Origin of the sequence: uncultured Sulfitobacter sp. (genome assembly GCF_947502895.1) — a bacterium.
Classification (GTDB): Bacteria; Pseudomonadota; Alphaproteobacteria; order Rhodobacterales; family Rhodobacteraceae; genus Sulfitobacter.
In genome coordinates this window covers 114,557-171,964 of the sequence record NZ_CANNBM010000004.1, presented here as the reverse complement: position 1 = coordinate 171,964, position 57,408 = coordinate 114,557, and the positions used below count along the sequence as shown (strand labels likewise).

At 55.9% G+C, this 57,408-nt stretch carries 55 protein-coding genes and 1 tRNA gene (2 of these 56 only partly in view); 29 read left to right on the top strand and 27 right to left on the bottom strand.

Translation table 11 applies throughout. The features are described 5' to 3' along the window. Both Q0903_RS15905 and guaB read right to left on the bottom strand, forming a co-directional pair. Positions 1 to 881: the 5' portion of an RsmB/NOP family class I SAM-dependent RNA methyltransferase gene (locus Q0903_RS15905; protein ID WP_299030305.1), read on the bottom strand. It extends 283 nt beyond the left edge of the window; only the first 881 of its 1,164 coding nucleotides appear in the window; its start codon is at positions 879 to 881; the stop codon falls past the left edge of the window. 3 nt (positions 882 to 884) lie between these two features. Then, positions 885 to 2,333 (bottom strand): IMP dehydrogenase, encoded by a 1,449-nt coding sequence (gene guaB, locus Q0903_RS15900; RefSeq protein WP_299416994.1) that lies wholly within the window; start codon positions 2,331 to 2,333, stop codon positions 885 to 887. 136 nt (positions 2,334 to 2,469) lie between these two features. On the opposite strand from guaB, the gene speB reads away from it, so the two are divergent. Further along, a complete protein-coding gene (speB, locus tag Q0903_RS15895; protein ID WP_299030300.1) occupies positions 2,470 to 3,429 on the top strand; it encodes an agmatinase in 960 nt (319 codons plus the stop codon). Positions 3,430 to 3,603: 174 nt separating this feature from the next. Then, on the top strand, positions 3,604 to 5,643 hold the full coding sequence (locus Q0903_RS15890; RefSeq protein WP_299030297.1) for an ASKHA domain-containing protein: 2,040 nt from the start codon (positions 3,604 to 3,606) through the stop codon (positions 5,641 to 5,643). Positions 5,644 to 5,710: 67 nt separating this feature from the next. Here the strand turns inward: Q0903_RS15890 and Q0903_RS15885 are convergent, their stop codons facing one another. Continuing rightward, positions 5,711 to 6,127 carry a hypothetical protein gene (locus Q0903_RS15885; protein ID WP_299030293.1) on the bottom strand — a complete coding sequence of 139 codons (417 nt, stop codon included), beginning with the start codon at positions 6,125 to 6,127 and terminating at the stop codon, positions 5,711 to 5,713. Positions 6,128 to 6,279: 152 nt separating this feature from the next. Between Q0903_RS15885 and Q0903_RS15880 the strand changes: the two genes are divergently transcribed. The 8 genes from Q0903_RS15880 (at position 6,280) to Q0903_RS15845 (ending at position 14,338) form a co-directional block, all read left to right on the top strand. After that, on the top strand, positions 6,280 to 7,008 hold the full coding sequence (locus tag Q0903_RS15880; protein ID WP_299030290.1) for a hypothetical protein: 729 nt from the start codon (positions 6,280 to 6,282) through the stop codon (positions 7,006 to 7,008). 69 nt (positions 7,009 to 7,077) lie between these two features. Then, positions 7,078 to 7,151: transfer RNA gene (locus Q0903_RS15875), tRNA-Gly, on the top strand. A 480-nt stretch (positions 7,152 to 7,631) separates the two neighbouring features. Then, entirely contained in the window at positions 7,632 to 9,911 is a 2,280-nt protein-coding gene (locus Q0903_RS15870) for a calcium-binding protein (protein WP_299416991.1), read from the top strand. Positions 9,912 to 10,077: 166 nt separating this feature from the next. Next, the gene (locus Q0903_RS15865; RefSeq protein WP_299416989.1) at positions 10,078 to 10,551 is read left to right on the top strand and encodes a RimK/LysX family protein; all 474 of its coding nucleotides are present in this window, start codon (positions 10,078 to 10,080) and stop codon (positions 10,549 to 10,551) included. Further along, entirely contained in the window at positions 10,551 to 11,456 is a 906-nt protein-coding gene (rimK, locus tag Q0903_RS15860; RefSeq protein WP_299030281.1) for a 30S ribosomal protein S6--L-glutamate ligase, read from the top strand. The genes Q0903_RS15865 and rimK overlap by 1 nt, the downstream gene beginning before the upstream one ends. After that, positions 11,453 to 12,496, top strand: a complete 1,044-nt coding sequence (locus Q0903_RS15855) for a succinylglutamate desuccinylase/aspartoacylase family protein (RefSeq protein WP_299030279.1) — start codon at positions 11,453 to 11,455, stop codon at positions 12,494 to 12,496. Before rimK ends, Q0903_RS15855 begins: the two co-directional genes overlap by 4 nt. A 43-nt stretch (positions 12,497 to 12,539) precedes the next feature. Then, positions 12,540 to 13,016 carry a thioesterase family protein gene (locus Q0903_RS15850; protein WP_299416986.1) on the top strand — a complete coding sequence of 159 codons (477 nt, stop codon included), beginning with the start codon at positions 12,540 to 12,542 and terminating at the stop codon, positions 13,014 to 13,016. A 65-nt stretch (positions 13,017 to 13,081) separates the two neighbouring features. Continuing rightward, positions 13,082 to 14,338, top strand: a complete 1,257-nt coding sequence (locus tag Q0903_RS15845; RefSeq protein ID WP_299416984.1) for a sodium:proton antiporter — start codon at positions 13,082 to 13,084, stop codon at positions 14,336 to 14,338. Positions 14,339 to 14,359: 21 nt separating this feature from the next. On the opposite strand, the gene pgi is transcribed toward Q0903_RS15845, so the two are convergent. From pgi to zwf, 3 genes are read right to left on the bottom strand one after another with little or no spacing between them, the layout of a single operon-like run. Further along, complete coding sequence (pgi, locus tag Q0903_RS15840; RefSeq protein ID WP_299416982.1) at positions 14,360 to 15,949, bottom strand: glucose-6-phosphate isomerase; 1,590 nt, start codon at positions 15,947 to 15,949, stop codon at positions 14,360 to 14,362. Then, entirely contained in the window at positions 15,946 to 16,620 is a 675-nt protein-coding gene (gene pgl, locus Q0903_RS15835; RefSeq protein ID WP_299416980.1) for a 6-phosphogluconolactonase, read from the bottom strand. Before pgl ends, pgi begins: the two co-directional genes overlap by 4 nt. After that, positions 16,617 to 18,086, bottom strand: a complete 1,470-nt coding sequence (zwf, locus tag Q0903_RS15830; protein WP_299030649.1) for a glucose-6-phosphate dehydrogenase — start codon at positions 18,084 to 18,086, stop codon at positions 16,617 to 16,619. Before zwf ends, pgl begins: the two co-directional genes overlap by 4 nt. Positions 18,087 to 18,329: 243 nt before the next feature. On the opposite strand from zwf, the gene Q0903_RS15825 reads away from it, so the two are divergent. Further along, the gene (locus Q0903_RS15825; protein ID WP_299416978.1) at positions 18,330 to 19,277 is read left to right on the top strand and encodes a radical SAM protein; all 948 of its coding nucleotides are present in this window, start codon (positions 18,330 to 18,332) and stop codon (positions 19,275 to 19,277) included. A gap of 9 nt (positions 19,278 to 19,286) precedes the next feature. Here the strand turns inward: Q0903_RS15825 and Q0903_RS15820 are convergent, their stop codons facing one another. Next, entirely contained in the window at positions 19,287 to 20,351 is a 1,065-nt protein-coding gene (locus Q0903_RS15820) for a DUF2855 family protein (RefSeq protein ID WP_299416977.1), read from the bottom strand. Positions 20,352 to 20,560: 209 nt separating this feature from the next. On the opposite strand from Q0903_RS15820, the gene gyrA reads away from it, so the two are divergent. Then, entirely contained in the window at positions 20,561 to 23,317 is a 2,757-nt protein-coding gene (gene gyrA / locus Q0903_RS15815) for a DNA gyrase subunit A (protein WP_299416975.1), read from the top strand. Between the two features lie 509 nt (positions 23,318 to 23,826). Here gyrA and Q0903_RS15810 read toward each other — a convergent pair. Then, complete coding sequence (locus tag Q0903_RS15810; protein ID WP_299416973.1) at positions 23,827 to 25,200, bottom strand: aspartate aminotransferase family protein; 1,374 nt, start codon at positions 25,198 to 25,200, stop codon at positions 23,827 to 23,829. A gap of 537 nt (positions 25,201 to 25,737) precedes the next feature. Between Q0903_RS15810 and Q0903_RS15805 the strand changes: the two genes are divergently transcribed. The 8 genes from Q0903_RS15805 to Q0903_RS15770 all read left to right on the top strand — a co-directional run bounded on the left by Q0903_RS15805 (position 25,738) and on the right by Q0903_RS15770 (position 35,462). Further along, positions 25,738 to 26,700 carry a helix-turn-helix domain-containing protein gene (locus Q0903_RS15805; protein WP_299416971.1) on the top strand — a complete coding sequence of 321 codons (963 nt, stop codon included), beginning with the start codon at positions 25,738 to 25,740 and terminating at the stop codon, positions 26,698 to 26,700. An 88-nt stretch (positions 26,701 to 26,788) separates the two neighbouring features. After that, complete coding sequence (locus Q0903_RS15800) at positions 26,789 to 28,816, top strand: hydantoinase/oxoprolinase family protein (protein ID WP_299416969.1); 2,028 nt, start codon at positions 26,789 to 26,791, stop codon at positions 28,814 to 28,816. 4 nt (positions 28,817 to 28,820) lie between these two features. Further along, positions 28,821 to 30,776, top strand: a complete 1,956-nt coding sequence (locus Q0903_RS15795; RefSeq protein WP_299416967.1) for a hydantoinase B/oxoprolinase family protein — start codon at positions 28,821 to 28,823, stop codon at positions 30,774 to 30,776. A gap of 70 nt (positions 30,777 to 30,846) precedes the next feature. After that, the gene (locus Q0903_RS15790; protein ID WP_299416966.1) at positions 30,847 to 31,575 is read left to right on the top strand and encodes an ABC transporter ATP-binding protein; all 729 of its coding nucleotides are present in this window, start codon (positions 30,847 to 30,849) and stop codon (positions 31,573 to 31,575) included. Continuing rightward, the gene (locus tag Q0903_RS15785; protein ID WP_299416964.1) at positions 31,575 to 32,309 is read left to right on the top strand and encodes an ABC transporter ATP-binding protein; all 735 of its coding nucleotides are present in this window, start codon (positions 31,575 to 31,577) and stop codon (positions 32,307 to 32,309) included. Before Q0903_RS15790 ends, Q0903_RS15785 begins: the two co-directional genes overlap by 1 nt. Further along, positions 32,306 to 33,220: a branched-chain amino acid ABC transporter permease gene (locus tag Q0903_RS15780; RefSeq protein WP_299030242.1), complete on the top strand. Its 915-nt coding sequence runs from the start codon at positions 32,306 to 32,308 to the stop codon at positions 33,218 to 33,220. Before Q0903_RS15785 ends, Q0903_RS15780 begins: the two co-directional genes overlap by 4 nt. Positions 33,221 to 33,223: 3 nt before the next feature. Beyond that, positions 33,224 to 34,252 carry a branched-chain amino acid ABC transporter permease gene (locus Q0903_RS15775; RefSeq protein ID WP_299416962.1) on the top strand — a complete coding sequence of 343 codons (1,029 nt, stop codon included), beginning with the start codon at positions 33,224 to 33,226 and terminating at the stop codon, positions 34,250 to 34,252. A 40-nt stretch (positions 34,253 to 34,292) separates the two neighbouring features. Continuing rightward, positions 34,293 to 35,462: an ABC transporter substrate-binding protein gene (locus Q0903_RS15770; RefSeq protein WP_299416961.1), complete on the top strand. Its 1,170-nt coding sequence runs from the start codon at positions 34,293 to 34,295 to the stop codon at positions 35,460 to 35,462. A gap of 535 nt (positions 35,463 to 35,997) precedes the next feature. On the opposite strand, the gene Q0903_RS15765 is transcribed toward Q0903_RS15770, so the two are convergent. Both Q0903_RS15765 and Q0903_RS15760 read right to left on the bottom strand, forming a co-directional pair. Beyond that, positions 35,998 to 36,501: a DsbA family protein gene (locus Q0903_RS15765; protein ID WP_299416959.1), complete on the bottom strand. Its 504-nt coding sequence runs from the start codon at positions 36,499 to 36,501 to the stop codon at positions 35,998 to 36,000. Between the two features lie 219 nt (positions 36,502 to 36,720). Beyond that, on the bottom strand, positions 36,721 to 37,509 hold the full coding sequence (locus Q0903_RS15760) for a glutaredoxin family protein (protein WP_299416957.1): 789 nt from the start codon (positions 37,507 to 37,509) through the stop codon (positions 36,721 to 36,723). A 136-nt stretch (positions 37,510 to 37,645) separates the two neighbouring features. On the opposite strand from Q0903_RS15760, the gene Q0903_RS15755 reads away from it, so the two are divergent. Further along, positions 37,646 to 37,918 (top strand): metal-sensitive transcriptional regulator, encoded by a 273-nt coding sequence (locus tag Q0903_RS15755; RefSeq protein ID WP_299416955.1) that lies wholly within the window; start codon positions 37,646 to 37,648, stop codon positions 37,916 to 37,918. A gap of 67 nt (positions 37,919 to 37,985) precedes the next feature. Here Q0903_RS15755 and Q0903_RS15750 read toward each other — a convergent pair whose 3' ends face one another. The 5 genes from Q0903_RS15750 to Q0903_RS15730 form a co-directional block, all read right to left on the bottom strand. Continuing rightward, complete coding sequence (locus Q0903_RS15750) at positions 37,986 to 38,864, bottom strand: CopD family protein (protein ID WP_299416953.1); 879 nt, start codon at positions 38,862 to 38,864, stop codon at positions 37,986 to 37,988. A gap of 5 nt (positions 38,865 to 38,869) precedes the next feature. After that, a complete protein-coding gene (locus Q0903_RS15745) occupies positions 38,870 to 39,214 on the bottom strand; it encodes a copper resistance CopC family protein (RefSeq protein ID WP_299416951.1) in 345 nt (114 codons plus the stop codon). Further along, positions 39,211 to 39,675 carry a cytochrome c gene (locus tag Q0903_RS15740; RefSeq protein WP_299416949.1) on the bottom strand — a complete coding sequence of 155 codons (465 nt, stop codon included), beginning with the start codon at positions 39,673 to 39,675 and terminating at the stop codon, positions 39,211 to 39,213. Before Q0903_RS15740 ends, Q0903_RS15745 begins: the two co-directional genes overlap by 4 nt. After that, entirely contained in the window at positions 39,672 to 40,166 is a 495-nt protein-coding gene (locus Q0903_RS15735; protein ID WP_299416947.1) for a DUF411 domain-containing protein, read from the bottom strand. The genes Q0903_RS15740 and Q0903_RS15735 overlap by 4 nt, the downstream gene beginning before the upstream one ends. Before the next feature lie 489 nt (positions 40,167 to 40,655). Continuing rightward, positions 40,656 to 41,243 carry a hypothetical protein gene (locus tag Q0903_RS15730; RefSeq protein WP_299416945.1) on the bottom strand — a complete coding sequence of 196 codons (588 nt, stop codon included), beginning with the start codon at positions 41,241 to 41,243 and terminating at the stop codon, positions 40,656 to 40,658. Between the two features lie 68 nt (positions 41,244 to 41,311). On the opposite strand from Q0903_RS15730, the gene Q0903_RS15725 reads away from it, so the two are divergent. Further along, positions 41,312 to 41,836, top strand: a complete 525-nt coding sequence (locus tag Q0903_RS15725; RefSeq protein WP_299416943.1) for a Crp/Fnr family transcriptional regulator — start codon at positions 41,312 to 41,314, stop codon at positions 41,834 to 41,836. Between the two features lie 40 nt (positions 41,837 to 41,876). Here Q0903_RS15725 and Q0903_RS15720 read toward each other — a convergent pair whose 3' ends face one another. The 3 genes from Q0903_RS15720 to Q0903_RS15710 are packed head-to-tail and all read right to left on the bottom strand — an operon-like array spanning position 41,877 to position 43,576. Then, on the bottom strand, positions 41,877 to 42,437 hold the full coding sequence (locus Q0903_RS15720; protein WP_299416941.1) for a PEMT/PEM2 methyltransferase family protein: 561 nt from the start codon (positions 42,435 to 42,437) through the stop codon (positions 41,877 to 41,879). Beyond that, positions 42,427 to 43,080, bottom strand: coding sequence for a cation transporter (locus tag Q0903_RS15715; protein ID WP_299417206.1), 654 nt, complete (start codon positions 43,078 to 43,080; stop codon positions 42,427 to 42,429). Before Q0903_RS15715 ends, Q0903_RS15720 begins: the two co-directional genes overlap by 11 nt. 22 nt (positions 43,081 to 43,102) lie before the next feature. After that, positions 43,103 to 43,576, bottom strand: coding sequence for an isoprenylcysteine carboxylmethyltransferase family protein (locus Q0903_RS15710; RefSeq protein ID WP_299416939.1), 474 nt, complete (start codon positions 43,574 to 43,576; stop codon positions 43,103 to 43,105). Between the two features lie 72 nt (positions 43,577 to 43,648). Here Q0903_RS15710 and Q0903_RS15705 point away from each other — a divergent pair, with 72 nt between their 5' ends. Beyond that, positions 43,649 to 44,059, top strand: a complete 411-nt coding sequence (locus tag Q0903_RS15705; protein WP_299030646.1) for a helix-turn-helix domain-containing protein — start codon at positions 43,649 to 43,651, stop codon at positions 44,057 to 44,059. A 54-nt stretch (positions 44,060 to 44,113) separates the two neighbouring features. Here the strand turns inward: Q0903_RS15705 and Q0903_RS15700 are convergent, their stop codons facing one another. The 3 genes from Q0903_RS15700 to Q0903_RS15690 form a co-directional block, all read right to left on the bottom strand. Then, a complete protein-coding gene (locus tag Q0903_RS15700; RefSeq protein ID WP_299416937.1) occupies positions 44,114 to 44,578 on the bottom strand; it encodes a ferric reductase-like transmembrane domain-containing protein in 465 nt (154 codons plus the stop codon). A 128-nt stretch (positions 44,579 to 44,706) separates the two neighbouring features. After that, positions 44,707 to 45,150, bottom strand: a complete 444-nt coding sequence (locus tag Q0903_RS15695; RefSeq protein WP_299416935.1) for an isoprenylcysteine carboxylmethyltransferase family protein — start codon at positions 45,148 to 45,150, stop codon at positions 44,707 to 44,709. 36 nt (positions 45,151 to 45,186) lie between these two features. Beyond that, positions 45,187 to 46,311, bottom strand: coding sequence for a methyltransferase (locus Q0903_RS15690; RefSeq protein ID WP_299416933.1), 1,125 nt, complete (start codon positions 46,309 to 46,311; stop codon positions 45,187 to 45,189). A 141-nt stretch (positions 46,312 to 46,452) separates the two neighbouring features. On the opposite strand from Q0903_RS15690, the gene Q0903_RS15685 reads away from it, so the two are divergent. Continuing rightward, on the top strand, positions 46,453 to 47,148 hold the full coding sequence (locus Q0903_RS15685; protein WP_299416931.1) for a TetR/AcrR family transcriptional regulator: 696 nt from the start codon (positions 46,453 to 46,455) through the stop codon (positions 47,146 to 47,148). A gap of 126 nt (positions 47,149 to 47,274) precedes the next feature. Here the strand turns inward: Q0903_RS15685 and Q0903_RS15680 are convergent, their stop codons facing one another. From Q0903_RS15680 to Q0903_RS15670, 3 genes are read right to left on the bottom strand one after another with little or no spacing between them, the layout of a single operon-like run. After that, entirely contained in the window at positions 47,275 to 48,750 is a 1,476-nt protein-coding gene (locus Q0903_RS15680; RefSeq protein ID WP_299416929.1) for a carboxypeptidase M32, read from the bottom strand. Next, complete coding sequence (ctaA, locus tag Q0903_RS15675; RefSeq protein ID WP_299416927.1) at positions 48,747 to 49,898, bottom strand: heme A synthase; 1,152 nt, start codon at positions 49,896 to 49,898, stop codon at positions 48,747 to 48,749. The genes Q0903_RS15680 and ctaA overlap by 4 nt, the downstream gene beginning before the upstream one ends. A gap of 53 nt (positions 49,899 to 49,951) precedes the next feature. Continuing rightward, entirely contained in the window at positions 49,952 to 50,698 is a 747-nt protein-coding gene (locus Q0903_RS15670; RefSeq protein WP_299416925.1) for an RNA methyltransferase, read from the bottom strand. 120 nt (positions 50,699 to 50,818) lie between these two features. Here Q0903_RS15670 and Q0903_RS15665 point away from each other — a divergent pair, with 120 nt between their 5' ends. Further along, positions 50,819 to 51,442, top strand: coding sequence for a thiamine phosphate synthase (locus Q0903_RS15665; protein ID WP_299030184.1), 624 nt, complete (start codon positions 50,819 to 50,821; stop codon positions 51,440 to 51,442). On the opposite strand, the gene Q0903_RS15660 is transcribed toward Q0903_RS15665, so the two are convergent. Beyond that, positions 51,439 to 52,608: a HupE/UreJ family protein gene (locus Q0903_RS15660; RefSeq protein WP_299416923.1), complete on the bottom strand. Its 1,170-nt coding sequence runs from the start codon at positions 52,606 to 52,608 to the stop codon at positions 51,439 to 51,441. The two genes, Q0903_RS15665 and Q0903_RS15660, sit on opposite strands and share 4 nt — an antisense overlap. Between Q0903_RS15660 and Q0903_RS15655 the strand changes: the two genes are divergently transcribed. The 4 genes from Q0903_RS15655 (at position 52,607) to Q0903_RS15640 (ending at position 56,081) form a co-directional block, all read left to right on the top strand. After that, on the top strand, positions 52,607 to 53,428 hold the full coding sequence (locus Q0903_RS15655; protein ID WP_299416921.1) for a DUF4198 domain-containing protein: 822 nt from the start codon (positions 52,607 to 52,609) through the stop codon (positions 53,426 to 53,428). The genes Q0903_RS15660 and Q0903_RS15655 overlap by 2 nt on opposite strands. A 40-nt stretch (positions 53,429 to 53,468) precedes the next feature. Beyond that, complete coding sequence (locus tag Q0903_RS15650; RefSeq protein WP_299030177.1) at positions 53,469 to 54,347, top strand: PfkB family carbohydrate kinase; 879 nt, start codon at positions 53,469 to 53,471, stop codon at positions 54,345 to 54,347. Then, positions 54,344 to 55,255, top strand: coding sequence for a pseudouridine-5'-phosphate glycosidase (locus Q0903_RS15645; RefSeq protein ID WP_299030174.1), 912 nt, complete (start codon positions 54,344 to 54,346; stop codon positions 55,253 to 55,255). Before Q0903_RS15650 ends, Q0903_RS15645 begins: the two co-directional genes overlap by 4 nt. Positions 55,256 to 55,340: 85 nt before the next feature. Then, positions 55,341 to 56,081, top strand: a complete 741-nt coding sequence (locus tag Q0903_RS15640; protein ID WP_299030170.1) for a DUF502 domain-containing protein — start codon at positions 55,341 to 55,343, stop codon at positions 56,079 to 56,081. Here the strand turns inward: Q0903_RS15640 and Q0903_RS15635 are convergent. Continuing rightward, positions 56,078 to 57,106 (bottom strand): patatin-like phospholipase family protein, encoded by a 1,029-nt coding sequence (locus tag Q0903_RS15635; RefSeq protein WP_299417204.1) that lies wholly within the window; start codon positions 57,104 to 57,106, stop codon positions 56,078 to 56,080. The genes Q0903_RS15640 and Q0903_RS15635 overlap by 4 nt on opposite strands. A 61-nt stretch (positions 57,107 to 57,167) precedes the next feature. Then, positions 57,168 to 57,408 carry the 3' end of a 3-hydroxybutyrate dehydrogenase gene (locus tag Q0903_RS15630; protein WP_299030167.1) on the bottom strand. It continues 545 nt past the right edge of the window, so only the last 241 of its 786 coding nucleotides appear in the window; the start codon falls outside the window, past its right edge; its stop codon occupies positions 57,168 to 57,170.

Sequence of the window (57,408 nt, the reverse complement as noted above, 5' to 3'; positions counted from 1 at the left end):
CCGCTGCCCGAACAAGGCGCATCCACCAGCACCAGATCATAGGGGCCATTGCGGGCCAGATCACTGGTACCAAGCTGTGTGATCTCTGCCTCTGCCCGTGCTGCCCTAAGGGGCAGATCACGCATGCGGGCTGGATCTGCATCATGCGCAAACACTGCATCGGCACCCCGCGCAGCCAGCGCCAAGGTCTTTCCACCGCCCCCCGCGCAGTAATCCAATACGCGCGCGCCATCTGGCAACGCGTCAACAATGGCTTGGCTGCTGGCGTCCTGAAGTTCGACAAAGCCCTCTTGGTAGGCGGTCGAGTTCCGGATCTTACGCGCACCTTCCGTCACAGTTAGAGCAGTAGAGGCAAGAGGGTTTGGCGTTACTTCAACGCCCGCGCCCTCTAACATCAACATCACCTCGGAGGTATTTGTTTTTGAGGTATTTAACCGCAGTGTAACTGGCGCGCGCGACTGTAATATCAGGGCTGCTGACGCTGTCTGTTCCCCAAGGCTGGCCTGAAACCTGTCGGCAAGCCAGTCCGGCAGGTTCATCGCGACTTCTGCAGGCATCTGCCCTACAGGTGGTTCAATTTCATAGTCGGCCAGCGGCGCTGGCGCATGACCTTCGCCTGTAAAAAGATCTGCTGGATCAACGCCTTGAGCACGCAACAATCCAATCATCAGGCCGCGCCCGGTCGCGGCCCGCCCCAACCAGGCAACCGACCTTTTTTGACGCAATACGTCGAAAACGTAGTCACGGATCGCGGCGCGGTCTTTTGATCCGGCAAAACGATTGCCGCGGCCCCAACGTGTCAGCACTTGCTCGGCAGGCGCGCCATCGCCAATAATATCAAGGATTTCGATGGCCGCAGCCACCCTTGCGGCTGGGGTCATGGCTTAACCAATCCTGTAATTGGGCGACTCGCGGGTGATCTGTACATCATGCACATGGCTTTCTTTCAGGCCTGCACCTGTAATTTTCACGAACGAACAGTTCTTGCGCATTTCTTCAACAGTGGCGCAGCCCGTGTAGCCCATCGCAGCACGCAAACCACCCACCATCTGATGGACAACCGCTGCGGCACTGCCCTTATAGGCAACCTGCCCCTCGATCCCTTCTGGAACCAGTTTGTCACTGGCTGCGTCTTTCTGGAAATAACGATCAGCAGAACCGCTGGCCATCGCGCCCAGACTGCCCATCCCGCGATAGCTCTTGAAGCTGCGACCTTGGTACAAGATGACCTCGCCTGGTGACTCATCAGTACCAGCGATCATGGACCCGACCATGGCGCAGGACGCGCCCGCGGCAATCGCCTTGGCAAAATCTCCAGAAAATTTGATGCCGCCATCCGCAATCACAGGCGTTTCGCCCGCCGCTTTTGCGCAATCCATAATGGCAGTCAATTGCGGCACGCCTACGCCCGCAACCATGCGCGTAGTACAGATGGAGCCTGGCCCGATGCCAACTTTCACTGCATCAGCACCCGAACCAATCAGCGCCCGCACTGCCTCGCCCGTTGCCACGTTGCCCGCAACCACCTGAACCTCGTTGCTGAGCTTTTTGGCACGTTCAACCGCCAGTGCAACCCCTTCGGAGTGACCATGCGCCGTGTCGATAACAATCATGTCCACACCAGCGTCGACCAATGCTTGTGACCGTTCGAAACCCGCATCACCCGTGGTTGTCGCAGCAGCGACACGCAAACGGCCCAACTCGTCCTTACAGGCGGTCGGGTTCAGTACGGCCTGTTCGGTGTCCTTAAGCGTCAAAAGCCCCGTCAGAACACCCTGCCCGTCCGTGACCAACAGCTTCTCGATACGGCGCGCTTTCATCAAGCTGATGGCTTCATCACGGTCTGCCGGCTCATGGAGAATGGCCAGATTGTCCGCGCTCATCATTAAGTGGACGGGCGTATCATCATCATGGGCAAACCGCATGTCACGATTGGTCACAATCCCCACAACGCGCCCTGTCTCATCTACCACAGGAAAGCCGGTGACATTGTAGCGGGCTTGTAGTGCTTTTGCGTCTGCCAGCGTCTGGTTGGCACGCAAAGTGATCGGGTTATACACGATCCCGCTTTCAAAGCGCTTGACGCGGCGTATTTCGCGGGCTTGCTCTTCGATTGTCAGGTTGCGGTGTACCACGCCCATGCCACCAGCCTGTGCCATGGCAATCGCCATACGCCCTTCGGTCACAGTATCCATCGCCGAGCTGAGCAACGGGATGTTCAGCGCAATAGATTTTGTGACACGGGTGCGGGTATCTGCTGTGCTGGGAAGGACCGAGGATGCGGCGGGCACCAGCAACACATCATCGAACGTAAGAGCCTCACGAATCTCCATAATAACCTCCGAAGGTAATGGCATCATTTGGCGGTTTGCTATTTCACGTATATCGCAGATTGAAAAGGCCTGTTGTCCTCATCTCTTGCAATCGTCGCGTCCTTGGCCAAAGCTGCGCAAAAATCAGGAGGGTGCGATGACGCGGCATGGGTATGAGGGTGGCAGGCTGGATCTGCCATTTGTGGGGATTTCGACATTCGGCAAGCGCCCCTACGAGCCGGACTGGGCCAAACTCGACGCTGATGTCGCCATCCTTGGCGCGCCATTCGATGCAGGAACACAGTATCGCAGCGGCGCACGGTTCGGCCCGCGCGGGGTGCGAGAGGCATCTACCTTGTTCAGCTTCGGACACGCAGGGGCCTATGATCATGAGGATGATGCGACCTATTTGCCGGGGGATGTGAATATTGTTGATATGGGCGACGCCGATATCATTCACACCGATACCGAGGCCAGCCACGCAAACATCGAAGCAGGCGTGCGCGCAGCACTCGATGCAGCCGCCCTGCCCGTAGTGATCGGCGGCGATCACTCCATCAACATCCCCTGCATCCGCGCTTTCGAAGGTCAGGGAGATATCCATATCCTTCAGATCGACGCGCATCTTGATTTTGTGGACGAGCGTCATGGCGTGCGCCATGGCCACGGAAACCCCATGCGCCGCGCGGCCGAGCATGATTTTGTGACCGGTCTCACACAGGTGGGCATACGTAATGTCAGTTCAACAGCGAAAGAAGGCTATGCCGACGCACGCGCTATGGGCAGTGATATCATCAGTGTGCGCCAAGCGCGCAAAATGGGCACCAGCGGTGTATTGTCCCATATTCCCATCGATGCACGGATCTATGTCACCCTCGATATAGATGCATTTTGCCCCTCAATAGCACCGGGCACGGGCACCCCGTCCCACGGGGGATTTCTATACTACGAAGTGCTCGAATTGCTGCAAGCCGTGGCTGAGCGCCATGAGGTTGTCGGCATGGATCTGGTTGAAGTTGCCCCTGATTACGACCCGACAGGCTCCACGCAAATCCTCGCTGCGCAAATCCTTCTTAACTTTCTGGGCTTTATCTTTCATGCCCGCAGGCAGGGCTAGAACCCTATTTTTTCTGGCCATAAATCCTCCGGGGGAATTGGCGCGCAGCGCCAAGGGGGCTGGCCCCCTTATCCACGGAAATGACGCATGTGCGACGATTTTTGCCGCGCGTGGACTTCCCCTGCCCGCGCCTATGACTATGGTGCCATCAAACACTGATCGGGAACAGCTGACATGAGCGATGATCCACTTGTAATTTTTACACCATCCGGCAAACGCGGGCGTTTTCCCGTTGGCACACCGGTGCTTACCGCCGCACGCCAACTGGGTGTTGATCTCGATTCCGTTTGTGGCGGGCGCGGCATCTGTTCCAAGTGCCAGATCACCCCGGGTTACGGCGAATTCTCCAAACACGGCGTTACGGTAGAACCTGATGCCCTATCCGAGTGGAACAAAGTCGAAGCGCGCTATGACGACAAGCGCGGCCTGAAACAAGGCCGGCGGTTGGGCTGTCAGGCAACAGTGCTGAAGGACGTGGTGATCGACGTACCAGCGGAATCCCAAGTGCATAAACAGGTGGTTCGCAAACGTGCCGAGGTCCGCGACATCACGCTCAATCCCTCAACCAAGCTCTACTATGTCGAAGTGCAAGAGCCCGATATGCACGACCCGTCCGGTGATCTGGAGCGGCTACAAAAGGCCCTGCTGGAGCAATGGGAGATCGAGGATGTTACGGCCGATCTCCATATCCTGCATGTCATGCAGCCTATTTTGCGCAAGGGACAGTGGAAAGTCACTGTAGCAATTCACTTGGGCGACAATGAAAACAAGCCGCGGATCATGCACATCTGGCCCGGATTTTACGATGGCACAATCTATGGTGTCGCGGTTGATCTTGGCTCCACCACCATCGCCGCACATCTGTGCGATTTACAGACGGGTGAGGTCGTCGCCTCTTCTGGTGTGATGAATCCGCAAATTCGTTTTGGCGAAGATCTGATGAGCCGCGTAAGCTATTCCATGATGAACGCCCGTGGTGCCGAGGAAATGACGCTGGCCGTGCGCGAAGGCATGAACGCATTATTTATCCAGCTGACCTCAGAGGCGCAGATCGACAAGCAACTTATCGTGGACGCGGTATTTGTCTGTAACCCTGTCATGCACCACCTGTTGCTTGGCATTGATCCGTTCGAGTTGGGGCAAGCCCCCTTTGCGCTTGCCACGTCGAACGCGATGCGGATGCGCGGCCGCGATCTGGACCTCAACATACATGAAAGCGCGCGTGTCTATATGCTACCCTGCATCGCGGGGCACGTGGGCGCTGACGCGGCCGCAGTTGCCTTGTCCGAGCATCCCAACACGTCTGACGACCTTGTATTGATCGTCGATGTTGGCACCAATGCCGAAATCCTACTGGGCAACAAAGAAAAGGTGCTCGCATGTTCTTCGCCCACAGGGCCCGCCTTTGAAGGCGCCCAGATCAGCTCTGGTCAGCGCGCCGCCCCCGGTGCGATTGAGCGGGTCGAGATTGACCCTGTATCGAAACTGCCGCGTTTCAAAGTTATTGGCTCTGATCTGTGGTCGGACGAGGAAGGATTCGATGAAGCAATCGGCCAGACCGGTGTGACTGGCATCTGCGGCTCGGGGATTATCGAGATGGTCGCCGAGATGCGTATCCATGGCATCGTTGATGCACCGGGTTTGATCGGAACCGCGGAGCAGACAGGCTCAGCCGCCGTTTTCGCCGACGGGCGCACAAACAGCTACATGGTTTATGATGGCAGCGCCGATGGCGGACCCAAAATCACAGTAACTAACCGCGATATCCGCGAAATTCAGATGGCCAAGGCCGCGCTCTATTCAGGCGCGCGCCTGCTGATGGACAAGTTCGGTGTGGATCATGTGGACCGTGTGGTATTGGCAGGTGCTTTCGGCGCGCATATCTCGACAAAACATGCCATGGTGCTGGGGATGATCCCTGATGCACCATTGGATAAGGTCACATCGGCAGGCAACGCAGCTGGAACCGGCGCACGTATCGCCCTACTCAACCGCGAAGCGCGCAGCGAGATCGAAGAGACCGTGCGTCAAATCCACAAGATCGAGACAGCGATCGAACCACGCTTCCAAGAGCATTTCGTGAATGCTTCCGCCATTCCAAACGCGGTAGAACCTTTTCCGATCCTGAACTCCATCGTCACACTGCCCACTGCTACCTTCAACACTGGCGGCGGTGACAGCAGCGGTGGCGGGCGACGCAGACGCCGCGGATAAGGACAACAGGGCCCCAAGAAGTTCTTCGGGCCCTGTTTCGTTAGTTTCAGATGCTACCGGCGCTATCTCATCTAATATAGATCGAGGTGATCGAGCCCGAACTGGAATTGACGGTGATAGCAGTACCGTTCAGGGGGCTTTGAATGGTGGCTGTGAACCCGTTCTCGTCACTCACAATTATTCCTTCGAGAAACCCGTTCTCCAAGCCCCAACCAAACAGATCACCCAGATCACCGCTCAGAAACCCTGAGATATTGCCCCCGAGATTGCCAAGTGCATCACCGATCCCGCCAAGAATACCGCCGATTGCGTCACCCACGCCAAGACTACCATAGGCTGGGGCTCCATTTGGTAATGTGCCTGAACCCCAAGGATCATAATGCGGAGAGCTTGGATCACCCTGTGTCCAAGGATCCGGCTCAAACGGATCATTCTGAAACTGAAACTGGTCCGCGCCATATCCGCCATCATCCCAATCAAACATCGTGAACTTCCTTCTTTATCTGTTCCAATGATGGATATTCCGCGATTCCCGTTTAATAAGAAGTCCATTCCAATGGTCTGGACAGCTATTCAGCGGCGCATCACGCGCGCGCGATACTTGACCTATCCGGCTGGGTTGGTTTCAATCAATTAATGATAGAACCCAATATATTCTCACATAAATTCGCCACTGAGATCGGCCTGACCGCGCAAGACGAAGCTGAAATTGCAGAAATCTTTGAGGCCGCATCAGTACGGTGGCGCGCTCTGGGGCTGACGCATTACGTGATTTGCATCATCTACGCTGGTCAGGATGAGGATGATCTGACGCTGTGCGAATTGATGTACGTCAACGAAGAATGGTGCAAATTCTACTATGGACGCAATCTGGGAATGCTGATCCGAAACCTCGCAATGAGCACGCAGCCCTATAGCATTTCCTTCTACGCAACTCCTGCAATTTTTGTGAATTCTAAATACAAAGAGCTTATCGACATCTCGATCAAGCACGGAATGGGTTATGATTTTCTCGTACAATTTCGGGATAATCCGGTGACCGGTGGCGGCTTTTCTGCTGGTCGCCACAACGAGAAACTGGATAAACCATCTATCTATGCTTCGATCGCCATCGCAATGGAGGCCTATCACAAGATTAGCGTGATCATCGGACGTGCAGCTGAGCGCAACCTCAAAATCACCGAGACAGAGATCAAGCATCTGGAGCTTTTGTTTGGTGGCATGGATGTGGCAGAGATCGCCCAAACCACAAATGTGACCCGCAACTGGGTCGCAAAAAGCTGCATGAGCTTGCGGCGAAAGTTGAACGTACCCTCAAATACAGCGGCTGTCGCCAAGGCGCTTGGCTTACGTATTATGCGCTAGCGCACTTGTGGGGCAGCAAATCTCCTTGACGGATGTGTGGTCGCAGCTTAACCCCGTAGAAATTGGCGTGCGGGTATGGTGAAAAGGTATCACGGCAGCTTCCCAAGCTTTAGTTACGAGTTCGATTCTCGTTACCCGCTCCAACACTCATTTTGTTTATTTAGACTCGTTCTCTAAAGCTCCTTTCGCGATTTGCGCGTTTAGTATGAGGTCTTCTAAACCAAGTTGATTGAGCGCCTTCTATAGGTCTTGCAGCCCTACTACCTCCGCAATCGGGGTACATTCAGAGAGGGACTAAACCTGTGGCTTCTGGCATCGCTGATTGATTAATAGTAAGTGGGAAAAACAGCGTTCTGACACTTGGCACGGGGCAAATGATCCGGAGGGACGTGAGAATCATCGTATCTGACGTTCCCGTGTCAAAGCCGAAGCAAGGACCACTTGTCGCGCAAACGCGGATAGTTTGGCTGTAAAACCCGCATTGAGTATCAAATATTGCCACATTTCCGCTGATTTGCCACATTTCGGACCAATTCGACGAATTATCAAACCACCCCCTTTCCTTGTGTTAGCCTCTGCCATCCGCAGGTTGCTGTCTGCGGGCTGATTTGAGGACGCGCGACATGCCAGTACAACCAGATGGATCAATCACAGGGACACAGAATGCCGATTTCCTGACAGGAGATAGTGCAGGTGACACGCTGATCGGGCTTGGAGGCGACGACTCTCTTGTTGGCGAAGGCGGTGACGACTCTCTGGTAGGTGGTGCCGGCAACGACACCCTGCGCGGCGGCCATGGCAACGATACGCTGGAAGGCGGTGATGGCGACGACGAGATCGAAGGCCTCTATGGTGATGATGTCATTGATACAGGCGCGGGGAATGACCATGTTTTCGGCCGTGACGGAGACGATCTGATCTATGGGCGCGAAGGCGACGACCATCTGATCGGCAGTATCGGCACCGACACAGTTTTTGGCGGAGAAGGCAATGACACGCTTGCTGGCAGCCAAGGCAATGACGAGATACACGGCGGCGCGGGAAACGATCTCGCCTTTATTGGTGTCTACGAAGGGTCTGACAGCATCTACATGGATGCGGGCAATGATTTTGTAGACGGTGCTTCGGCGGGGTCGTCTTTCTATGCGGATGGTGGTGATGGCAACGATGTTATCAATTCGGGCGTCGGGAATGACACATTGCTGGGTGGCGCGGGGAACGATCTGCTCAAAGGTGGCGAGGGTAACGATATCATCAGTGGCGGTGGCGATGCGGATACCGTGACAGGTGGCGATGGTGACGATTTGTTCATCCTGCAAAACCTGTCGGGTAGTGTGCGCATCACTGATTTCGGTGCCAACGGTGCCGCTGACCTGATCGATTTGTCGGAAATTCCAGGGTACGAGAACGCCGCCGCTGTTTCTGACGTGATGACCATTCAAGGTGGTGTCACAACACTCGATCTGGATGTCACTGACGGCCGCCTTGTGGTGACAATCGTGTCGGATAGCCCGCTTACCGCAGCGGATCTGGGCCTGACCGGCGTTCTGGAAGGCACTGTTATCGCGGACACTGTTGATGGTGGTACAGGTGACGACACACTGGATGGCGGCACTGGTGACGACACTGGCGGCGAGACGGCCGCCAACGATCGCTATGTGCTGGACGGTCCCGATGCCGGCCATTTTGTCGTAGACCCAGACACGGGCGCAATCAGTAACATGGACTGGTTCACCCCCTCTTACACACAGGTTTGGGATGTGAACGGAGATCATGTCTACGAGGTGTCGGTAATCGAACAAGATGGTGGTGGCGCCGAAATTGGCCGCAGTGATCTGGAACTTGTCGTTACACCGACAGGCGCGCAGTGGCGGACATCTGCCGGGGACGAAACCGTCGATGGCGGCACTGGTGACGACACGCTGGACGGCGACACTGGTGACGACACGCTAGACGGCGGCAATGGTGACGACACGCTGGACGGCGACGCCGGTGACGATACGCTGGACGGCGGCACTGGTGACGATACGCTGGACGGCGGCAATGGTGACGATACGCTGGACGGCGGCAATGGTGACGATACGCTGGACGGCGGCAATGGTGACGACACGCTGGACGGCGACGCCGGTGACGACACGCTGGACGGCGGCAATGGTGACGACTCGCTGGACGGCGGCAATGGTGACGATACGCTGGACGGCGACACTGGTGACGACATAGGTGGCGATGCAGTGCAATTTACACTCGCAGGCGCAGATGCAGGGGTTTTTCAGGTTGATGCCGAAACAGGCGCAGTCAGCTACCAGCAATGGTTTACCCCTTCATACGATCAGGTCTGGGACATGGACCGCGATCACGTTTATGAAGTTTCAGTTATCGGTCAGGATGATACAGGCCAAGACGTAAGCCGCTCTGATCTCGAGCTGGTCGTGACCCAAACCGATGCCACATGGCGCGATGCGGTGCCAAATGATGACGAAGGGGACGCTGACCAAGAACCCGTAACCGAGAACAGCATCGACGGCAGCGGTGGAACCGAAGGCTTGCTCTACACTCTTGCCGGTGAGGACGCGAATATCTTTGAAGTTGAGGAAGATACGGGCGTTGTGACCTTTCAGTCATGGTTCACGCCCTCGTTTGATCAAGTATGGGATATGGATCGCGATCATATCTATGAAATAACCGTGATCGGTACCGACGATGAAGGCGCGGAAGCGATCCGAACCGATCTGGAACTTGTCGTCACGGAATCTGATGCAACATGGAACCTTCCTGCGGTAGAAGAACCGCCAGCAGAGATTTCGGGCGAAGAATTGATGGCAATGCTCTTCACGCCAATGCAGGATGAAGATGCAATTCCTGAGGACGAGACGCTTGAAGACGTAGATGATTTCATAATCTGACAAAGCACGCCATTTTAGGATGTCTGCACCAGCGATTTGCCTCACAATCGCTGGTGACTGATGCAGAAACTTCTCCAAACTCTGCGCGTGAGCCATGTGTCTGGTGGTAACGCCCGACGCGATGGGTCATGTTGGCACATAACCACGCGCAAGAGGCATCCAAGCAATGCAAAAAGCCAAATCCGGCACATCTGCCCCTCCAACCGTGATCGGTTGGCACGAAGCAATCAGCCTTCCTGATCTCAACCTGCTAGATTTCTCAATCAAGGTGGATACGGGGGCAAAGACGACCGCATTACATGCAGAAGATATCGAAGTATTCTGGCGTGACGGGGAGAAATGGGTGCGCTTTGCTACCCAAGCCACGGCACAAAACCCCATCCAGATATGCGAGCAACCCGTACTTACCAAACGCGACATCACCAACACCGGTGGCACGCCTGAACGCCGCATCGTCATTCGCACCCCTATGGTGCTGGGGGGGCGGCGCTGGCGCATTGATGTCTCGCTTACCGATCGCGCAAACATGCGCTTTCCGTTGATACTGGGGCGGCGCGCGCTGCGGGGCCGCAACATCGTTGTCCACCCCGCAAAGTCATATCTGGTCAGTGAAAAACCAATTTTGGAAAGGAGACCATGATGAAAATCGCCATGCTCGCCCGCAATGCTAACCTTTATTCACACAAACGCCTTAAAGAGGCCGCCGAGACGCGGGGCCACACGCTCGACATCATCAACACCTTGCGGTGCTACATGAACATCGCGTCGCGCCGTCCCGAAGTCTATTACAACGGTGAAAAACTGGAGGGCTATGACGCCGTTATTCCGCGCATCGGTGCCTCCATCACCTTTTATGGCACGGCGGTGCTGCGACAGTTTGAAATGCAGGGCGTCTATCCGCTCAATGAGAGTGTCGGTATCGGCCGTTCGCGCGACAAGTTGCGCTCGATGCAACTTTTGGCGCGCGATGGGATCGGGCTGCCAGTCACCACTTTTGCCCACGATCCCAAGCAAACCGACGAAGTGCTGGAGCTTGCTGGCGGCGCGCCTGTGGTGATCAAACTGCTGGAAGGTACGCAGGGCATTGGTGTGGTTTTGGCCGATACCAACCGATCCGCCAAATCTGTGGTCGAGGCATTTCGCGGTGCCGGTGTGAACATTTTGCTGCAAGAATTTATCAAGGAATCCGCTGGTACGGACATCCGCGCGATTGTGGTTGGTGGTAAAGTCGTAGCAGCCATGAAACGCTCGGGCGCGGAGGGTGATTTCCGCTCAAACCTGCACCGTGGTGGCAGTGCCCAAGTGATCAAACTATCGCCCGAAGAACGCTCTACGGCGATCCGTTCAGCCAAGGCGATGGGCCTGAATGTCTGCGGTGTGGACATGCTGCGCTCCAACCACGGACCTGTTGTGATGGAGGTCAACTCCTCACCTGGTTTGGAAGGGGTTGAAAAAGCGACCGGCCTCGATATTGCGGGCAAGATCATCGAATACATCGAGAAAAACGCAAAACCCAACGCGACCAAGACCAAGGGAAAAGGATGAGCAAACGCAGCGCATTCGAGATCGCGGGTACAACCGTACCCGCGGGCAGCCGCAAAACGGTTGAAATACCCGTGAGCAAGCTGTCGGATCACACACCTGTGACCCTTTCGGCCCATGTTATCCACGGCAAGACAGACGGACCGTGCGTATTTGTAAGCGCAGGCATTCACGGTGACGAAGTCATCGGGGTAGAGATTGTGCGCCGCCTATTGCGGTCCAAAAACCTCAAATCGCTGCGTGGTACGCTGATCGTTGTGCCTATTGTGAATACGTTCGGTTTTCTGAACCATTCGCGCTATTTGCCTGACCGTCGCGATCTGAACCGTTGTTTTCCCGGCTCTCCCAATGGCTCGCTCGGCTCACGGCTGGCGCATATTTTCCTGACCGAGATAGTGGCGCGGTGCAGTATTGGAATTGATCTGCATTCAGCAGCGATCAACAGGATCAACCTGCCTCAAGTGCGGGTTTCGGCCAATAACCGTGCAACACTAGGGCTCGCGAAGGTCTTTGGCGCGCCTGTTATTCTTACCTCCGCATTGCGTGACGGCAGCCTGCGTCAGGCCTCCAAGGAAATCGGCGTTGACGTCCTGCTGTATGAAGCCGGCGAAGGGATGCGGTTTGACGAGATGTCGGTGCGTGCGGGGGTTGCTGGCATTTTGCGGGTTCTCAAGAAAATCGAAATGCTGCCCAAAGCCGGCATTGCCGAAGCCAAGGTCGCCCCCCTGCTGTGTGCCGACAGCCATTGGGTGCGCGCACCATCGGGCGGCTTGTTGCGGATCTACAAGGCCGAGGGCGATGTCGTCGGCGAAGGCGATATCGTTGCCGCAATATCCGACCCGTTTGGAGAAGAAGAGATAGAAGTAACCACGCGGTACGCTGGAATTATCGTAGGCCGTGCGGTTATGCCGATTGTGCATGAGGGCGATGCCCTTTTTCACGTTGCGGACGTCAAGTCAGGCGATCTGGCAGAGGCTGCGGTAGACGGTCTGGCGACACAGCTGGAAGAGGCTGCGCTATTTGACGAAGACGAGATTATATAATGAAAATACCTGGTGTTAGTTCCGAACCGAATAGGCAGTGCGGATGACCCTGCCCTATCACGTACCACTATCCTCGGATCAACAGCGCGCATTTGGCATCCCGCAGCCACAGCCGCTGGCCATTGCCGATCGCGTGCGGTTCTCAGAACTCGATGTTCTTAATCACGTCAACAACGTGGCCTATCTGGAGTGGTTCGAGCGGTTGCGCATTCGCTATTCGCAGGAATGGGGCATATCGCGCTATGACGGCGATGCAGATGCGCCGCGCATTGTGATCCGCTCGGGCGAGATCAGGTATCACGCCGAAGTCCGTATGGACGAGGACTATGTGGCGACGTGCGGATGTACCGCCTTTCGCAACACTTCGTATACCTTGCAACAACAGATCTGGGCGGGCGGCACACTGCGCGCCACCTTTGATTGCATTCTTGTCACGCTGGAACGTGATGGCACCACACGGCGCCGCCTGCCCGACTGGCTGCGCACGCGGTTCACACAGATTGATGGTGCATCAGGTTAGCCCAGCCGTTGCGCCCCAGCCGCTGACGTGACACGACAGAGGCAGGCCAGTCCGGAGCGCACCATATGAATTTTCTACAAATCACCTCCCTCTTGATCGTACTTGCGGGTGGCTTTGGCGCGATCAATCATCTGTTTTTGCGTCTCCCTTCCGCCATCGGTATCCTCGTGGTGTCGCTGCTGGCGTCTTTTGTCTTGCTGGGCCTTGATCTGGTGCTGCCGACCCTCGGCATTGCAGACACAGTTCGCGGCATCGTCACTGGCATCGACTTTTCCGAGGCGTTGCTGGAAGGGATGCTGGGCCTGCTGCTTTTTGCAGGGGCGTTGCACGTCAAGCTGGGCGATCTGCGCGCGCAGTGGCGCGTTGTCTTTCTGATGGCCACGCTGGGCATTGCCCTGTCGACGCTGATCGTGGGGATCGGCTTCTCTTGGTTGACGGGGATGCCTCTGCTGATTGCGCTGGTGTTCGGTGCGCTGATTTCACCAACTGATCCGGTTGCCGTGCTGGGTGTCTTGCGCGAGGCTGATCTGCCAAAGGCGCTTGAAACAAAGATTGCAGGGGAAAGCCTGTTTAACGATGGCGTGGGGTACGTGGTGTTTCTTGTGTTGGTCGGCCTCGCCTTCCCCCATGGCGATGCCCACGGGCCAGCGGGCGATCCGCTCACAGGTGCTGCGATCTTGTTTTTTCAGGAGGCCGTGGGCGGTGCGGTGTTGGGACTTGTGCTTGGCTGGCTCACCTTTCGGGTGATGCGGCGGATTGATGACTATCCGCTCGAAGTCTTGCTTACCCTTGGCCTTGCATTTGGCGGCTATGAATTGGCGGTCTGGCTGCATGTGTCAGCCCCGATTATGGCTGTATGCGCGGGCTTGCTGATCGGAGACGTGGGAACGTCGGAAGGCATGTCCGCCCAGACCCGCACTTATGTCGCCGGATTTTGGGAGCTGATTGACGAAATCCTGAATGCAGTGCTGTTTCTGCTGATCGGGTTTGAGGTCTTTGCTATCGCGTTTGAGGGCAACATGCTGCTGACAGCTGTTGCTGCGATCGGCCTTGCGCTGGTGGCCCGACTGGTCGCTGTTGCTGTTCCCATCGCGATGCTGCGCCCCTTTCGCAGCTTTAACGCAGGGGTCGTACCCATAATGACATGGGGCGGACTAAAAGGAGGTATCTCCGTTGCGCTGGCACTGTCCTTGCCAGAAGGCGAATGGAAACCGTTGATCCTGACCTGCACCTACGTTGTTGTGATCTTTTCGATCATCGTTCAAGGACTGACAGTCGCGCGACTTGCCAATCGCTTGGGCCGTGCGCCAGATATGATGTAGCGCAGGCCAGTCGCTTGCAGCTCAGTCGCGATGGCGATGTATGAAGTCAACCAGCTGGGCAGTAGAGGCATCCTGCTGGGACGTGTCCTCGCGGCCTTCGACAACGGGTTGCAAGGAGGTGGCAAGCTCTTTGCCCAGTTCAACGCCCCATTGATCAAACGATACAATGTCCAGAATAATCCCCTCAACAAACACACGATGCTCATAGAGCGCAATAATCTGGCCCAGTGTGAACGGATCCAACAGCGGATACAGCAGCGTTGTTGAAGGGCGGTTTCCCTTGAATACGCGGTGGCGTGCCTGCCGCTCCAACGCGTCTCCCAAAAAGCCTTTGGCAGCGGCAATTTCGCGTGCCTCATCCAGCGAACGGCCCTGCATCAACGCTTGTGATTGCGCCAGACAGTTGGCCACCAGCAATTGATGGTGGTGGGCCAGCTCGTCCTCGTGACCCTGCGCGGCGAGCAGAAATTCACATGGAATTACACGCGTCCCTTGGTGGATTAACTGATAAAATGCATGCTGGCCATTGGTCCCCGCAGCCCCCCAGACCACGGGCCCTGTGTGCCGTGGGCTATCGCTGCCGTCGCGCTGCACGCCTTTGCCGTTCGATTCCATCTCAAGCTGCTGCAAATAGCTGGGCAGCATCCCCAAACGCTCATCATAGGGTAGTACCGCACGGGTAGAATGGCCGCAAATCTGGTTGTGCCAAATGCCGACCAGCGCCAGCAGGACCGGCATGTTCTCGTGCAGGTCAGCCGCGCGGAAATGTGTGTCCATAGCCTGTCCGCCGCGCAGAAACGCATCAAACGCTTTTGGCCCGATTGCGATCATCAGGGACAGGCCGATCGGCCCCCAAACCGAATAGCGCCCACCAACCCAGTCGGCAAAACCGAATACATGATCAGGATCAATCCCGAACTCTGCCGTTTTCTCGGCCGATGTACTCAGGGCTGCAAATTGCACAACAGGATCGCCGCCATGATCCTTCATCCACGCCCGCGCTGTACGGGCATTAGTCATGGTCTCAATGGTGGTAAAGGTCTTGGAGGCGACGATAACCAGTGTCGTTTTGGCATCCAGCCCACGCAGCGTATCACCAATATCCGCCCCGTCTACGTTCGAGACGAAATGACAGCGTGGCCCATCGTGATAGGGTGCCAGCGCACGAACGGCCATGGCCGGCCCGAGGTCAGATCCGCCGATGCCAATGTTGATCACATCCGTGTATCCGCCACTTCGGATTTTCTGTGCGTAGGTGCGCATCGCCGCCAAAGTACCAAGAACTTCGGGCATGACATCCTCGCCATCCACTTCAACTGGCCCGCCGTCCAGATTGCGTAGGGCGGTATGTAAAACAGCGCGGTTTTCGGTGCTGTTTATCGGCGCCCCAGTGAACATGGCCTCTCGCATGCCCTCGACACCCGCATCGCGGGCCAATGCAAGCAGCGCGTCACGCGTGGCATCATCTATATTGGTTTTGGAATAGTCAAAAAACATATCCCCAACCTGCACAGCAAAATCACTGGCGCGATTGGAGGTTTGGAACAATGCGCCAATGGGGCGATCAGCCGTTTGCTGGTACTGGTCGGCAAGCGTTTTCCAATGAGTCATTGTGCACTCCAATGTATTGTAGCGACGGAAAGGACGGTTTGCACCGGTGCTTGCGCTGCGGGTAAATCCTGCGCGGCGACAAGTGCATCACGCTTGTCTTGCCCAGTGATAAGCAGATGTGTTGACAGCGCCGCGCGCAACACGGGCGCGGTCAGCGTTATCCGCGCCACGCTTTGCCCCGCAATCCGCATCGGTAACAGCATTGGTGCAGTTTCTGCCAAGGCCTCTGACAGGCCATCACCATCGGGGAATAGCGATGCTGTGTGCATATCGGCACCCATACCGAGCAATAGAACGTCGATCGGCAACATGTCAGCCAACGCCACGGACAAATCCTGCGCAGCGTCATCAATGCCAATACCGTCGGTGTAATACGGGGTAAATCTCGCAACAGATGCAGCACCTGTGATCAGCCGTTCACGGATGAGCGCCGCGTTCGACTGAGCATCACTTTCAGGGACCCACCGCTCGTCACTCAACAACACTCGAACGCGGGACCAGTCCAGATCGGTGGCTGCAAGCGCATCAAATACGGGCCCTGGCGTCGTGCCCCCCGGTACAGCCAGCGTCACCACGCCCTTTTGCGCAAGGGCTGTTCGCAGATCTTCGGCCAATGCCGCCGCGACGGACTTCATCTGTATGTCACGGCTTTGATATTCAACGATATTCATTCTGTCACCTTGCGCCATTCGCGCCCTTCACGGCGCAGCATTTCAACCGCGTCAGTCGGGCCAGTGCTTCCGTGGTCATAGGGTTTTGGTACATCATTTCGCGCCTCCCAACCGGCAATAATTGGGTCGGTCCATGCCCACGCAGCCTCCACTTCGTCTCCGCGCATGAACAGGGTTTGATTGCCCCGAATGACATCCATGATCAGCCGCTCGTAGGCGTCCACTTGATCAACATCGTCTTCCTTCAGTGCTTCGGCAAACGACATATCAAGCGGCACATCAATGAGCCTCATACCGCCCGGCCCCGGTTCTTTGATGGTCACGCCCAGTGTGATACCTTCGTTGGGCTGTAGCCGGATGGACAGAACATTGCGGTGGCGGCCTGCATCTTCACCAAAAATGCTGTGTGGTGTATCTTTGAACACCACCGTTATTTCAGAAGACCGCGCCGCCATACGTTTGCCTGTGCGCAAATAGAAGGGTGTCCCAGCCCACCGCCAATTACTGATCTGGGTACGCAGTGCGATAAAGCTCTCCGTGCGCGAACGGGGATTGCCAACTGCGGTGCGGTATCCCGGATTTTCGGCCTCGTTACACGGCTCCGCCTGATACTGGCCCCGCACAATCTGATAGGATGGTACAGGATCAAGCGCACGGATCACCTTGAGCTTTTCATCCCGCACAGCGTCAGGCGAAAACTGGGCAGGCGGTTCCATCGCGATGAGGCACAATAGCTGCATCAGGTGGTTCTGCACCATATCGCGCATCGCACCCGATTTGTCATAATATTCGCCACGACCACCCACACCGACGGTTTCCGCAACGGTGATCTGGATATGATCGACATATTGGCTGTTCCACAAAGGCTCAAACAGCATGTTGCCAAAGCGGACAGCCATCAGGTTCTGCACAGTTTCTTTGCCGAGATAATGATCAATCCGGTAGATCTGGTCTTCGTTAAAATAGGTGGCCAGCGTTGCATTCAGCCTGCGTGCGGTGTCCAGATCACGGCCAAACGGCTTTTCCACAACAATACGCGCGCGCGCATCAGCCATGCCCCATTTCTGCAACCGTTCGGCAATATCACCGAACAAGGCGGGTGCCACAGAGAAATAATAGGCCTCGATCCGCTCGGTACCTGCCATGATGGTTTGAAGTTCTTTCCACCCCTGTTCGCCGCGCGCGTCAATCGTCACATATTCAAGCTGGTTCAGGAATGCTTCCAGATGGGTGTCGTCACAGGCTTGCTCGCCTCCGAACTCGCCAATCGCTTCACGCACCAAGGCACGGTACCCTGCGCGGTCCAATTCACTGCGCGCGGCGCCAATAATCCGCGCCTCTGGCGGCATCTGCCCCGCACAAAACCGGCGAAACAAGCCTGGCAGGATTTTACGCCGCGCCAGATCACCTGTGCCGCCGAATATCACCAGATCAAACAGATCAACGGGGATGACGCGTGAAACCATTGTTTTGCCTTTCAAATTGCCCGCAGACCCCTGCCCGCGCATGTTTGTGCCGCCACTGTGCTGCAGGATGTTTAACAGCAAATGCAGGTCTTCCACATGCAGCACGCAGTACATGTTAGCGCAAACATACAAATATATTCGATCTTCACAAGAGCGTGCATCACAAGACATGGTCTTTTCTTGCCTTTGTGGATCGCCTACCCCATCTAGTGAATGAAAGAGTATGAGCAGGAGGCCGCAGTCGTGAAAGATATCGCACTGGCCAATCAAGGAAAATTCGTGGACCCCGCGCGCACCGCCAAAGGTGAGCCGCGCGCAACAGTACCCCTGAGCGATCCGCAGACGCTTTGGTTTAATACGGGGACCCTGTGCAATATCGAATGTGCGAACTGCTATATTCTCTCAAGTCCTACCAATGATGCGCTGGTGTATATTACGACGGCCGAGGTATCCGACTACCTCGATCAGCTTGAGACCCGCGATTGGGGGGTACGCGAAATCGCCTTCACAGGGGGCGAGCCATTTATGAACCCCCAGATGATCGATATCACCGAGGCTTCGCTTGCCCGTGGGTATGACGTTTTGATCCTGACAAACGCAATGTTGCCGATGATGCGCAAAAAGATGCGCGAAGGGTTATTGCGGCTGAACAAGGCCTATCCGGGCAAGCTAACAATGCGAATTTCGGTGGATCACTACAATCCGGATCTGCATGATGCAGAACGGGGCGCAGGTGCGTTTGAAAAGACAGTCACTGGAATGAAGTGGTTGTCCGAAAACGGGTTCACGATGGCCGTTGCCGGACGTTCCGTATTCGGCGACAGCGATTCAGACAGCCGTGCGGGATATGCAGCATTCTATGCACAGAACGGCTTTAACATCGACGCACAAAACCCTGCAATGACAGTGTTATTCCCTGAAATGGACGAGAGCGTGGAGGTGCCCGAGATCACCACAGCCTGCTGGGATATTCTGGACAAATCCCCTGAAGCAGTCATGTGCGCATCTTCGCGGATGGTGGTAAAACGGCGCGGTGCCGACCGCCCTGCTGTACTTGCCTGCACGCTCTTGCCCTATGCCCCCGAGTTTGAGTTGGGCGAGACACTGGAGGAGGCAGAGCGCGATGTCGCGCTCAACCACCCTCACTGCGCTAAATTCTGTGTGCTGGGCGGGGCAAGTTGCTCTGCCTAGGCGCGCTGCCTACACTTTAATGACGTGGCCCTCACGCGGGTTGGCCGTACCATTGGCAAGGGCGGCATACACCTCTTCGGCCTGACTTATTCCGTCGTGCAGCTTTACGTCCAGCCAGCTCCCGGCATCTGCTGCTAGGCGCTTCCACGCTTGGGTGATCTGCTTTTCCATCACACCGGGCCCCCACTCCTCGCGCCGCTTGGCGATCTGGGCGGGTGCGAAAAAGAACTGCGGCTTCACCCCTTCAACCTGCGTCTGCGGGTTGAACTGGTCCCAGTGGCTGATCCCAACCGCCGATGAATGTTTGAGGTCTGCACCCAGTGTCGCATGCACTTGCGCTTTGACCTGTGCGTTTCCCGACATATCCACATAAACCGATGGCGCGGCGGGCAATTGCGCAATCTCGTCATAGCTCAGGACCGTGTCACAGGCCCCCAAACCTTCGACAAAGGCGCGGTTTCGCTCAGATGTCAGACCGATAATTTTATAGGTACGGTCCTTTTGCTCGGCCAGATATTTACACAGTCCCAGACCCGTCTTGGACGAAGCACTGCCAATGATAATCTGGCTTGCACCAAAGCAATCATTGTCCATCAGCCAATCAAAGAGCAGATATGACGTGGCGAGCAGAGGCTGCAAAAGAGCGCGCATATGATCTTCGTTCTCGTCATGGCTGCGCAGCGGTGTGTAACGGTTGTAAACCGCTGGCAGGTCAGCACGGTGCGCGGCTGCATCCACGATCCCCCCATGCCCGTCCGTTTGGGGTGTGATCACCACCTGTTCGGCCAACGGATAAAAACCATAGAGCCGTGTTCCAACGGCAAGCGTATCGCTGCTGCTCTCGCTCACGCGCGCAGTGCCCCACACAGGCACCAGCCCCTGCCCCTTAACCCCTGTAGGAAAGAACTGCCAATACCCGATGGCAAATCCCGAGGCGGCATAGGTTACATTATTCGCGGTGAGCGCAAAACTCTCCATTACAAGGCGCGCTTGCCCCGCTGCCAGTGGGGCTGCCGGAATGTCCTCCAGCCGTGTTTCGGTAATGGTCTTCTGATCTATCAATAGGCGTTGCATCGATGTTCCCTCCCAAGTTCACCGTGATCTTATCCACGCAATGGCACTAGGGCAGTATAACGTGGCGTCAGTCGTCATAGCGCCGCCCAACTTGCGCTTTTTCGGCATGATGGGGCAGCCGATGTCTGCATTGGGATTGCACCTTATATGGGCTTCGCGCTATACATAGACGCAAGATATAGAAGACATCAGCAAAGCTGGGACAGACATTGAGCGACACGCCAGAAACACCTGAAAACGAAGACGAAAACCGCCCAGAGCGGCCTGTATACGATGGGCCTTCTGTCACGATCGAGCACGAGATGCGCACAAGCTATCTCGACTATGCCATGTCGGTCATCGTCAGCCGTGCTATTCCCGATCTGCGTGACGGCCTGAAACCGGTGCACCGTCGCATTCTTTATGCTATGCACGAGGCTGGAAACAGCCACGACAAACCCTACCGCAAATCCGCCCGTGCTGTCGGCGATGTAATGGGTAAATACCACCCGCACGGCGACAGCGCGATCTATGATGCACTGGTGCGGATGGCACAGGATTTCTCGATGTCGTTGCCGCTGTTGGACGGTCAGGGTAATTTTGGCTCTATGGACGGCGATAACGCCGCGGCCATGCGCTATACCGAAGTCCGGATGGACAAGCCTGCAGCCTATCTGCTCACCGACATCGACAAAGAAACCGTTGATTTCCAAGACAACTATGACGGCAAGGACCGAGAGCCGACAGTCCTGCCCGCCCGCTTTCCGAACATGCTGGTGAATGGTGCTGGTGGCATCGCGGTGGGTATGGCCACCAACATTCCCCCCCACAACCTTGGTGAAGTTATCGATGCATGTCTCGCGCTTATCGAGAACGCCGATCTGACCTCCGAAGAGCTGATCGAGTACGTACCCGGTCCTGACTTCCCCACGGGTGGCATCATGCTGGGCCGCTCTGGCGCGCGCAAAGCCTATCTTGAGGGGCGCGGGTCGGTGATTGTCCGCTCGAAAACCCGCATCGAGGAAATCCGCAAGGACCGCTGGGCCATCGTCATTGATGAAATCCCCTATCAGGTGAACAAAGCCACTATGATCGAGCGGATCGCCGAGGCTGCGCGGGACAAAAAGATCGAAGGCATCGCCCACGTACAAGACGAATCTGATCGCAACGGCGTACGGGTTGTGGTTGAACTGAAGCGCGATGCGACGGCAGAGGTGGTGCTGAACCAGCTCTTCCGCTTTACGCCCATGCAGACCTATTTCGGCTGCAACATGCTGGCGCTGAATGGTGGTCGTCCCGAGACGCTTACCCTGCGCCGCTTTCTCACCTGCTTTATCGACTTCCGCGAGGAAGTTGTCGCGCGCCGCACAGCCCATTTGCTGCGCAAGGCCCGTGAGCGGAGCCATATCCTGTGTGGTCTGGCCGTCGCGGTAACCAACATCGACGAAATCGTCGCCACCATCCGATCCTCTGCTGATGCGGCCGAGGCGCGTACAAAGCTGATGACGCGGCGCTGGCCCGCAGAAGATATTCTTCCATATATCGCTTTGATCGATGATCCGACCCATACGGCAAATGACGATGGCACTTACAACCTGTCAGAAACGCAGGCCCGCGCCATTCTGGAACTGCGCTTGCAACGCCTGACCCAGATCGGTGTGAAAGAGGTCACCGACGAGCTGGAAGAGCTTGCAGGCAAGATCAAGGAATACCTCGAAATCCTCGGCTCGCGTGATCGGATCATGGCGATTATTCACGATGAATTGGCCGAGACCCGCGATCTGTTCGCCGTGCCACGCCGCACCGAGATTGTCGATTGGTCAGGTGATATGGACGACGAGGACCTGATCGAGCGTGAGGACATGGTCGTAACGGTCACGTCGGGCGGCTATATCAAACGCACACCGCTTGCCGATTTCCGCAGCCAGCGGCGCGGCGGTAAGGGTGTATCGGGCATGGCGACCAAAGAAGAAGATGTCGTCACGACTCTCTTTGTGGCCAATACCCATACGCAGCTGTTGTTCTTTACGACCGATGGTATGGTCTACAAGCTCAAAACATGGCGCCTGCCGCAAGGGGGGCGTACATCCAAGGGCAAGGCGATTGTCAACATTCTGCCGATCCCGCCCGGTGTTTCCATCGCCGCAATCATGCCCGTGGATCGCGACGAGAAGGAATGGGACGACTTGCAAGTGGTCTTTGCCACATCTGCAGGAACAGTGCGCCGCAACAAGCTGTCGGATTTCACCAATGTCATGCGCAATGGCAAGATCGCGATGAAATTCGAGGACGAGCACGCGCAGACAACCCTGATCAACGCACGCATCGCCAGCAATGATGATGACGTGATGCTGGTCACCAACTCGGGCCGTGCGATCCGTTTCCGTGCCACGGACGTGCGGGTGTTCAACAGCCGCAATTCGGTCGGCGTGCGCGGGATCAAGCTGGGCAATGATGACACGGTTGTGTCCATGTCCATCATCCGCCACTTTGATGCGGGCAGCGATGAACGCGCAGCCTACCTCAAAATGCGCCGCGCAATGGCGGGTCTTGCCGACGACGCCGAAGGGCTGGACGAGGAAGAAGGCAACGCCGATATGCCACTGGCACAAGAGCGTTACGCCGAGATGTCGGCCGCAGAAAACCTCATTCTGACCATCACCGAAAACGGTGCAGGCAAGCTGAGCAGCAGCCACGACTACCCGCTGCGCGGACGCGGCGGCATGGGGGTCACAGCGATGGACAAAGCCATGCGCGGCGGCCAGATCGTGGCCAGCTTCCCTGTCGAGATGGACGACCAGATCATGCTTGCCACGTCCAAGGGCCAGTCGATCCGCGTGCCAGTCGAGGGGATATCCTTCCGCTCGCGCAGCGCAGGTGGTGTGAAAGTGTTTGATACGGGCAAGAACGAAGTCGTTGTCTCTGTCGCATGGATCGCCGATCAAGGTGATGAGGATGAGGGTGAGGCTCCGCCCGAAGCCGAATAAGCTTTAGTCAAGAAATAGAATGAGCCGCTCATCAATGAAGCGGCTCATTTTCCTTTGCGGGCACTTAGAGAAACGGCTTGCGGTCGTCAGGTTTGGTAGCCGTTTCACGAAGCTAAGGAGACGAATGTTGGGAACCCAAAGATAGATGTCCGCTATGCGGACAAAGCTGATCTTGCCGTCCGCGCAGCCAACCACTGCTTTTCATATGCGGCATCTACAGTGAAACGCACCAGAGCAGAAATCAGATCTTCGCGGCGTCTGCAGGACCGCAGCCGTAAAAACCAATTAGCAAACTTCCACTCGGCCAAGATTTTATCTGATTTCGATCATTTTAGATCAGCTCTGAACCGCAATCGTCGCTGTAAACCTTTGAAAACAAGCCGATCCAAATGCTCTCCTTCTTGGCAAAGGAACATCATCTGCTGCACGGCATTCCCTTGTTTACGCAGCCTGTGATAAATCGAGACCTGCGGGTGCCAAAAGAACGGAATTTCAGAAAGAGGCGACACCTAGGCTGTCCCGTCTATTTCAGCAGCCAGCTCTTTCAGGCTTTTTGTTGTAATCCGGATAATTTCATCCAGTTCATTTGCGCCCACGATCAACGGCGGGCAAAACGCCATCGCGTCAATCATATTGCGCGAAACCAAGCCGTTGCGCAGCATGATTGCGTTCATACGAGCACCTAGTTTCCCTGGAACAAATTCGTCTGCCCTCCCCTCAGGTGCGACCAGTTCAAGCGCCCCGATCAGGCCAATGCCGCGGGCCTCTCCGACGAGGGGATGAGACGTAAGTTCAGCCAGCCCTGCCTGCAAATCCACGCCGCGCTCAGCGGCATTGGCGACCAGATCACGTTCCTCGATGATCTTGATGTTTTCCAGTGCCACTGCGGCCCCAACAGGATGGCCGCCCCCCGTATAGCCATGGCCCAGCACACCAATTCGGCCACTTTCCTCGGCGATAGGATCATACACACGATCGTTGATCATGAAGGCCGAGAACGGGAAATAGCTGGAGGTGATCTGCTTGGACATCGTCAGGATGTCAGGCTTGATGTCAAAGGTTGTAGAGCCAAACATGTTCCCCGTGCGCCCAAAACCGCAGATCACTTCGTCTGCGATCAGCAGGATGTCGTACTTGGCCAAAACGGCCTGGATTTTCTGCCAGTAGGTGGCGGGTGGCACAACAACACCGCCTGCGCCCATAACAGGTTCTGCGATGAACGCGGCAACTGTGTCAGGGCCTTCGGCTTGGATCATATCTTCAAGGTCTTGGGCACAACGGGTAGCAAAGGCCTCCTCGTTTTCACCATCTCGACCTTCGCGCCAATAGTGCGGGCAAGTGGTGTGTAGGATACCTTCCATTGGCAAATCGAAAGATTTGTGATTGTAGGGCAGACCCGTCATTGATGCAGAGGCAACTGTCACGCCGTGATAGCCCCGCAGGCGGGAAATGATCTTCTTTTTCTCAGGCTTCCCGAGCGCGTTTGAACGATACCAAACCATTTTGACAATCGTGTCATTCGCCTCAGAGCCGGAGTTGGTATAGAAAACCTTGCTCATTGGGACGGGCGCGATTTCAATCAACTTTTCGGCCAAATCAATGGCAGGCCCGTGAGAGCGATGCGAGAAGTTGTGATAGAAAGGCAGCTTCTGCATTTGCTGGTTGGCGACGTCCACCAGACGCTGTTCGTTGAAGCCAACAGCGACGCTCCACAGGCCGGACATGCCCTCAATATAGCGGTTGCCATGTGTGTCCGTGACGTAGATTCCCTCGCCCTCTTCAATGATCAGCGGGCCGGTTTCTGCGTGGGACTGAGCATTAGTATAGCCGTGAAAATGGTATGCAATATCACGGGCTTCGTCTGAGTTTGGTCGCATATCCATGGCAGGCATCACTTTCTTAAAGTTTGCGTTTTGCAGACCACGAGGGGCCGCGCAATTTCCTAAAAGCTATCGCCCCTTTCTCTCAGTTAGCAAGCAGTTTTGCTCACAGCGCCTAGAGCGCATGCGAGTGAGACAGGCGTTTTCGTCCTGGAGCGACTAGCAGAAATAGTGCCTTGGCTGACGGTTGGTCCCATCTTGTGATTCTGTGCAAACTGGCCATGTTTTCGTGGTGTAGCTGCGGTCAGATTTGGGGTGAAAAGAGGCTTAATCCCGCTCAGGTTGAGATTTCGGCAACCTTCCCTTTTACAAACTGACGTCACATTTTCAGGTTGTGAACCTACCAAATGCACCAATAAAACATTGTTTTAATTTTAATTTTCTCGGTGTTCTCTGACCTTTGAAGACACGAACATTCCCGATGATGCGCGCAATATGACCAGTGACACAAGAGTTTGTGCGTTTTTTGCCAAAGTGGTTGGCTGGAACGGTGCTAGGTTGTCAGCAACACATAAGTCAATTGTGTCTGGGGGATATTGGATGAGCCAGAAGGATCAAGCTGCGAACAAGCGCATGACTGCCACTCAGTGGCAGGCGGCTGTCTCTGACACGTTCTTTCCCCTTGAGACAACGATGACCAACGACCAGTCCTTTGCGGGGGATCTTAACACGTGGAGCCTTGGCATTGTTGGCCTTTCACAAATGCGTTGCGATGGCATTCTTTATAAGCGGCACAAGCGGCACTTTCTGGACGAAGTCGAAAGCAGCCTGCTGATCACCATTCCTAGGTTGGGGAATGTTGGCTTTAATCAGAACGCACGCCACGCGACCTGTTCGCCCGGTGAGTTTTTGGTTGAACGGGGCGACCTGCCCTATGAGTTCTGGCACGAGCAAACAAATGAGCTGTTGGTGCTGAAAGTGTCCTCAGAAAGTGTGCGCGCACGGATCGGGCCAACGGACCGTTTGGGGGCGCTAAGCTTTGATGGCACAGAGGGTGTTGCAAATTATTTCCTCGATACGGTCAAGACAACAGCGCAGCACGTTGATTTCCTGGATGAGACTGCACGTGCTGCGGCGGGTATGCACATCCTTGATCTGTTGTGCTTGGCAATCCGCAAAGATGATCGGGTGCTTGATAGCGAAACCTCTACGATCCGTGCCGCGCATCTGCATCGCGCAGAGCAATTTATTCGCAGTAACCTCAGCAACGAGGATCTGTCCTCCGGCCTTGTGGCAGAAGCCTGCAATGTCTCGCAGCGGTATCTGCAGCAGTTGTTCTCAGGGTCAGACAAATCGGTTTCCGGGTTTATCCGCGAGAAACGCTTGGTACGGGCCCGCGAAGATCTCTGTGTGGAAGGGTCTATAACCATCGCCGAGATCGCCCACCGTTGGGGGTTCTCGGACCAGTCGCAGTTCAACAAGGCATACCGTGCCCAGTTTGGCTGTACGCCGACAGAAACGCGCAAGGCCGCGCAGCATAACCAGCAGGCGGCACCGCCCTAACCCATACCTAACAAACGAAAATTCCTGAGTTGGACCGGCTTTCGCTGGTGCCTGCCCAGTACCCTATTGTCTTTTGAAGGATGCAGACATGAAGAATACCAGAGTAGCCGTGGACGTAGGTGGGACGTTTACAGACGTCGTCATCATGGATGAAACTTCAGGCGCGATCCGCATCGAGAAGACTGCATCAACACCAGATGATCCGATGGTTGCCATTCTGAACGGGATCGATCAAGGCAACATCGACCTGAGCACGGTCTCGATGTTTTCGCATGGTACGACGGTTGCTACCAACGCTTTGATTACCCGGAACTTGGCGCGCTCAGCGATGATCTGCACCGACGGGTTCCGTGACGTGGTCGAAATTCGCCGCGCCAATAAAGAAGACCTTTGGGACACCTATAAGGACGTGGCCAAGCCTTACATCCCGCGCCGCGACCGCCTGACGGTGCGCGAATGCGTTGATGCGAATGGCGCCGTGTTGGAAAAACTGAATGAAGAAGACGCGCTGCGCGTCGCCAATATTTTGAAAAAGCGCAATGTGGCCTCGGTGGCAGTGTGTTTCATGAATTCCTACACCAATGGGGCTAACGAGGCGCGGATGCGGGAAATTCTGCTCAGCGTGATGCCCGACATTCCTGTGTCCATTTCCTCGCAGGTTTTGCCAGAGATTTTTGAGCACGAGCGGTTCTCTACCACGATGGCCAATGCCGTCGTGTCACCGTCAGTTGTCGACTATGTCGAGCGGCTTGAAGGCAAGCTGTCTGACGGAGGCTACGAACGGGATCTGCTGCTGTTGCATACAGGTGGCGGCGTGATGACACCTGCCAGTGTAAAAGACTTTGCTGCCCGTCTGGCAGGCTCTGGCATTGCAGCGGGAGCGATTGCCAGTCGCTTTATCGGCAACCTCTGTGGGTTTGAAAACTCCATCGGTTTCGACATGGGCGGCACCAGTACGGATGTGTCACTGGTTTATGAAGGCAAATCGCGCGTCACCAAAGACTGGTACATCGAATATGGCTACCCGATCCGGTTCCCTTCTATTGAGGTTTTGACAATCGGTGCAGGCGGCGGGTCGCTGGCCTGGAAAGACGAAGGCGGCTCATTGCGCAATGGCCCGCAGTCTGCGGGCGCGTTCCCGGGGCCTGCCTGTTACAAAAACGGCAATGAAGTCGCGACGAACACTGACGCGAACGTTGTTCTGGGTCGGTTGGGCACGTCGCTGGCGGGGGGTAAGATCACGCTTGATCCCAAGCTGGCCGAAGCCTCGGTAAAGGACTCCGTTGCTGGGCCCTTTGGGATGGAGCTGCATGAGGCCGCCGAAGCCATCGTTGCCGTCGCAAACGCCAACATGGCAAATGCGGTGCGTTTGCTCTCGATCTCTCGCGGTTATGACCCCCGCGACTTTGCACTTGTGGCCTTTGGCGGCGCGGGCGCATTGCACGGCGCTGCAATTGCTAAGGAACTGTCCATCCCCACGGTGATCATTCCGCCGAACCCAGGAGTGACCTCTGCTTTGGGCTGTCTGCTGGTGGATATCCAACACGATTTCTCTGAAAGCTTTATGGCTGCGGCATCGGATACCAATCCTGCAGATATCGAAGCCGCCTTTGGCCGTCTCGAGGCGATGGCCGCAGAGCGTCTCAAGCATGAGGGTGTGGCCGCCAAAGACATCGTCACGCAGCGCACAGTTGAAATGATGTACCAAGGTCAGTGGCGCTCACTTGCCGTCACGGCCCCTGCCAAAGTCACGGATATCGAGACGCTGGTCGACGGGTTCCACAAAGAGCATGAGCGCGAGTTCAACTACCGTCGCGATGACGCGCCAGTGTCGATCTTCCGCGTTGGTCTCACCGCCACGGGCATGGTCCCCAAGGCCGAGCTTCAAACCCAGAAGGTCGTCAATAACACGCCAACAACCGACGTCACACGCGATGTCTGGTTCAACGGCAAAGCCCATACGGCGATGATCTTTGAGCGTGACAACCTGAGCGCAGGTGCCACGTTCGACGGCCCCGCGATTGTTGAGCAGTTCGACTCAACCACCGTGATCCCGCCGAACACGACCGCTGAGGTCGACCAATACATGAACATTCTCATCCGAGTGCAGGAGTAAGATAATGAGTGATTCAAAAGCCCTAGACCCCGTCACCTTTGAGGTTCTCAAGAACTCATTCATTACATCTGTGGACCAAATGGCCGAACAGATGCTGCGTACCTGTTATTCCTTTGTGATCTACAACCGCGATTTCTCTAACGCGTTGCATGACGCCGAGGGCAACTCCGTCGCGCAAGGCAATGATGACATCGCGGTGCACGTTGGCACGCTGCACTTTACCTGCAAGGACGTGATCCGCGTCTTTAAGGGCGACATGATGCCGGGCGATGTCTACGCCATCAACGACCCCTATGCAGGGGGGACACACTTCAGCGACGTGCGCCTTGTGCGCCCGATCTTTGACGAAGACGAGCTGATTGGATTTTCGCAATCCAACGGCCACTGGTCTGATCTGGGTGGCTCTGTCCCCGGCTCGTTTGATGTGACGGCCAAGGATATGTTCCGCGAGGCGGTGCGCATCACCCCGGTCCGGCTGTTCCGCGCGGGGGATTTCTGTTCCGACGTGGCGAACCTGATCGCCAACAACACCCGTGATCCTGCGTCGATCATCGGGGACATTCATTCGCAAGCGCAAGCCACTCAAGTGGCCGAACGCGAAATCCTGCGTCTGGTGCGCAAATATGGCCGTGCGGCTGTCACTCAAGGCATGAACGAAGTACAGGATTACGTCGAGCGCGCCGTGCGCCAGCGCATTGCAGCGCTGCCGGACGGGACGTGGGAATCTGTCGATTATATCGACCGCGATCCATCGGGTGGTGAAGGCATGATCCCGATCCACATCAAGATGACGATCAAAGGCGATCAAATTCACTATGATTTTGAGGGCAGCCACCCAACGATTGGGTCGATGTACAACTCCGCCCCCGGCGCGACATTCTCGGCTGTGGTTGCTGGGATGAAGACCTTCTTTCCTGACCTGCCGTTGAATTCGGGCTTTTACCGCATGATTTCTGTTGAGGCACCGGAAAACTCGGTGGTCAGCGCGCAGTGGCCCGTCGCAGTCACGGGTTTCTTGATGCCGTTTGAAAAAATCATGAATTCCGTTTTTGAGATGTGGTCTGAGATCATTCCAGAGCGCGCCATCGCCTGCGCGTTCAACCTTGAATACCTGCTGGCAGGTGGCACGGACAAACGCCGTGAAGAAGACGCCACGTTCATGTTCTATGAGTGGCTGCCCGGTGGCTGGGGTGGTCGTCGCGGCAAGGACGGCAGCGACGTCACCACGGCGTGCTTCGGCACTGGTCTGATGTCTCAGCCCAATGAAGGGAACGAGCGGGTAAACCCCACACGCACGCTGGAGTTCCAGATCAAGCAAGACAGCGCCGGACCGGGCCGCTGGCGTGGGGGCACTGGGGTGCAGAAAACCTCACTGCTGCTGGAGAGTGAAAAGTCGGTCATGTCCTATGTCTGTGACCGTGAACGGGCAGTAGTTTGGGGCGTAGATGGCGGGTTGCCGTCGATGCCGCATGGTTTGACCATCCAGCGGGCAGAGTCTGACACGCCTGAATGGCTCGGTTCGGTCTTCTCGGACTTCCCGATGTATTCCGGCGACACCTTTGCGCGGCCCACGGCGGGCGGTGGCGGCTTTGGGGATCCGATGGATCGCACAACCGAAGCCGTATTGACGGACGTAGTCGACGATTATGTTTCTGTTGAGCGGGCCGCGCTGGATTACGGCGTGGTGATCAAAGAGATCGACGCGGATCTTTGCGAATACGAGGTCGATGAGGCTGAGACCGAAAAGCTGAGGGCGCACATCCGCGCAAACCGCGTTGCTTGGGCGCGCTCAGACCCTGAGGAAGTCGCCGAGATGTATCGCAAGGGTGAGATCAACTCGATGGACGCGGTGCGGCGTTATGCGGTGATCCTCGATTGGGAAACTGGCGATCCATTGCCCAAAACCATCGCGCAGTTCCGTGAGAGTTTTGAGCGGCGCAGCGTTGCGCATTGGTCCTGATCAAACGTCAACCTTGCGGCTGCCTCAATTCGGGGCAGCCGCAGCGCCAAAAAATCAAAAGGGTGAGATTTTGTCACTAGAGCTAAGTTCAATCAGTGTTGCATTCGGCGGCTTCAAGGCGCTGGATGACGTGACGATTGCGCTCGAGAAATCGCAGATTGTTGGGCTGATCGGCCCAAACGGTGCGGGCAAAACCACCTGCGTCAATATCATCACCGGCTTTCAGGACCCGACTTCTGGCATCGTCATGCTGGATGGTCAGAACATCAATACTAAAGCTCCTTTTGATATCCGCCGTCGCGGCCTTGCGCGCACGTTTCAGGCGGGGCGGTTGTTCACGGGCTTGGATGTTTTGGACAACCTTGCAGTGACGGGTGTCGGCCTTGGCCATTCCCGCCGCGCGTCTGAGGAAGAGGCCACGCGCCTGCTGACCTGGATGGGGGCAGAACATCTGGCCGAACTGCCCGCCGCCGGATTGCCCTATACTGACGAACGCCGCGTTGGCATTGCCCGCGCGCTGATGTTTGCGCCCGACTTTCTGCTGCTGGATGAACCCGCCGCAGGCATGTCAGAAACCGAAGCGGACGATCTGGCCCAGATTATCAGACGCATCGCGGATGAGTTGGGATGCGGGGTCCTGTTGATTGAACACAACGTTGGGCTGGTGCTGTCGCTGGCAAGCCACGTCTATGTGCTGGACGCCGGTAAAATTATCGAACAAGGCGACAAAGCCGCGATCCTTGGCAGTCAGGCCGTGCGCGAGGCCTACCTTGGTGCCGAACATCAGGAGGACGCGTAATGTCAAAACTTGGCGTTTATGATGTCTCGGTACGCTACGGCAAAGTACCTGCGTTGTCGGACGTTTCCTTCACCGTAGCGGAGGGCGAGCGTCTGTTCATCTCCGGACCAAACGGCGCGGGCAAATCCTCGCTGCTCAAAGCGATCTGTGGGGCTGCACCAACAACCAATGGGCGGATTGAAGTCGATGGCGATGTCTTGAACGGCCGCTCCCCCGAGGCGATTGCGCGTCTGGGATTGACCATGGTGCCAGAGGGGCGTGAGATTTTCGGCACCCTCACGGTTGAAGAAAACCTGCGTGTGGGCACAGGCATCCGCCGCGATAAGGCCGCGATAGAAACGGACATCGACGGCGTTTATGAAAGCTTCCCCATTCTGGGAGAGCGGCGACATGCCAACGCCGGTGCATTGTCTGGTGGGCAGCAACAGATGCTCGCCATCGGGCGCGGCTTGATGACCAATCCCAAGCTGATGCTGGTTGATGAACCGTCGCTGGGACTTGCCCCCAACATCGTCGACCAAGTGTATGCAACGCTGGTCAGTCTTCAAAAAGAACGCGGCCTCACCTTGATCATTGTCGAGCAAAGCTCAGCCCGTGCCGCGCGTGTTGGCGGGCGTATGGTGCTGCTGCGTGGAGGCAAAATCGTAGGCGACGGCGATGCGGCCAAATTCGCGGAAAGCGACCTGCTCAAGGAAGCATACTTTGGGCAAGAACAGTCGGAGGATGCGACATGAACGCCATTCCACAACTGCTCTTTGATGCGCTGAGCCTTGGGGGGATTTACGCAATGGCCGCTCTTGGGATCGCGCTGATCTTTGGGGTGATGAAGCTCGTGAACTTCGCCCATGGTGAATACATCGCCTTCTGCGTCTTTGCCTTGATTGTGCCTTCCACGGATGCGGTTGCGGTGATGTTCCTTGGCCAGGCGCCTGCGATCCTGTTGATCCCTACTCTGCTGTTGATCGGTGCTGCAATCGCTGTCGCCTCGGAGTTCTTCGTCTTCAGGCACATGCGCAATGCAACGCCTGTGGCGATGATGATCTCATCTTTTGCCTTGGGGTTCGTGATCCAAAACACACTGTTGTTGATCTATAGCAGCCGTCCCAAAGCAGTCAGCCTGTGGCCCGAGTTGAACCAGCCCGTCAGTATCGCGGGTGCCTCAATCCCGCTGTTACAGATCATCGTCATTTGCACTACGTTGCTTGTGGTCGTGACACTTGCTTTGCTTTTGAAACGCACCCGGATCGGCCTTGAAATGCGCGCTGCGGCTGAGAATTTCACCATGGCCCGGCTGTTGGGCGTGCGCGCCAATGTTGTGATCACCGGGGCTTTTGCACTGTCGGGCGCTTTGGCCGCAGCAGTCGCGTTGATTATGGTTACTCAAACCGGCGTTGCGGATGTGCGCATGGGTGGGCAGATCATGTTGGTGGCGTTTATTGCCACGGTAATCGGCGGCTTGGGCAGCTTGCCGGGGGCGGTTGCCGCGGGCTTTTTGATTGGTGCGGCCTCGGTCATCTTGCAAGGGTTCCTGCCGCTTGAAGCGCGGCCCTTCCGCGATGCGTTCCTGTACACGCTGGTCATCGTCAGCTTGCTGCTGCGGCCCGACGGGCTGTTCGCACCGCGTTCCACAAAGCCGAGGGTGTAGCGCATGGCTCAGACACATAAACAAAAGCGCCTGAGTGCGTGGTCCACGCCAATCCTGTTGATTGCCATTCTCGTTGTGTTCACGCTGCTGGTCACGCTTCTGGGTGATAAATCTCTGGCGCGCATGGCAGCACAAACGCTCATCCGAGTGACCTTTGTTGTCGGGCTTTGGATTTTTGTGGGCAACTCAGGAGTCGTCAGTTTTGGCCATGCAGGATATATGGCAATTGGGGCCTATTGTTCGGCTTGGTTGACCCTTAGACCGCAAATGAAGGGCATGTTCTTGCCTGATCTGTGGCCCTATCTGGCGACGGCGGAGTGGCATGTTTTGCCCGCAGCTGTGGCCTCTGGTGTGCTGGCGGCGTTGGTTGCGCTGATCTCAGGGGCGGCGATCTTGCGGCTGTCCGGCATTGCCGCTTCCATCGCAACCTTTGCATTTTTGGCGATTGTCTACACCGTCTATTCCAGTTGGGAAGGCGTCACTGGGGCGACATCGTCTGTTGTGGGACTGACGCGCTATGCGGACCAATGGGTCGCTCTGGGCTGGGCAGCGGTCACCATACTGGCGGCGGCATGGTATGCTAATTCTGCCTCTGGTCTCGCCCTGCGCGCCAGCCGCGAAGATGAAGTCGCCGCCGACGCCAGTGGCATTAACATGTATCGCCATCGCCTGATCTCACTCGTGGTTTCCGCCTTCTTTGCGGGTGTTGCGGGCGCATTGTTTGGTCATTCGCTAGGCGTTCTAAACCCGAATAGCTTTTACCTTGGTGTCACCTTCATAACGCTTGCGATGCTTGTGGTGGGGGGGATCGGCAGCCTGACGGGGGCAGTCACGGGCGTGCTCGTTCTATCCATCATCATCGAAGCGCTCGTGCGCATGGAGCGCGGGATGGAGATTGGTGAAGCGACATATGCCCTGCCAACGGGCGCTCAGGAAATCATCATTGGGATCATCATGATTCTGGTCCTCATTCTACGCCCAGCCGGGTTGACCGGCGGGCGTGAACTCCGGCTGCGGATCGGTGGCCGCTGACCGAAAAACAATCACATCGAATTCTAAAGGGAGACGACGAATGAAACATTTCTTAACTGCAACAGCCCTCACAATGGCCCTTGGCATACCTGCTATGGCCGATGACATCACAATCGGATTTGCTATCGCAAAGTCTGGCTGGGTCGAAGCTTATGACGCGCCAGCTGTCGCTGCGGCCCGCATTCGCATTGACGAAATCAATGCAGCTGGTGGGCTGCTTGGCAAGCAACTAAAATGGATCGAAGCGGACACCAAAAGTGATCAAGCCCAATCCGCCAGTGCGGGCCTGCAAATGGTCGATGATGGCGCAGACATGTTGATCGTGTCTTGCGACTATGACTTTGGTGCCCCTGCGGCGCTGGCGGCTGAAAGCGCTGGACTGAACTCCTTTTTCCTGTGTGCTGAAGACATCAAAGCGGGCATCCAAGGCGTTGGCCCCAATAGTTTCTCAGCTTCTGTCTTGGCTGCCGTCCAAGGCGCCACGATGGCAGAGTGGTCCGTCAAAGAACGCTCAGCCAAAACCGGCTATGTGCTTCTGGACACAACAATCGAATACAACAAAGGCATCTGCACCGGTTATGACTGGATGTTCCCTAAGGCAGGTGGTGAGATTGTGGGGCGCGACACATTCCTGAATGGCGATGCGTCCATCGCCAGCCAGATCACGCGGATCAAGGGTTTGGATAAAGAGCCCGACGTTATCATGCTATGCTCCTACATACCGGGGGCGGCCTCTGCAGTGCGTCAAATCCGGGCAGCGGGTATCAATTCAACCATCTTGAATGGATCTGCGGTTGATGGCTCCTACTGGCTGGACGCAGCACCCGATCTGTCAAACTTCATCGTGCCAGTACAGGGATCGATCTATGGCGATGACACACGTCCCGCCGTGAACGCATTCCGCGATGCGTTCGAGGCAACGACAGGCGCTGGCCCATCCAGCACATACGCCTATCCCGGTTACTTGCTGATTGACCTCTGGGCCAAGGCGGTTGAGCGCGCAGGCACAGTTGAGGCATCAGCCGTCACTGCCGAGCTAGAGAAGATGGACGGCGAGCCAACAGCCTTTGGCCCACGCAGCTTTTCTGATCAGATCCATCACCAGAACACGGCTGAAATGCAGATCGTTGAGATCACAAATGGCAAGCCTGGCGTGATCGGCAGCTTCACAATTAGTGAGCCTGTGCCGCTGGATGTGTTGTTGAAATAGGCTTACCCATCTACAGGTATCGAAAGAAGGGCGTTCCAAATTAGGAGCGCCCTTTTTCTGTAGTTTTGTTGGCGGGCGAACTTAGCTACGAAGTTTGTACAGACCCGTCATCGAGCAACAATGAATGCCTGAGCTAGAGCCTTTCCCACTTGGAGCTGTCGCAGGGCAGCATTCAAAAGTTCTCCCGATGGCAGCGATCGACCGAGACTTCTTCGGCGAATTTGACAATTTCCCGAAAGCAGATTTTAGCTGCACCACAGAAAATCGGTAAAAAAGGCTCTTAGCTGCCGTTCTACGCTTCGCGGCATCATTGGGGATCGGCCTAGATAGCATCGACATGAACGGCCTATACTGGCCATTGAACGGTACTCGCCCTCGCCGCGCCGCGGCCCGTCAGACCGGACTTTCGTTGCGACTGAAAATTGCATGGAGACGTGAACTCACACATCGCGGGACAAAGCGCCAGTTCGCTGCACGCGCACGAATGTCTGCTATCGGAAAACGAAAACCAAGGACCGCAGCCCTTGTCCTAAATCTACGCGATCAGCTTTCGTAATGAGCCAATCTGAATTGACCCCATGAGCACCATAAGACCGACTGCAAAGGCGGGTGTGCCGATAAATCCAAAGACAACTGCAAAGGCCGCTGTCAGGCGCAAGCGACGGTCGATGGCATTTGACTGCATGTCTGGCAGCAGTCTGTCTGCATCGAGGTCAAGATTTTCGGCAATGGCCGTGATGAAGCGTTCATCGGTGACGGCGGGCGTTCGGATCAGGCGCGCGCGCATTGCACGATACTGGCTCTGAAGCTCCGCTGCCAGCACCGCACGGCTGGCAACCGCCGACGTCAAGCCAAGAAGTGGGAGCTGATGACGGACGATGTGAAAGGTATTAGGGTCATTCGCCGCAAGATGTGTCAGACGATCATACTTCACGCGACAGATCGGACAGGCGAAGTCAGAAAACATCGCGACTGGAACAGTGTTGCTGGACCCCTCATCAAAAAAGGCAATGCACTGGTTCGTCATCAGCGTCGTCATCAGGTTCACCGGAATCGAGACCTGAAAAAATTACCGCGCCCGCTGTGGACGCACCCTCCCCTTGCAATCGTCGGAAGGGTGACAAACGAGGTATGTCCTCAAGCGCGAAGTCCGGCTGTTCAAGCGATGCCAGATACGGTATGCCTTTCGCCCACCCTATAACTGCGAGGGCACCGCCAGCCAGTAACGCCAGCAGCTTTCAGTCAGTTGTTCTTGCCATCAGCTTGCAATCGAGGCGATCATCACAACAGCCATCCCCATCATCATCAGGTTTTCTGTCAGGCTGACAAATCCAAGAGGCACATTCGATCCACCGCCCACACAGGCGCATTTCAATTCTCGTTTGTCGATGTAAACGGCTTTGAAAACGCTAATTGCCCCGACCGTCGCGATAAAGAGCGCCGCAGGGGCCGCAAGCCAGGTCAACAACATGCCGGTCATTAGGATACCTGCTGCAATCTCGACCCAAGGATAGAAGTACGCATACGGCACCCATCTCCGCGCCAGCAAATCGTAATTAAGAAACATCGTGGTGAAACTCTCGATGTCGCGGAGCTTCTGCATCCCTAACAGGATCATCGAAACCGAAACGAACCAGCCCAGCGTTTGCCACGTGATTGCCCCAAGGAAGCCAATGGAAAGCGCAAGCGCGGTGGCAGCAGCCGCGGCAAAAAGGTAAAGGACCGGTTTGTAAGTCTTAGCCCTCGGATCGTAGTTGGTGAGTTTTTCGCGCAGGGCGTCGTAGCCGCCTACCCTCTCGCCTTCGATCCATATCTGCGGAGTGGTCGGTACATCATGCGCTTCCTTGAACGCATCAACTTCAGATCGTTCACGGAACAAACGATCATCGACCTCATAGCCGTGGCGGTCCAAGAGCCATCGTGCCTTTTGTCCCGATGGGCACAGATGGTTTGGCAAGTCCATTCGGTAGACAACGGCTGTTTTACCAGTCGCAGATGCCGCAGGGTCGGTCGTTACATCGGTAACGTCACGGGTATCTCTTTGCACGATAGCTCTCCTGATGCGTTTTGCTTAAGGCCAGTGTATGGTTGCCAAATTATCTACTGGGGGTGCTGTTCATATACCCCTATGGGGTATATGAACAATTGCCACCCTAGGGATACAAAAAGAAGGAGAGCCACGCGTGAAAGCCAACAAGGACAAGACACTGGACCGGCTGTCACGGCTGGAAGGACAAGTGCGCGGTATTGCAGGAATGGTCGAGGCCGACCGCTACTGCATGGATATTCTGGCGCAGACTGCGGCAATACGGTCCGCCATTCTTGGTGTTGAAAAACTGATCCTCGAAAACCATGCAGCACATTGTGTCGAGACGGCTATTGAAAGCGGCGACCCAGAGGAACAGAGAGCCAAGTTTGACGAGCTGATCGGGCTTTTGCAGAAGGCATCAAGGTAACTTTTCATTCCGGGATTTGTCCGCGCTAAACGGCGATCCATCTGTTTTGTGGTATGAAAATTCCTCTTCAAAGGTTAACCGGAGGTGTGGTGATCGACGTGAGTGTTGCTGTTGCCAGCAAGATGAGCAAAACGGCTACAGCCTCGATCTGGATAGAGCGGCGCAGATGGGGAACGGCTGTGCGTGCGCCAGAGGTCAGTGCCGGAACGAAGCGCCATTTGTTGAGGGCGGCCAAGATCATCAACCCGGTCACAACACCGAGCTTGGCAAGAAGCGTCCAGCCGTAAGCGGATGAGAGCAGGTTCGAGAGTGATCCGGTCATCAGCCAAGCAAAAATCAAACCAACGACTATGAGCAATGCGACCGTAAAACTGGCGATGCTTCCAAAATGATGAAGCAGCCTTGCTCCGTCCGGCTGGCCGACGGCGTGCCGTAGGGGGAACAGCGCGCCGATCCAAAACGCTGCTGCCAGCAAATGCAGGGTCAACAACGATGCAAGCAGCCAGCGGGGTTCGCCAAGAGAATGCCCCACAAACGTGTAGGACATTGCAATCAAAAGCGCTCCGATCAATCCTGCCGAGAGGCCAACGACGCCTCTGATCAGCATTGCAACAATCAGCAATTCGCCCGCGCCTCGCCAGATCGCCGCAGACCCAAGTGGACTGTCCCAGACAAAACCAAGCATCATCGGATCGACAGACCCCGATATACCCATTCCGGATATACGGGCAGCTCGAATACCAAAGCGCAGAGCCAACACCGCCAACCCAATCAAGGCGGCGATGACAGCAACGTTCCGAGCCAGTTGGCGTGCATCAGCGTTTGCGGCTGGAAACACCAGAACAAACATCGGCCCGCCCATGGCAAGAAGTGCCGCGCCATAGCCCACAGCCTTCGCAATGATCGCCGCTATGGCCCATCCGTCGATTGGTGCTAAACCTTCCATTTGGATCAGTCGGCTACTTCAAAGCTGAAAGAGCCCTGCATTGGATGACCGTCCGACGACAGACCGCGCCAATCAACTGTATAGGCCCCGTCCGGCAAATCAGCAGGTGGCAGCGCACGGAACTCCGTCACGGCGTCCATGCCGGTTTCCCGCTCGATGCCTACGTTACCGTCTGGTCCGGTTAGCGTGATCGCGGTCACGCGCATGGGATCATCAAAGCGCATTTCAATCACGTCAACCATTGCGACTGTCGCTTCATTAGCAGGTGTGGTTTTTTCGGCCTTTGAGTGTGCCAAAACTCCGGTCGCGGTTGCGGCCAACGCGAGAAGCACAAGGGTCATCTGTCTCATTGTCTGTTTTCCATTTCGTTGTGACGGGCGCGAATTTCCTCTGGCCAAGTTGATTTGATGTAGCTTAGCACAGCGATAATCTCTTCATCGCTCAGAACACCCTCGTAAATCGGCATGTTGGAGACGTAGTCCGGATCATTGATCAACGCACCAACGCCGTATTTGGTTAGCTGAAACAGCGTGTCACCGTCATGGTGCCACGTGTGTCCAGTCTTATCATGTGGGGGTGCCGGAAGCCGTCCATCCTCACCCGGAGACCGCCAGTTGGCTTGACCTTCCAGATCGGCACCATGGCAAGAGGCACAGTTCGCCTCGTAGACACTTATACCGAGCGCGACGATAGCGAGATCATTGTCGCGCAAAATGACGCGGTCCGCTTCCGCTGAAACATTGCTAAATGCGTAGAGAGCGACCCCCAAAAGGGCCGCTCCGCCAACGGCTATCAAAGCGCTCCGTTTCACAGACCGGCCTGATAGAAGACCTCGCCATCACCCGCATCGCCACCAAAAGCGATCACGTCATAGCGCGCAGTCGGATCATTCCCCATGCCAGGAGAGCCAGCGGGCATACCGGGGACCGCAATTCCGGTGATGTCGGGGCGTTCTTCCAGAAGCTTTGCCAGAGCTTCAAACGGAACGTGGCCTTCAACCACGTAGCCGTGCACCGTCGCGGTATGACAGGCCCACATATTGCCAGGGATGTCGGCATCCAGCTTCACGGACGTCACATCTGCTGTGTCAGTCACTTCGACGTCGTAGCCTTCTTGGCGGGCTAGTGCGACCCATGCGCCGCAACAGCCACAGGTCGGGCTTTTTGTAACGTGCATGGTGCCGTGATGGGACATGGCTCCATGGTTGTCTGCATGAGCCATGCCAGCCCAGCCGAAAGACGCCATTCCAAGTACAAGTGCGACAGCGGGTGTAAAGGCCAGAATTGTTTTGATCGGTTTCATGAGATGTTCCTCTCGAAAGGGTGCGCCCAAGGATCTAGGCATCGGGCAAAGCCCGCTTTGATGTGACTAATAGTCTGCGCCGCACCACGGAATGGCACAGCATGCATTACACCTTGCGGGGCGGATCGAGAGGGCCAGACGGTTCAAAACCAGTCAAAAGCACGCCGGATGTGCAGAACACATCCTCGCCAGCAACAGGCACAGTGCCACTCAGAGTCAAAGTGGGAAGAAGAGCCAATAGAGTGTGGCAAGTCGGGGCGCGTTCGGTGCTGTCCTGACAGCATGAAGGTTGCGCATCAGTCAAACCTTCAAAAGTCGCGTGTACATGGTCTGACGCTGGCATATGTCCTGCGTCCATCGCATTGGAGAGCGAAGTGGATAACGTCAATAGGATGACAAGAAGGATACGGACCAAGTGCATGCAATATACCTATACGGGGTATATGCGATTTGGCAAGTCGCAGGTCCGTTACTGGCGGTCTCGGCAGTTCAGTGACCGTGGGCATCAATCCCCCGAGCCATCATAAAGTGATGCTCGCGGTGATGATCCTGACTTGCCATCAGTCCAAAAAACCCAAGGCCTTTGATCTTGGCTACTACTACCGGAATTTCACTGGTCACGCTCAGCTTGATCCCATCACTGGTTTCTGAAGCAGCAACGGTCCAGCCACCATCGCGGGCAAGCTGAGCGGCGTGGGCTGGAACCATGCGCCGAAGTGTAGCGATAGTGCCAGCATCACCGGTGGCGATTGCACTGATCCCGTCGGGTAGGTCAGCTTCCATGACAACGGCGTCCATGACCAAGCGGTCCATATCGACCAAATGAGCTCGCAGCCCGGCTAGATCAACTTGTGCCCAATTCGTTTTCGGGTCGGCTTCCAACACGCGCACGACTTCGGAAAGAGCCGCAAATGCCCCTTGACCTGGCTCGGACAGAACAGCGCCAGTCACAGCCTGCTCCTGCTGATGCACGGAATGATCCATACCATCACCGTGCCCTGTGTGACTGGTCTGCGCGATTGCAAATGCTGTGCCGCCAATCAAAACCGTTGCAGTGAGAATTATCTTTGTCCGCATGTTCGCATGCCTTTCAATTTACAATTACAGACTATCCGAGACGCTCTTTGATCCATATGATCTTTATCATGTCTGAATGGCTTGATATTTTCGACGGTGTACCTGTCCGAAAGGTTGCAAAAGGTTCAACCCTGTTTCATCAGGGCGACCCTGTGCAGTTCATGTATCTGGTTTGCTCCGGCGCGGTAGCATTAGAGCGCCCGATGACGGATGGCGTCCCGCTGACACTGCATATCGCGACTGCCAATATGGCTTTGGCCGAAGCATCCTTGTTTGCTGATGCTTATCACTGTGACGCAGTTGCACGTACAGACTCCGCAATTGCCAGTCTGCCCCGCGCCAAGTTTCTGGCCTTCATTCAAAAACACTCAGATGCAGCCCTCAGTTTAATTGAAACACACGCCAAGGAAGTGCAGGCGCAACGGACGCGAATTGAAATCCTGCGATTGCGGCGGGTGGCTGAACGGCTGGACGCTTGGGTTAATTTATACGGCGAACCGCCGAAAGGAGAATGGATCAATGTGGCCGACCAGATCGGTGTATCTGCTCCGGCACTCTATCGGGAGCTCGCTATTAGGCGAGGCAATGCATGAAATCAAGCTGAAGGGTTAATGCCAGCTCTATCCTGTTTCACTATACAAATCGTCGCACGCTTGTTTTGTATCTGCTGTACCGAGCACCATAGGCGTTCTCTAACCAAGGCTCTTCAGCAAATGGCGCGGCCGCCAGAACGATGATGCCGAACGCAGCGACACATGCCGCCCATCCTGACGCAGACAGTACGGCCCAGCCGATAAGGATAACCATGTCAGCAACGTATTGTGGGTTGCGAGAGTAGCGATAGAGGCCATCAGTCTTCAACTCGGCGACTTCGCCACTGGTCGTACCAAGGCCAATTTTTCTAACACCCATCCAGACAACTACATTTCCTGCGATTATTAAGCCAAGACCAATGCTCCACCTGGCCGGTGCTGGCCAGTCAAAGCTGTTCCAGTCAGCGATGCCCAGCACGAAGGTCGCTGCAAATATCGAGATCGTCGCAAGCCAGACTCGAAGCTTGATGCCCGTTGTGGCCTCCTTTGGCGGCCAGATACGCCGCTCTGGGAATGCGATGGACCACCCGAAGGCCACAAGAAGGTAACATCCGGCGATCCCGCCGACTGATATGGCAAGGACTTCGAAGTTACTGAGCATGGTTATGTCCATGGTTATCCAACGCCCTGGCGTCTTTGCCTGAACGGAATTCCTGCCAAGCTTGAACCAGAATAAGCTGAGCCGATCTCAGAAACAGACCTCCCATAATGATCGCAACGATGAGATCAGGCCACGCCGAAGCCGTCAAAAAGACTGCAAAGCTTGCAATCATGACTGCGACATTGCCGATGGCGTCATTGCGCGAACACAACCAGACAGAGCGGACGTTTGCATCACCGTCCTTGTAGCGCATCAAAAGCAAGACACTTGCCAAGTTGGCGGCAAGCGCAAGCAACCCTATCAACCCCATGATCTGCGCGCTTGGAACGCCCAGAACAAGGATCTGATACACAGTTGAGCCAAAGACCCAAAGGCCCATGAACAGCAAACTAAGCCCTTTGATTAGCGCAGCGGTCGAGCGTACCTTGAGGCTCATCCCGATCACTGCGAGGCTGAGACCATAGGTCAACGCATCCCCCAGAAAGTCGAGGGCATCTGCTTGCAGTGCTTGTGATCCAGCAAGCTTGCCCGCCGACATTTCAATGAAAAACATGGCGGCGTTTATGAAGATAACGATCCAAAGAACCCGCTTATAGGCGGGATCGACACCATCAAATTTTGGATTGCCAGAGCATCCGCACACGACTTCGGTTTCGCTGATTATCTCAGTCATTTGATGAATCCAGTTTTGAGCGAATGAAAAGCCAGCGCGGGATACGCGCGGCATAATCTTGATAAGGGTTGTCGAATAATTGGATCAGGACCCGTTCTTCGCTCCTGATTTGAAATCGATCAATAATCAAAAAGAACGCGATTACAGCCAAGACTGCGCTGAGAGCCCCGAGCCATAGGACAAAAGCGATCAAGAGGATCAGCATTCCCACGTACATAGGGTTGCGCGTTATGCTGTAGATACCGCTGGTTACGAGCGTGGTCGCAGCCTCTGGTGACTGCGGGTTCACTGTCGTTTTGTGACGCACGAAGCTCACGAAGGCGGGCAGCAGAAACGCGACGCCAGCGATTGCTTCGAACGCAATAAGCCATACAGGTGCATGGAACGCCGCCAGTGGAGCGAAAGAAGCAAGCAAGCTTGCCATCACCATGCAAAATGACAGCTGCGCGAGTGGGGGTATGTTCATGAAGACGCTTCCATATTCGATTCTTCACAACTATAATTCCTCTAGCCACTAGAGCTTCAAGAGGTAAATTTGATGTTTTCAATCGGCCAGCTTTCCAAGCGCACGGGCGTTAAGATACCGACCATTCGGTACTATGAACAAATGGGTTTGATCGATGAACCTGAGCGTTCCGAAGGCAACCAACGTAGATACACAAAAGATGGTCTAACCCGCTTGTCCTTTATCCGTCACTCTCGTGATCTGGGGTTTACGATAGAGGACATCAGGGGGCTTCTGGACCTTAGCCAGCATCCAGAAAAACCATGCAGCGATGCGCACAGCATTGCAGCTCAGCACCTTCTAGGAGTTCAGGGCAGAATTACAAAGTTGCGGCGATTAGAGCGAGAGTTGAAACGCATCACAAAGTGTGACGCTGACAATGTGGCGACCTGCGCGGTCATAGAAACGCTTGCCGATCACGGCCTGTGTGAAACGGAACACTGAGCCTCACGAATCTTTAGGCACTCGCTTGGAAGATAGTGCACGATCAGCGCTCATCTAAGCACTGGTGCGTCGCGTCGTAATCTTCCGTTTTAACCGAAAAACTTGCAGCACAATCAACGGCGCAGACACGATCATCGATTCCCAAGGATCGTCCCAGTTGTTCAAGCTCAGGGCATGCAGCAACCCAATAAGGGCAGCAGCGTAAGCCCACCGTTGAAGCGGTTTCCATTGACGCCCTAGCTTTCGGACAGCGGCATCACTGGATGTGACGGCCAGCGGAACCATGATCAGCAATGCAAGCCAACCCGTCCATATCTCTAGCATCGGCAATTGCGAAACTACCTTCGACAACGATCCCGCATCCAGAAGGTAAAACAAGGTATGAAGCAGCGCGTAGCCAAAACTTGCGATGCCCAGATAGCGCCGGTTGCGCAACAGCCATACAGTAAAACCCGCCCGTGGCCAAACGTAGCGCAGAGGCGTCCCCGTCAGTGTAAGGATAAACAGAATGGCCGACAAAGCACCGGTCGGGTTCAAGACATCATCTGCGATGGCTCCGCCCTGCAGAGCAAGGGTGACACACCACGATACGGCCGGAAGCGCGAGGCAAAGCAAGACAATAAGGGATGTTCGTGACCTGCGCGGTTTCACAGCCAACGACGCACACGGGCGCGGTATGTTTCATATTCTGCACCGAAGGTTTCTTGCATAACCGCCTCTTCGAACCGAACATACCAGCGGTCCAAAGTCACACAAAAGAGTGCGGCTACAAGAAGCGGCGACATCGCCCCGAGCGCTACAGCAAACCCAACTGAACAAAGCGCAAAGCCAAGATACATGGGGTTCCTGCTCAATGCGAACAGCCCCGTTGTCACAAGTTTTTGTGGCGCATCGAATGTCTTAATGTTGGTGCCGACCTGTCTGAACAGCCGCGCGCCCTTGGCCGCAATTAAAAGGCCTATCGCCGCCGCAAGCCCGCCAATCCATCGCAGGGGCTGGGGGATTATGTCACCGACAGGCCAAGCATAGGCGGCGACAATCATGACGACCAAGGTCAAGAGAAGCAGAAGCGGCGGTAATACACGTTGCATTTGTTAGTTCTTTCTTTGAGCTGTTTTGAGGCTTTATTAAAAGATCGGAACCTGACGACCATTGTAGAATGCATCTTGTGGCGGCTCGTACCTGTTCGTGATTTGCTGCGTTGAAAGGTCGATATGCACTTCCGACAGCGGTGATTTGTTGACGGCCTCTCGAAGGATATTTGCTCCATCGTGGCCCGCGCCAAATTCAGCCTGAGTGAGGATAACTTTCCACTGAGTGGGGTCTGCATTGCGAGGAACGGAATGCCCGAAAGCCGCCCCAGCTGGCAGATGCATCGGTATCTCTGAAACGTACATCTCGGTTGGAAGCACATATGCCAACACTTGCCCATGCGCGTCAGCCGCAGAAATCGTTTCCTGAACATCAACATCTGCCAAGACAATCTGGGCGACAGATGCAAGGTCAGCATCATCAATATGCGCCACAGACAGAAAGACGCCCGCGTCCGTGTTTAAAGTATAAAGCGATCCTATGGCAGCAGAGCGCAGGCCGAATGCACCCGCCGTCACCAGTGCGACCATCATCACAAAACCTGCAAGAAGACCGAAGGTACTTGTGAGCCCAGTGCCTGTGCGTTGCGACATACGCGGCCAGAACATGCCTGTCGTTTCCATGTAATCGGCATAGCTGGGAAATGACCGCAAACACTGTCGTTCCTCGCTGCGCGCCAGCAGCACATAGGCGAGGATCACACATGAGGTCGAGAACAACACAAGAAATCTAGGCCACACCAACAGCATGCCCAAACTCGCGATGATCAATGATGCATACTGCGGGTGACGGATGTATCGGTATACGCCGCGCGTCACCGCCCCACTTTTCGTGAGTTTGGCGCGGTAGACCTGAAAGACGCCTGCAACGAACGAAAGAAGGCCGCTTAATAACAGGATGAGGCCAAACAGCTCGACATAATTGAGCATTAAAGATCGGGTGTCTTCCACAAGGTGGGGAAGAATGAACCACAACGTCCAATCTGCGACTGGAAGCGCTTGAAGCCAGTCCATGCCTGGTCCGTAAATCGAATAAAAATACGCCGCAAAGGGGCTGGCCATGTAAAAGAACTCAAACGCGATCAGGGCGTAGAATGCCGAGGCCGTCCAAAACAATCGCTTGCTGCCTTTGGTGTCTTGCTCTGTCCCGTTGGTTGTCATCTGGTTTCTTCCTGAAATGGTGCTGTTGAGCATCAAAATATAAGTTCAGGGCATCCAAAAGCTACTCGCCTTTGGCTGGTTGGGCGATGAGTTAGAAAGCATTATAATTCAGTTTCTTACGATGAGTGACGCAGACCTCTTATGGTAATTGCTCACGTTTATGTTGTTTTCCATCGACGCCTGCCGCAGTCTGTTGGACAACAAACACGAATAATTGCTCACCTTAGAATGCCCGAAAATATCAAAAAACTCACGCCAAGACGTCGACCAAAACAAGGACGAAGCCGTGACACGGTTGAAGCCATTCTGACCGCGTCTCAACAGATATTGTTGCGGAACGGCCTTAAAGGTTTCAATACCAATGTTGTCGCTAAGCGTGCGGGTGTCTCGGTCGGTTCACTCTACCAGTTCTTTCCGGGCAAAGAGGCGATCCTTGCTGCCTTGGTGCGTGATATGCGCCGCGACATGCTTGCGGATCTGATTGCAGCACAGCAGGCATCAAATGCGGGTGATCTTGCTGACGTTATCGGTGCAATGATCGATGCAAGTCTGAAGCATCACCTGCGCGCCCCCGAATTGACTGCTACTCTGGAGCAAGCAGAAGCGCAGTTGCCGATGGACGCAGAAACCCAAGCGCTTAAATCCAACATGTTTCAACTCGTTTTAGGGGTGCTTCAGCGCCACGCAATTGAGGATCCGGAGACCGTCACGCAAGACGTTATCGCCATGTGTCATGGTATGGTCGATGCTGCGATTTCAGCGGGCGAGCGTGACTTTGATGAAATTTCAAGCCGGCTAAGGCGGGCAACGATTAACTACATTTCGGCGACAAACTAGAAAGCAGCCAATCATGCGCCCTGAAACATCTGGCATAATGGGCTCGAAGCGGACCTTTAAGTTAAAGCGAGGACATTGATACCAACGAGCGGCCCGAAATCGGGCGGTTCATAAAGGTGTTGGAACTCAAAGCCCGTAAATCCCTCTGAACTTCTCTTTTAGATACGCCAACAGAGGCGCTTCGCTTGGTGCCTGCCCTGCTGCACGCTCAATCACCTCACGCGGCTCATAGAGACCGCCGTGGGTTTGTACATTTTCACCCAGCCAAGCAGTAGCGGCGGATGTGTCGCCCTGTGCCAAATTCGCGTCCAGATCAGGCAGCGCTTTGCGCATCGCCTCGTTCAGACACCCCGCATAGACGTTGCCGAGGCTGTACGTCGGGAAATATCCGAACAGACCCACAGACCAGTGCACATCTTGCAAAACGCCGTTGCTGGGCTTGTCGACGGCATAGCCGAAGTCAGCCTCGAAACGGTCATTCCATGCCGCCTCCAGATCGCTCACTTGCAGATCACCCGTCATCAATGCCCGCTCAAGATCAAAGCGCAGCAGGACGTGCAGGTTGTATTGCAGCTCGTCCGCTTCGGTGCGGATATAGCCATCGCCCACGCGGTTCACAGTGCCATAGAACGCGTCTTCGTCCTTGATCCCGAAGTCACCAAAGGCATCCTTCATCTGCCCGAACAGCCAACCGGTAAAGGCGCGACTGCGGCCGATCTGGTTTTCGTAAATACGACTTTGGCTCTCGTGCACGCCCATGCTGACGCCGCTGCCCAGCGGGGTCAACAGATAGGCAGAATCAATGTTCTGCTCATAGGCGGCATGACCCACCTCGTGGATCGTCGAATAGAAGCAATTGAAGGGATCAGATTCGTTGGTGCGCGTGGTGATCCGGACATCAAGGCCAGACCCGCTGGAGAACGGATGCACTGCCTTGTCCACACGGCCCCGGGCCATATCGTAGCCAAACGCCTTGGCCAGCTGACGCGTCAGTTTCATCTGGGCACCTTCGTCAAAGCTGCCGCTTAACTTGGCTGGCCCCTCTGCGGCGCGAACCGTGGCACGCAGCTCTGACAGAACAGGCCGCATAGCACCGAACATCGCTTCCAGATCGGCGCCCGTTGTGCCGGGTTCATAGTCTGCCAGCATCGCATCATAGACATCACCACCCGCAGCCAACGCCTGCCCTTCTTCGCGCTTGAGCATGATGACTTCGGCCAGCGTCGGAGCGAAGGCTTTGAAATCATCCGCGGCCCGTGCTTCGGCCCAAATGCCCTGCGCAGCCGAGGTCAGCTTGGCAATGCGCGTAGCAAGGGCCGCAGGTACTTTGCTTGTACGCTCATAGCTGCGGCGGATGTGGCGCATGTTGGCTTGGCCAACGGCATCCAGTGTTTTGTCGTCAATCGCGGCAAGCCAGTCACCGACACGGCTGTCAATGCGGCGGGCGTGCAGCACGCTTTCCATTGCGGCCATTTCTTCGGCGCGCTGCGGGGCTGCACCGCGCGGCATCATCGTTTCCTGATCCCAACCCAGCCTACCTGCCACCTGCCCCAAGGCCTGAGTGTCGCGGGTGAATTCCATAAGATCATCATAAGCGGTCATGCGGTAGCTCCTCTGAGCGATGTAGCAATTGGATAAAGCGACAGGTGGCGCGCGCGCAGGATCAAGACCCAGCACAGAACAGCCAGCCCTTGGTGGGCCAGCGCCACAGGTAGGACAGCTGCATAAAGCACAGTTGTGACGCCCAGCACCACCTGCAACGTGATCGCGGCAAATACGGCGTTAAACGCGAAGCGTGTGGTGGGATGTGCCGATTTGCGCCCGCGCAGCCAGACAGCAATGGCGAACGCGAACAGGGCATAACCCGTCATGCGGTGGATGAATTGCACAAGCCCGGGATTTTCAATGAAGTTCTTCCAGAACGGCTCTATCACAAAGGCTTGCGGCGGAAAGAACTGGCCTGCCATCAGCGGCCAGTCGGTATAGGTGCGGCCCGCATCAATGCCTGCCACCAGCGCGCCAATGAGAATTTGCAGGAATGTGAAATGCAATAGCCCCGTGCTGAGGCCGTATAGCTTACCCTCTTTCGCACGGCGCGCCTGCATCAGGTCACGCTCTGGGCGGGCAAGGCTAAGGGCGTACCACGTGATGAACCCCATAATAACAAACGCAAGCCCCAGATGGGTCGCCAGACGGGTCGAGTGCACATCGGTGGTCGCTGTGCCCGATGTGACACCCGAAGAGACCATCCACCAGCCAATCGCCCCTTGCAGCCCACCAAGGCCGCCCAGCAACAGCAAACGTGGTGTCCAGCCCGTAGGGATCTGGCGACGCAGCAAGAACCACAGAAAGCCAAGGCCCCAGACAAGTCCGATCACGCGGCCCAATTGCCTGTGGCCCCATTCCCACCAATAGATCACTTTGAAATCACCCAGTGTCATCCAGCTGTTTTGCAGGCGAAACTCATCTATCTCTTGATACTTGGCAAATTCCGAGGCCCAATCCTCCGCGTTAAGCGGCGGCAATGCGCCGGTCAGCGGACGCCATTCAGTGATGCTGAGGCCGCTATCGGTCAGCCGCGTTGCCCCACCGACAAGGATCATCAAAAATACCAGTCCGAACAAAACCATCAGCCAGATTCGAATAGCTGCACGCGCCCCTCCGCGCCCTGCATCGATCACGCCTGTTGTTGCTACAGGTTTAGCCGAGTCCACCCCTACTTCTTCGAACAGCTTGCGTTTGGTTGCCATGATATTCTCCGTCTTATTGTCGGTACTCAGCTAGGTCGTGGCGCAGCCAGCGTCTAGTCCCGTTCCTTCCATCGGACCATCTGCCGCAATGTGCCATGCAACATTTGCACATCCGCACGGGTCAAAGGCAAACGGCTCCACATATTGCGTAGATTTGTCTTCATGGATGCGGCTTTGTGTTCGGGGAAGAAAAAGCCCGCCGTTTCCATCCGGTCTTCATAATGCTTGGCCAAATGCTCGATCTCGGAGTGATCGGCCCAGTCGGTACCCGCCATGGAATGTACAACGGGTGTATGCGCCTCTTGTTGGCGCCTCCACTCATATCCCATCAGCAACACGCACTGCGCGAGGTTGAGGGAAGGAAACTCGGGATTGACCGGAACCGAGACAATCGCATTCGCGCGGCTGATGTCATCGTTTTCCAGCCCTGCCCGTTCTGGCCCGAACAACACGGAGACACGCGCGCCCGCGGCTATTTTTTCGGCCGCAAGCTGCATGGCTGCTTCGGGTGTATAGACGGGCTTGGTCATATCGCGGTCGCGGGCCGTGGTTGCAAAAACAAAATTCGCGTCGCCCAAGGCATGGGGCAAATCCGGCGACAATTGCGCTGCATCCAGCACCCTTCCCGCGCCCGATGCCATTGCCACAGCGGCAGGATTGGGCCAACCATCGCGGGGTGCAACTACACGCATGTGATCGAGGCCGAAATTCAGCATGGCGCGTGCGGCTGCACCAATGTTTTCGCCCATCTGTGGGCGTACCAGAACAAAGCTGGGGGCAGTTGGGAGTTCTATTGTCATGTCGCTCTCATATAGTGGGCCTTTGCCCTTGCCAATATGATGCAGCCCTGCGGAATAGAGTTTCCATCCGCATCGCATTTGCGCTAGTCACACAGCCACCCAGCCAAAGGACAAGACCCCATGCAAGACGCCCCCGAGCAGCCGCAACTCTATCTCATCACTCCACCCGAGCTGGAGCCTGCTACATTCGCGGATACTCTGGCGCGTGTGTTGGATGCCCATGCCACAGCTTGCGTTCGCCTCGCCCTGTCCACCCACGACGAAGACAAGCTGTCGCGCGCGGCCGATACCTTGCGTGTCGTCACAGATGCGCGTGATGTGGCGCTGGTAATCGCTGATCATACCCTGTTGGCAGAACGGCTGGGCCTAGACGGTGTGCATCTGTCAGATGCCGCACGCTCTGTCCGCCATGCGCGCAAAGTGTTGGGTGCGGATGCTATCGTAGGCAGCTATTGCGCTGGTTCGCGCCACGACGGAATGAGCGCGGGCGAAGCCGGTGCAGACTACGCTGCGTTCGGCCCCGTACAGGCAACAGCCCTATATGATGGGGAAATAGCCGAGGCCGACTTGTTCAAATGGTGGTCCGAAGTAATCGAAGTGCCCTGTGTGGCCGAAGGCCAACTGGATCAGGCCATGATCGAAAAGCTGGCCCCAATGACAGATTTCTTCGGCATCGGAGACGAGATTTGGGGTCAGGACGATCCTGTCGCCGCCCTGACCGCCCTTTGGTCGGCTGTGGGTTAAAGCAAAGTACGCTCAATCACCCAATAGATACCGATGATCGCGATCAGCAATGATCCGGTCATCGAAAGTGCGCGGAACATCACAGGATATTCCGTGACCATCTCTTCTTCTCCTGTAAGGCCCGCACGGCGAGCCGCCAGAACGCCCAGCCAGATCAGGACAAAAGCCATAGCGATCACCGTCAACTGACCGACCTCGACACCGACGTTAAAGCCAATCAGCGCGGGTACAAATTGATCATCCGGCAGGCCGAACTCCCCCAGAACCGAGGCAAAGCCCAGTCCGTGCAGCAAGCCAAATCCGAAAATGATCGCCGGACGCCATGTATTCAGACCACGGGCGAAGATATTCTCAATCGCAACATAGACAATCGACGCCGCGATCAATGGCTCGACAATAGAGCCTGGAACATTCACCAGCCCCAGAGCGCCCAATGCCAGCGTCACCGTATGCGCCAGTGTGAAAGCCGACACTTGCCAGATCAACGGACGCAAATGCGTCGACAAAAAGAAGAGACCCAGCACAAACAGAATGTGATCCAGTCCTTTGGGCAGAATATGGTCAAAGCCTACGGGGATGTAGCCAACGAAGGTTTGCCAGCCGGTCTGCTGATCTCCGCCGCTCAGAGCGATGGCAGGGCTACTGGTGCCGCCACTGATCAGGCCGGTGTATGGCGCCTCGACGCCCTGTTGGCGCAGCACCAGATCACCACCACCATCGGGCCAAGAGACGGTCAGGCTGGCTCCGGCAGGTGCCTGCGCGCGCAAATCCCACTCGGTTATGCGGGGCAATTCGGGATCTGTTCCGGTGGGTACAATAATTCCTACGCTTTCCAGCGTCAGTGCGTTCCCGTCTACCGACAACAGCGGCAAAGCGTTCCACCCACTTAACAGCTCGGTTGCGCGTGCAGCCAGCGCCTCATCCGACAACGCGCGCAAAACGTCATAGTCCTCGGCTTGCGGGGCGTCATTGGTATCTTCAAAAGTATCGAGATCAACACCCGCAAGAAATGCTTCGAGGTTGATCCGCAGCCGCAAATCCGCACTCCCCTGTGTTACAGTGATGTCGGCGATCGTGGGCACAACTTCGTGTGCGCGCACGCCTGTGGTTGACAATAGCAAAGCCAGTGTCAGCTTACACAGCAGCAGCAAGGAAAAACGTCTCATGAAACTCAACTTTCAATTTATCATTCTTTTCGCCACTCTGGCGTTGGCCCCGAGAGCGTCTGCCCATGAGTTTTGGATTGAACCAACTGAATTTCAAGTGCAAAAAGACAAGCCTGTCGTTGCGGACCTTAAAAACGGGCAGTTATTCAAAGGAACGCGACAGTCTTTTTTTGCGGATCGGAACACTTATTTCAACGCTATGATCGGTGACCGGACCATTGCTGTCACTGGGCGGATGGGCGACCGCCCCGCGATCCAGCTAGATGCTCCCGATATGGACGGCTTAATGATCATCGCACATGAGGCCGCCCCCTCAAGCCTCAGCTATAACGAGTGGGCGAAATTCATGAAATTTGTAGCGCATAAGGATTTCAAACAGGCCGTCACCATCCATGAGGCGCGCGGATGGCCCAAGGAGGGCTTCCGCGAGACATACACGCGCCATTCCAAATCGTTAGTAGCAGTAGGGAGTGGTGAGGGATCCGACCGCGCACTCGGTCTTGCTACAGAGTTTGTGGCCCTCGATAATCCCTATTCGCCAGAACTTAACGGCACTCTTGACGTCGCGCTTTTTTATCAGGGCGCACCGCGCGCCGATGCGCAGATCGAAATTTATGAGCGAGACAGCGAAAAGACCGTCGAAGTTACTATTCAGCGCACAGATGCCCAAGGGCGGGCCACAATAACCGTCAAGCCGGGGTTTGACTATATGGTTGACGCCGTTGTTCTGCGCCCCACATCCGACGGCCCGATCCCCGAAGGTGATCCCGTTTGGGAAACACTCTGGGCTTCGCTGACTTTTTCGGTTCCAGCCCCCTAAGCGCTTGCACGCCTCGCGTCGAGGCGTCAAAACCGCGTTTATGAAATCAATGCCTGACATCCTTTGTATCGGTTCCGTGCTGTGGGACGTGATTGGCCGTGCGGATACCCAGATGCGCCAAGGCGCTGACATGCCCGGTCGCATCACGCGACTCCCGGGCGGTGTGGCGCTGAATATCGCTATGGCGCTGCGCCGCTTTGGCCTGCGCCCCGCTTTGCTGAGTGCGGTTGGCCGCGACGCAGAAGGTGAAGCACTTATCACAGCATGTGAAGAACGTGGATTACAAACCGACCTGATCTACCGCTCCGATGACCTGCCTACCGATCAATATATGGCGATCGAGGCAAGCAATGGCCTGATTGCCGCGATTGCAGATGCCCATTCGCTCGAAGCTGCTGGCGACAAGATATTAAGCCCGCTTGAGGCGCTGCCCTTGCCCTACGGCGGCGCCGTCGCTTTGGACGGTAATCTGACGCCTGATCTGCTGGCCGAGATGGCCGTTAGCTCACTTCTTGCGGAGGCTGACCTGCGGGTTGCGCCTGCCTCACCTGGTAAGGCACTGCGTCTCAGCCCGTTTTTGCAAGCAGGCCGTGGCACGCTCTATGTCAATCTCGAAGAGGCTGGATTGCTGTGCAATATGCAATTCGCCACCACGCAGGATGCCGCACAATCCTTGCGCAACCGCGGCGCTGCCCGTGCAGTGGTGACAGACGGCGGTAATCCTGCGAGTTTGGCCTGTCCTGACGGCGTCATTTCCCAAATGCCGCCCGCCGTTGCTGTGACCCGTGTGACAGGAGCGGGTGACACATTCATGGCCGCCCATATCGCCGCCGAATTACGCGGCAAGACAGCACAGCCTGCGCTTGACGAAGCCCTATCAGCCGCCGCCCTTTATGTATCCGGAGAGACAACCATATGATTCCCCTCGCCTATTCCGCCGAAGTGACCAAAGCCCGCAGTACAGGTGCCGCCCTGGTCGCGCTGGAAAGCACGATCATCACCCACGGCATGCCCTATCCTCAAAATCTTGAAGTAGCACGGCAGGTAGAGGAAGATATCCGCGCCGCGGGTGCCGTTCCTGCAACCATTGCGGTGATGAACGGCACGCTGCACATCGGACTGGATGATGACCAGCTGTCACAACTGGCGCAAAGCAAAGGTGTCGCCAAACTGAGCCGGGCAGATATGGCCGCCTGCATCGCCACGGGTGGCACGGGTGCGACGACAGTCGCCGCCACAATGATCGCTGCGCAGCTGGCTGGCATCCAAGTTTTTGCCACAGGCGGTATTGGCGGCGTTCACAAAGGTGCCGAAGACAGCTTTGATATCTCTGCCGATCTGATGGAGCTGGCCCAAACCGCCGTGACCGTCGTTGCCGCGGGCGCGAAGGCCATTCTTGACGTGGCCAAAACTCTCGAAGTGCTTGAGACACAAGGCGTGCCAGTCATTGCATACGGTCAGGATGCCTTTCCTGCCTTTTGGTCGCGCGGATCAAAACTGCGCGCGCCGCTACGAATGGATGATGCAAAGCAGATCGCGCGGGCGCACCAGATGCGCGCGGCACTTGGCCTGCCAGGAGGGCAGCTGGTGGCGAACCCCATTCCAGAGGCGGCCGAGATTTCTGCCGCTATCATGTTACCGATTATCGCAACTGCGCAAGCCGATGCAGACCGCGCCGGTATTTCGGGAAAGGGTGTCACCCCCTATCTGTTGCAGCGTATCTTTGAACTGACCGAGGGGCGATCGCTGACAGCCAACATTGCACTGGTGCGCAACAATGCACAGCTTGCTGCCCAGATTGCTCTGGAATTAGGCAAAACGGCGTAGAAATGCGCCGCTTCGCCCATTGTGACTGCACGTCCCACGGCTTAGCTATAGGACAGTTATAGTATACACGGATGCACCCTGACCGATGAACACCCCGTTTGACCCCGATCCTATTCTTCCGCCAAAGCGCGGCATAATTGGCCGTGCGCGCGGGAATTTTCTGACAGGTTTGGTTGTAATTGCCCCTGTTGGTCTCACGATCTGGCTGATCTGGAGCGTGGTAGGCTGGATCGACGGGTTTGTTCTACCTCTGGTGCCTTTGAACTATCACCCTGACCGCTTGATTCAGGATTTGCTGGGCTTTGATCCCAATGTTCAGATCAACGTGCGCGGCATTGGCGTTATCATCTTTTTGCTGTTCACAATGCTGGTGGGCTGGATGGCCAAGGGGCTGATTGGCCGCTCTTTCATTCGCTTTGCCGAGAGTCTGGTCGAGCGTACCCCCGTTGTGCGTTCGATCTACTCGGGTATCAAACAAATCTCGGAGACGATTTTCGCGCAAAGCGAGCGCAGCTTTGAAAAAGCATGTCTGATCGAGTATCCGCGCAAGGGAATCTGGGCCATCGGCTTTATCTCAACCGAGGCGAAAGGCGAGATTGCTGCCAGATCAGACAATACGGGCGATGTAATGTCGATATTTTTGCCGACAACGCCCAACCCTACATCAGGTTTTTTGCTGTTCTTGCCCAAACGTGACGTGATCGAGCTTGATATGTCGGTAGAAGATTCGGCTAAACTGGTGATCTCGGCAGGCCTCGTTTATCCTAATGCCAAGGCGTTGGAGGAAGGCGCTGCACCGATCGCAGATCTGCGCGAAAAACCCTAGGCAAACATCTCGCGGAGATCGACGCTGCTGCGGGTCCCGATGTTGTCGACACTATCGCGCAAAAATGCCTCGGCGGCAGCTTGGCCCGCTTGTTTTAACCTATTGATAACTGTTGGGTTTGGCACAATTTTTGTCGCGGCGGACAGCTGTGCCATCAACGCATCATCAGCGATCATATGAATCCGTACGCGACTCATTGCGCCGTCAGGCACGGTGCCCTGCTCAATCAGACGCTGTACAAAATCAATCGCCCGCAGCTCTCGCAGCAGGCTAGAGTTAAAGCTGATCTCGTTCACGCGGTTTTGAATGTCTTGTGGCGTGGTCGGAATATCTTCCCGCTCCAGCGGGTTGATGTTGATGATGACAATATCGTCCGGCAACTCTTTGATAAAGAGTGGAAAAAGCGCAGGGTTACCAGTGAACCCACCATCCCAGAATGCCTCTATGCGGTCGGTCGTCTTGTCATACATTTCAATCGCTTGGAAAACAGTCGGCAGACAAGCGGACGCCATTAGCGCATCTGGTCCGATTTCGTCCCCCTCAAAAACGCGGATTTTGCCGTTACGCACCCGCGTTGCCCCCACATAAAACAACGGTTTGTGGCTATCACAGACACGGTCATAGTTGAACTTCTCGACAATATCGCGCAGCGGGTTCTGATAAAACGCACCAGAGGCATAGGGCGATACCACCCGCGATACGGCTCCGCCAACCACGTAAGGCAGGCTGTATTCGATCTGTTTGCTCAGCATTTGCAGGCCAAAGGGCGCCATCCAATCCGACATACCCAGATCGGACACACCTGCGACCTGCATCCACAACCATTCCAGATTGTCGCGCGCACCCTGTCGCCCTCCCGCAATCATACCTGATTTCAACGCGGCACCATTCAGGGCACCAGCCGAGGTGCCTGATATACCACAGACTTCCAGATCATCCTCTTGCAGCAAACGGTCCAACACACCCCATGTGAATGCGCCGTGCGCACCACCACCTTGCAGAGCGAGGTTGATTTTTTTGGTCATTGCCATGGTATCATCGCCCTTAAGGTTCGGTTACGTAACGGCCGTATCAGTTTGTAAGGACCTAGAGCGCAGTCCAGCCACCATCAACGCTAATCGTTGTGCCTGTAATCTGATCTGCCGCTGCAGAGCATAAAAACGCCGCAGTGCCGCCCATCTGCTCGACTGTGGCAAATTCCTTGCTGGGTTGGCGTTTGAGCATGACATTCTTGATCACGTCCTCGCGGCTCATGTCATATTCCTTCATCGTATCGGGAATCTGGCTTTCGACCAGCGGGGTCAGCACATAACCGGGGCAGATTGCA

Bases quoted from the DNA above. Each gene is read 5' to 3' on its own strand.
- Q0903_RS15805 (WP_299416971.1), top strand. From the start codon at position 25,738: ATGAGCCAGAAGGATCAAGCTGCGAACAAGCGCATGACTGCCACTCAG.
- pgi (WP_299416982.1), bottom strand. From the start codon at position 15,949: ATGACTCATTGGAAAACGCTTGCCGACCAGTACCAGCAAACGGCTGAT.
- Q0903_RS15775 (WP_299416962.1), top strand. From the start codon at position 33,224: ATGGCTCAGACACATAAACAAAAGCGCCTGAGTGCGTGGTCCACGCCA.
- Q0903_RS15690 (WP_299416933.1), bottom strand. From the start codon at position 46,311: ATGACAACCAACGGGACAGAGCAAGACACCAAAGGCAGCAAGCGATTG.
- Q0903_RS15850 (WP_299416986.1), top strand. From the start codon at position 12,540: ATGACCCTGCCCTATCACGTACCACTATCCTCGGATCAACAGCGCGCA.
- speB (WP_299030300.1), top strand. From the start codon at position 2,470: ATGACGCGGCATGGGTATGAGGGTGGCAGGCTGGATCTGCCATTTGTG.
- Q0903_RS15735 (WP_299416947.1), bottom strand. From the start codon at position 40,166: ATGAAACCGATCAAAACAATTCTGGCCTTTACACCCGCTGTCGCACTT.
- Q0903_RS15880 (WP_299030290.1), top strand. From the start codon at position 6,280: ATGATAGAACCCAATATATTCTCACATAAATTCGCCACTGAGATCGGC.
- Q0903_RS15695 (WP_299416935.1), bottom strand. From the start codon at position 45,150: ATGCAACGTGTATTACCGCCGCTTCTGCTTCTCTTGACCTTGGTCGTC.
- Q0903_RS15670 (WP_299416925.1), bottom strand. From the start codon at position 50,698: ATGACAATAGAACTCCCAACTGCCCCCAGCTTTGTTCTGGTACGCCCA.
- Q0903_RS15870 (WP_299416991.1), top strand. From the start codon at position 7,632: ATGCCAGTACAACCAGATGGATCAATCACAGGGACACAGAATGCCGAT.
- Q0903_RS15710 (WP_299416939.1), bottom strand. From the start codon at position 43,576: ATGAACATACCCCCACTCGCGCAGCTGTCATTTTGCATGGTGATGGCA.
- Q0903_RS15720 (WP_299416941.1), bottom strand. From the start codon at position 42,437: ATGCTCAGTAACTTCGAAGTCCTTGCCATATCAGTCGGCGGGATCGCC.
- Q0903_RS15855 (WP_299030279.1), top strand. From the start codon at position 11,453: ATGAGCAAACGCAGCGCATTCGAGATCGCGGGTACAACCGTACCCGCG.
- pgl (WP_299416980.1), bottom strand. From the start codon at position 16,620: ATGAATATCGTTGAATATCAAAGCCGTGACATACAGATGAAGTCCGTC.
- Q0903_RS15650 (WP_299030177.1), top strand. From the start codon at position 53,469: ATGAAATCAATGCCTGACATCCTTTGTATCGGTTCCGTGCTGTGGGAC.
- Q0903_RS15680 (WP_299416929.1), bottom strand. From the start codon at position 48,750: ATGACCGCTTATGATGATCTTATGGAATTCACCCGCGACACTCAGGCC.
- Q0903_RS15820 (WP_299416977.1), bottom strand. From the start codon at position 20,351: ATGCAACGCCTATTGATAGATCAGAAGACCATTACCGAAACACGGCTG.
- Q0903_RS15795 (WP_299416967.1), top strand. From the start codon at position 28,821: ATGAGTGATTCAAAAGCCCTAGACCCCGTCACCTTTGAGGTTCTCAAG.
- Q0903_RS15660 (WP_299416923.1), bottom strand. From the start codon at position 52,608: ATGAGACGTTTTTCCTTGCTGCTGCTGTGTAAGCTGACACTGGCTTTG.
- rimK (WP_299030281.1), top strand. From the start codon at position 10,551: ATGAAAATCGCCATGCTCGCCCGCAATGCTAACCTTTATTCACACAAA.
- Q0903_RS15640 (WP_299030170.1), top strand. From the start codon at position 55,341: ATGAACACCCCGTTTGACCCCGATCCTATTCTTCCGCCAAAGCGCGGC.
- Q0903_RS15665 (WP_299030184.1), top strand. From the start codon at position 50,819: ATGCAAGACGCCCCCGAGCAGCCGCAACTCTATCTCATCACTCCACCC.
- Q0903_RS15635 (WP_299417204.1), bottom strand. From the start codon at position 57,106: ATGACCAAAAAAATCAACCTCGCTCTGCAAGGTGGTGGTGCGCACGGC.
- Q0903_RS15750 (WP_299416953.1), bottom strand. From the start codon at position 38,864: ATGGAAGGTTTAGCACCAATCGACGGATGGGCCATAGCGGCGATCATT.
- Q0903_RS15890 (WP_299030297.1), top strand. From the start codon at position 3,604: ATGAGCGATGATCCACTTGTAATTTTTACACCATCCGGCAAACGCGGG.
- Q0903_RS15865 (WP_299416989.1), top strand. From the start codon at position 10,078: ATGCAAAAAGCCAAATCCGGCACATCTGCCCCTCCAACCGTGATCGGT.
- Q0903_RS15845 (WP_299416984.1), top strand. From the start codon at position 13,082: ATGAATTTTCTACAAATCACCTCCCTCTTGATCGTACTTGCGGGTGGC.
- Q0903_RS15810 (WP_299416973.1), bottom strand. From the start codon at position 25,200: ATGGATATGCGACCAAACTCAGACGAAGCCCGTGATATTGCATACCAT.
- Q0903_RS15725 (WP_299416943.1), top strand. From the start codon at position 41,312: ATGTCTGAATGGCTTGATATTTTCGACGGTGTACCTGTCCGAAAGGTT.
- Q0903_RS15645 (WP_299030174.1), top strand. From the start codon at position 54,344: ATGATTCCCCTCGCCTATTCCGCCGAAGTGACCAAAGCCCGCAGTACA.
- Q0903_RS15655 (WP_299416921.1), top strand. From the start codon at position 52,607: ATGAAACTCAACTTTCAATTTATCATTCTTTTCGCCACTCTGGCGTTG.
- Q0903_RS15780 (WP_299030242.1), top strand. From the start codon at position 32,306: ATGAACGCCATTCCACAACTGCTCTTTGATGCGCTGAGCCTTGGGGGG.
- zwf (WP_299030649.1), bottom strand. From the start codon at position 18,086: ATGGTTTCACGCGTCATCCCCGTTGATCTGTTTGATCTGGTGATATTC.
- Q0903_RS15800 (WP_299416969.1), top strand. From the start codon at position 26,789: ATGAAGAATACCAGAGTAGCCGTGGACGTAGGTGGGACGTTTACAGAC.
- ctaA (WP_299416927.1), bottom strand. From the start codon at position 49,898: ATGGCAACCAAACGCAAGCTGTTCGAAGAAGTAGGGGTGGACTCGGCT.
- Q0903_RS15685 (WP_299416931.1), top strand. From the start codon at position 46,453: ATGGTAATTGCTCACGTTTATGTTGTTTTCCATCGACGCCTGCCGCAG.
- Q0903_RS15745 (WP_299416951.1), bottom strand. From the start codon at position 39,214: ATGAGACAGATGACCCTTGTGCTTCTCGCGTTGGCCGCAACCGCGACC.
- Q0903_RS15785 (WP_299416964.1), top strand. From the start codon at position 31,575: ATGTCAAAACTTGGCGTTTATGATGTCTCGGTACGCTACGGCAAAGTA.
- Q0903_RS15730 (WP_299416945.1), bottom strand. From the start codon at position 41,243: ATGCGGACAAAGATAATTCTCACTGCAACGGTTTTGATTGGCGGCACA.
- Q0903_RS15705 (WP_299030646.1), top strand. From the start codon at position 43,649: ATGTTTTCAATCGGCCAGCTTTCCAAGCGCACGGGCGTTAAGATACCG.
- guaB (WP_299416994.1), bottom strand. From the start codon at position 2,333: ATGGAGATTCGTGAGGCTCTTACGTTCGATGATGTGTTGCTGGTGCCC.
- Q0903_RS15770 (WP_299416961.1), top strand. From the start codon at position 34,293: ATGAAACATTTCTTAACTGCAACAGCCCTCACAATGGCCCTTGGCATA.
- Q0903_RS15885 (WP_299030293.1), bottom strand. From the start codon at position 6,127: ATGTTTGATTGGGATGATGGCGGATATGGCGCGGACCAGTTTCAGTTT.
- Q0903_RS15765 (WP_299416959.1), bottom strand. From the start codon at position 36,501: ATGACGACGCTGATGACGAACCAGTGCATTGCCTTTTTTGATGAGGGG.